This window comes from Mesorhizobium sp. B2-3-6, assembly GCF_006442305.1.
Lineage (GTDB): Bacteria > Pseudomonadota > Alphaproteobacteria > Rhizobiales > Rhizobiaceae > Mesorhizobium.
In genome coordinates this window covers 505,292-561,689 of sequence record NZ_VFVW01000001.1, presented here as the reverse complement: position 1 = coordinate 561,689, position 56,398 = coordinate 505,292, and the positions used below count along the sequence as shown (strand labels likewise).

Below are 56,398 nucleotides of genomic sequence, written 5' to 3'. Positions count from 1 at the left end.
TGTTGGCGAGCAGCTTGCGCACCGCGGCACGCGCCGCGTCGGGCCGCTGCAGGCGGATGTTCTTCTCGATCGCCTCATGCATCTTCTGTGCGTGCTGCAAATCGTCGAGTTCCCGCGTCGTATAGGTGAAGAGATGGTCGAAGGCGGATTCGATCAGCACCCCGAGCGGCACCAGCAGGTCGTTGCCAGACGCCCGCAGGATCGCGAGATGAAAGCGCGTGTCGGCGCGGGTGCGCTCCTGCAGGCTTGGTGCCTCGCCCATCTCGCGGCAGGCCTGGCTGATTTCGGCCATCTGCTCGTCGGTCCGCCGCATGGCGGCAAAGGCGGATGCCTCCGGCTCGATGATGTGGCGGAATTCCTGCACCGTCTTCAGAAATACCTCGCGGTCCGGCGAGGTCGCGTACCAGGCAAGCACGTCGCGGTCGAGCAGATTCCAACGTTCTTTCGGCTCGACCCAGCTGCCGATCTTCGGGCGCGAGGCGAGCAGGCTTTTGGCCATCAGCATCTTGATCGCCTCGCGTACCGCCGAGCGGCTGACGCTGAAGGTCTCCGACCATTTGGCTTCGTTGGGCAGGATGGTGCCGGGCGGATAGTCGCCGCGCACGATCCTGAGCCCGATTTCGCTGGCCAGCGAGGTGTGCACGCTGGAACCCGGAATGCGCGCCGCATCGGTGCGGCGAACGCCGGCCGGACGCTCGGCCGATGCCGCTTTTGCCGGCGATTTTTCCTTGTTCGGCTTCGCGTCCCGCATAGGCTCCAGAAAGTCCGGATTGAGCAAGCTGTCAAGCACGGCAAGCGGGTTCACCCGCAAAGCCGGCTTCTGTGCACAGCTCAACCCCCGGCGGGGCCTGTTTTCAAGAGATCCTCACGTATTTGCGCCAGCTGTGTTCCGGCCGAAAGCCCAACATGTCGCGCGCCTTGCGGTTGGACAGCAGCGTCTCGAATTCGCCGAGCTCACCCTTGACCGGCACACCGGGATAGAAGCGCTTCAGCAGTTCCGCGGTCGGCAGGTCCGACGACGTGTCGTCATTGGCAGCGTTGAACACCTGGTAGCCGAGCCCATCCTTCTCGATGGCGCGCAGCGTGATCTGGCCGAGGTCGCGCGCATCGACATAGCTCCAGGCGATGCGCTTGCGGAAACCGGGATCGGCGAACCATTTCGGAAACAGGGAATATTCGTGCGGTTCGATGACGTTGCCGATGCGCAATGCATAGATGTCGGTACCGTCGCGCTGCGCAAAGGCCCGTGCCGTCTTCTCGTTGACGACCTTGGAAAGGGCATAGCTGTCCATCGGATCGACGTCGTATTCTTCGTCGAGCGGGAAATATTTCGGCGCGCGCGGCTCGTTGGCGAAGACCAGCCCGTAGGTCGTCTCGCTGGAGGCGATGATCACCTTGCGGATGCCGAGCTTCACCGCCGCCTCGATGACATTGTAGGTACCGAGCGCGTTGATGCGGAACACTTCGTTGTCGGGCGTGATCATGATGCGGGGGATCGCGGCGAAATGCACCACGGCGTCGACGGGCTGGGGACGCAGCGACGGGTCGAATTCATGCAAGCCCGCATAGCTCGACAGCGCGTTGAACACCTGCCCGCTGTCGGTGATGTCGGTGATCAGCGTGCGCACCTTGGGATTGTCGAGCGGCTTGGTGTCGATGTTGAGCACCTGGCAGCCCTGCTCCACCAGATATTGTACGACGTGGCGCCCAGCCTTGCCGCTGCCGCCGGTAAACATGATCCGCTTCATTATTCTGGTCTCCACGAAAGCTCAGGATTATGTGTATTGTCAGACAATATTGCTTTCTGCAACCGCTTGCGGCTAAAACAGCGGCGACATTATCGATAATCGCAACACAGGACAGACAGAATGAACACGACCGCCCCGAGCGAGAAGATCGGCTTCATCGGCCTTGGCCTGATGGGTCATGGCATCGCCAAGAATATCGTCGATAAAGGCTATCACCTGACCTTTCTCGGCCGCAAGAATCGCAAGCCGGCGGAGGATATGGCTAATCGCGGCGCCCACGAAGCCGCGACCTCCCGCGACGTGGCGGCGGCATCGACGATCGTCTTCATCTGCGTCACCGGTTCGCGTGAGGTCGAAGCCATCATTCGAGGCCCCGGCGGTCTCAAGGAAGGATTGAGAAAAGGCTCGGTCGTCGTCGACTGCTCGACCTCCGACCCGGTCTCGACCGTTGCGCTGGCCGCCGAACTCAAGGCGCTCGGCGTCAACTATGTCGATGCACCGCTCAGCCGCACGCCGAAGGAGGCTTGGGAAGGCACGCTCGACGCCATGGTCGGCGCACCCGACGCCGTCTTTGCCAGGGTCAAACCGGTGATCGAAACCTGGGCCGGCCGTATCGTCCATATCGGCGACACCGGCGACGGCCACCGCATGAAATTGCTCAACAATTTCGTCTCGCTGGGCTATGCGGCGATCTATTCCGAGGCATTGGCCTTGGCCGAGAAGGTCGGCATCTCGCCGCAGCGCTTCGACAGCGTCATCCGCAACGGCCGCATGGATTGCGGCTTCTACCAGACCTTCATGCGGTGGACGTTGGAGGGCGACCGCGACGCCCACAAATTCACTATTGCCAACGCCTTCAAGGACTTGACCTACCTCGAATCGATGGCGGGTTCTGCCGGCATTGCCAACCCCCTCGGCAACGCCACCAAGAACGCTTTCGCCGGAGCACACGCCACCGGACCGGCCGAGCAGTACGTGCCGATGCTGGCCACCCATATCGGCAAGGTCAACGGTGTCGATCTGATGCCGATGAAAGATGGAAAGAAACAGACGATTTAAGGGTGAGAAGCGGTCCGCGCACCGGATGAAAAGCCAATAGCTTGGCTTTTCGAGCTTCGAACGCCGGGAGCCTGCGAAAGGCCGCAGAAGGCTACGCATTGTCCATAGAAAGGTGATCACCAAGCGCGAGCGTCGATCACCCTCGCCCTCTTCCGATCCCTTCATCGGTATCGGCGAGTAGCTTGTGCACGGCGTTGCGCGCCGCTGAGGGGCGCTGCAAACGAATATTCTTCTCGATCGCCTCGTGCAGCCTCTGGGCCCGCCGTTGGTCGCCGACCTGCTGAGTCGTGAAGACGAAGAGATGGTCGAGCGCCGACTCGATGAGCACGCCGAGCGGCACCAGCAGATCGTTGCCGGAGGCTCGCAGGATGGCAAGATGAAAGCGCGTGTCGGCCCGGATGCGCTCCTGAAGGCTTGCCGCCTCGCCCATCTCGCGGCAGGCCTGGCTGATCTCGGCCATCTGCTCGTTGCTGCGCCGCACCGCGGCAAAGGCGCTCGCTTCCGGCTCGATGATGTGGCGGAACTCCTGTACCGTCCGCAGGAACACCTCACGGTCCGGCGCGGTCGCGTACCAGGCGAGCACGTCGCGGTCGAGTAGGTTCCAGCGCTCCTTCGGTTCGACCCAACTGCCGATCTTGGGGCGCGAAGCGAGCAGGCTTTTGGCCATCAGCATCTTGATCGCCTCGCGCACCGCCGAGCGGCTGACGTTGAACGTTCGCGACCATTGGGCTTCGTTGGGCAGGATGGTGCCTGGCGGATAGTCGCCGCGCACGATCCTGAGCCCGATCTCGCTGGCCAGCGAGGCGTGCACGCTGGCACCGGGAAAGTGCGCCGCATCGGGCCGGCGCATGGCGGCCGGACGGCGGCCGGCCTGTGCCTTGGTCCGAATGGCTCGCTTGTTTGACTTTTCGTCCGGCATCCACGTTCCAATGCGTCGGCCGTACCTGTTCCGGTCAGGAACTGTCGGGTGCGCCGATGCCATTGCCGAAAATTCGAACCACGGGCGCGCCAAAGCCGGAGCCGCTGCCCCTGAAATGCGTGTCCCTGTTCGTCAGCAGAGGTGGCGGGGCGCCCGTTGACGGGCGCCCCGATCGAGACGCCTACTTCTGGATGCAGGTGTCGACCGTATCCTTGGTGCATTCGTCGAGGCCGGTGAACACCGGATCGTCGACCTTCTTGCCTTCGACCAGGTCGATCATCACGGACGGCGCCTTGTAGCCCATCTCGAACGGCCGCTGGCCGACCAGCGCGGTGACAAGGCCATCCCGCGCGATCGCCACCTCGTCGCCGATCGTGTCGGCGGCGCCGATGACGAAGTCGTTGCTGGCCAGCTTGTCCTTCAGCGGTCCAACCAGATCGCGATAGGGCTGCGGCGCGCCGAACAGCGGCCAGCCGCCCATGATGCCGAACGCATCGAGCTTGGGGTTGGCGGCAAGGATGTCGGTCATCGCCTGCACGCCCTTGGCGCCGTCGTCATTGGTGAACACCGGACAGCCCGCCACTTCCGTCCAGCCGCCTTCGCCGGCAAGGGCTGCAAGTCCTTCCTTGCCCGACAGCGCATCACGCATGCCTTGCGCGCGGCGAAGGATGTTGTCGGCCGCCGGGTTGCCCTCGATGGTGCAGATCGTGCCGCCCTTCGGCTTGGCCTTCTTTATGTATTCGCCGATCTTCTTGCCCATCAGATAGTTGTCGGTGCCGAGATAAGTCTTGCGAAGTGCTGCGTCTTCCTTGGCAAGATCGGCATCGACGGTCATGATCGGGATCGACGGGTTGGCGCTTTTGATCGTTTGCGCGATCAGCGGCGCGTTGGACGGCGAAATCGCCATCGCCACCGTGTCCGGCTTGCTCAGCATATCCTGCACGATCTGCGCCTCGCCGGCCTCGTCGGAAGTCGACGCCGGACCGGTGTAGAAGCACTCATATTCCGAGCTGGCGTTTTCCTTGTTCCATTTCTCGCAGCCCTGGTGGATCGCCTCGAAGAACGGATTGTCGAGACCTTTCACCACGATGACGAGCTGCTTCTTGGCCAAAGCCGGCCCGGCGCCCAACGCCATGGCGGCGACGGCGGCGAGCAAAACTGTTTTCCTCATGTCAGTCCTCCCTTGGAAACAGACGGACACGGCGTGCCCGCCACACAGATCGGCCGAATGCGAGATGACAGAAGCAAGCGCTCGTGCCGTCAGGCCAGGCCGATAAGTATTTTCAGATGCGACCAGCCCGGCAACGATGCCGGCACGGTCGATAATCCTCTACCGGTTGCGCCGCCAAACAACGTCGTCAAAGCCGGCATATCTTCCTCCGACGCTCAACTAATAACGGCTTGCCGCCAACGTCAATTGCTATTTGTCCTACAAAACGGATTTTTCCCGAAAGGCGGGATCTCATTCGTCCGACAATTGCCCAAATCTTATTCGTCAGACAATTGACGCCCATGCAGGCATTTGCGTAAATGACCGCGTCGCTGCTTCCGGGAGGAGCTGGGGTAGCGAACCGAAGCCGTCGCCCCTTCCGGGACAGACGGCCAGACATGGGAGGCAAAAGGCTGGTGGCGGTTCTCGAACTCACCAACATCTCGAAGCATTTCGGCGCCATCCAGGCGGTGAACGACGTGTCGCTGTCGATCGAGCCCGGCCAGGTCGTCGGCCTGATGGGTGACAACGGCGCCGGCAAGTCGACGCTGGTCAAGATGATCGCCGGCAATTTCCGCCCGAGCCACGGCACCATGCAGATGGACGGCAAGGATCTGATCCTGCACAAGCCGGTCGAGGCCCGCCAGCACGGCATCGAGATCGTCCACCAGGATCTGGCGCTGTGCAATAATTTGACGGCGGCGGCCAATGTCTATCTCGGCCGCGAACTGCGCCGCGGCGTCGGGCCCTTCCGTATCCTCGACTATGCCGCCATGTACAAGCGCGCTGGCCAGATATTCGCCGAGCTCAAATCCGAGACGCGCCCGCGCGACCTCGTCAAACAGATGTCCGGCGGTCAGCGCCAGGCGGTGGCGATCGCCCGCACCATGCTGTCGCAGGCCAAGATAGTGCTGATGGACGAGCCGACGGCGGCGATTTCGGTCCGTCAGGTCGCCGAAGTCCTCAACCTGATCCGCCATTTGCGCGACCAGGGCATCGCCGTGGTGCTGATCAGCCACCGCATGCCCGACGTTTTCGACGTCGCCGACCGCGTCATCGTCATGCGGCGCGGCAGGAAAGTCGCCGACAAGGCGATCGCCTCGAGTTCGCCCGAGGAAGTGACAGGGCTGATCACCGGCGCCATCGAGCAGGTGGTGTGAGAGCGGCAAAACCGGATTTCATTGCGCTGGCGCGTTTCGCTCCCGGCAGGAAAGGTCGATAATGGCAGTCACCCTTGATCAGACGATCGCGCAGAAACAGCACAGTTTTCTGTCGCGGCTGCTCTCCAGCCAGACGTTCTGGGTGGTGATCGCCGTCATCCTCGCCTGTATCTTCCTGTCCTTTGCCACGGATGCCTTCGCCACCCCGAAGAACCTCTTCAACATCACCCGCAACGTCACCTTCGTCGCCATTGTCGCGCTGGGCATGACCTTCGTCATCATCACCGGCGGCATCGACCTCTCGGTCGGTTCGGTGCTGTGCCTGTGCTCGATGGTGCTGGCCGTTACCATGCATGCCGGGTTTTCGATCGAAGTCGGCATCCTGGCTTCGATCGTCACCGCACTCGTCATCGGCGGCTTCAACGGCATTCTGATCGCCTATCTCGGCTTTCCGCCCTTCGTGGTGACGCTCGGCATGCTGTCGATCGCCCGCAGCCTCGCCATGGTGGCCTCCAACAACACCGTCGTCTTCCAGTTCGGGCCCGATCACGACAAGCTGCTGGCGCTGGGCGGCGGCGCCTGGCTGTTCGGGATCGCCAATCCGGTGCTCTACATGATCCTTTTGGCGCTGATCACCGGCTTCGTCCTGCGCTGGACCAAGTTCGGCCGGCACATCTTCGCCATTGGCGGCAACGAGCATGCGGCGACGCTGACCGGCGTTCCGGTGCGCCAGATCAAGGTCGCCGTCTACATGATCTCGGCGTTGTCGGCGGGAATAGCCGGCATCATCCAGACCGGCTGGCTGGGCGCCGTCACCACCAATCTCGGCAACGGCATGGAGCTGCAGGTCATCGCCGCCACCGTCATCGGCGGCGCCAATCTCGCCGGCGGCGTCGGCACCGCCTTTGGCGCCATCGTGGGTGCCGCCCTCATCGAGGTGATCCGCAACAGCCTCGGCCTGCTCGGTATTAACGCCTTCTGGCAGGGCACCTTCATCGGCGGCGCCATCCTGCTGGCGGTGCTGTTCGACCGCATCCGCAACTTCAGGCGAAGCGACTAAAAGCCTGTCTTCGCCGAAGCGGCGTTCATTTCGGTCCTATCGCTCAGTCTGAAAATCGGCTGAAGCGGCCTGCCGCGAATACCGGGCGTGCGGCTATGCCTTGACGGACACGGAAAACCGGCCGCACAATCCCCAAGCAGGCGAAGGGAGGCCAGTCGCCTGCGGGAGGATATACCCATGACGGAAGCGATCAGGCTCTACTGGGGCCAGTTCGGACATGTTTCTGTCCTGAATGTCGCGAGCGACTTCGTCACCCATGCCCATGTCGAGGCACATCTCATCATCTGGCTGGAAGGCACCGCCGGCGAGATGACCATCGGCCGTGAGACGGTCCTGCTTGGACCTGGCACGGCTGCCGGCATCAACTCGCTGCAGCCGCATAGCCATGTGCTGTCGCACGACGGCACCCCAGGCCTGTTCCTCGCCTTTTACATCGACCCGGACTGGGCACGGCGGCGCCGTGACCTGCCCTCGTCCGCGCCGCTTTTCGCGCAGGCGGCAATCACGCTCGAACCCTGGCTGCACCAGGCTGCTGCCGGCCTGCTCGATCATCTGACCGACAATGAGAGCATCGACGATGTCGCCAATTACGAGATCGAGCGCTTCATCGACTCGGTGCTCGATGCCGCCGACGCTTCAGCTCCGCAGGAGCCGCGTGGCCGCGTGAACACCATGCAGGATTTCCGCGTCCGCAAGGCGATCCAGCTGATGAAAGCCAATGTCTGCGAGCGTATCTCCTTCGATGACGTGGCGCGCAGCGTCGGCCTGTCGCGGCCGCATTTCTTCGCCCTGTTCAAGGAACAGACCAGTTTGACGCCCAACGTCTACTGGAACACGCTGCGCATGGAGGAAGCGGTGCGCCAGCTCCAGTGGTCGCATGAGCCGCTGATATCGGTCGCCTGCAATCTCGGCTTCACCACCCAGGGCAATTTCTCGCGTTTCTTCCGCGACCATGTCGGCGTGCCGCCGACGCTCTATCGCGAAGCGGCGCGAGCAGTGTCCTGACGGGCCGGAAAGCGGCTATTTTCAGACTGATTGATACGTGCCCAAGACGCATTGATAAGCACCGCGACCACGATCGGCCTACCGTCCCAAGCAGAACGTTTGCAGGGGAAAGAGCATATGGCTGATGTCACCATCTCCACCGTCATCGACGCGCCGGTCGAAAAGGTCTGGGCGCGCATCCGCGACTTCAACGGACTGCCGAATTGGCATCCGCGCATGGTCGAAAGCCATATCGAGGACGGCAAGGACGCCACCACGATCGGCTGCGTGCGCAACTTCCAGCTGGCCAGCGGCGCGCGGCTGCGCGAAAAGCTGCTCGATTTCTCCGATGAGAATTTCCTCGTCAGCTATTCGATCCTGGAAACGCCGCAGCCGCTCACCAACCACAGGGCTACGCTGCAATTGCGGCGCGTCACCGACGGCGACCGCACCTATGCCGAATGGACCGCCAGCTTCGACGCAGCACCCGAAGAAGCCGACAAGCTGGCCGAGGGCATGGGCGCCAATGTCTTCCAGGGCGGCTTCAACGCCCTGAAGAGCCATTTCGCCGGCCAGGGTTGAGGAGCGGGCCATGGCGCTGGCATTGCAGAGTTTTGTAACGGTGAAAGACGCCAGCGCGGCGCTGAAAGCCGCCGGCACGCGCTATCTCGGCGGTGGCACGCTCGTCTTGCGCGCCGCCAATGAGGGCGACGTTTCGGTCTCCGGCCTTGTCAGGTCGACCGACCCGGCCTTGTCGGTCATCACGGTCTCCGGCGGCACGATCCGCATCGGCGCTTCGGTGACCATGGCGGCGATCGCCCGCCATCCCGAGCTCGGCCAGCTTGCCAAGGCCGCGCGTGCCGTTGGCGGTCCGGCGATCCGCAACATGGCGACCGTCGGCGGCAATCTGTTTGCGCCAAGCCCCTATGGCGATTTCGCAGTCGCCCTGCTGGCGCTGGACGCCATGGTGAGCACCAATGACGGCGAAATGCCGATGGAAGCGTTTCTGGCCAAGCGGGGCGGGAGCCGCGCGATCGTCACCTCGGTCAGCTTCACGCGGCCGGCGCAGGGAAGCTTTCGATTCGTGAAGGTCTCGCGGGTAAAGCCCAAGGGCGTCTCGGTGCTCAGTATCGCCGCTATCCTGGAACAAGCCGGCGACGGCACGATATCCTCGGCGCGCATCGCGCTCGGTTGTATGGCCGACCGGCCGATGCGAGCCAAGACAGCCGAAAAAGCGCTGCTCGGCAGGACACTGGACGCGGACGGCATCGCTTCGGCACTGGCCGCCGCGGGCGACGGCACCGCACCAATCACCGACCCGATCGCCAGCGCCTGGTATCGCGCGCAAGTGCTGCCGGTTCATCTCGGTCGGCTGCTGCTCAGCTAGTCACATTCGGTGCGCGCGCTTGCCCTGCGGGGCAGGCGCGCAAGGAGGAAGAATGGCAAAGGTTCCCGTCCAGTTCACGCTCAACGGTTCTGAGAAGGCCGAATTCGTCGAAAGCGGCACCACGCTGCTCAACGCCTTGCGCGACAAGATCGGCGACACTTCGCCGAAGGGCGGCTGCCATCAAGGCACCTGTGGCGCCTGCTCGGTGATCGTCGACGGTGAGCTCCGGCTGTCCTGTCTGACGCTCGCCGAAACCTGCAACGGCGCTGCCATCACCACCACATCGGGTCTTGCCGAAGGCGGCGTCCTGCATCCGCTGCAGCGCGCCTTTCTCGACGCCTTCGCCACCCAATGCGGCTTCTGCACGCCGGGCATGCTCATGGCGGCCAAGGTGTTGCTCGACCACACGCCCGATCCCAGCCGCGACGATGTCGTCGAAGCGCTGTCGGGCAACATATGCCGCTGTACAGGCTACGAGCCTATCATCCAGGCGGTGCTCACCGCCGCTCGCGCCAACTCGCAGAACGCGGCCTGAGGGAAGCAAGATGGAACTGCGCAAAAGCTATTTTTCGGACGTCCGCAAGGATGACCTCAACGAGATCGGCCAGCCGAGGCCCCGCTCGGATTCGCCCGGCCATGTCACCGGCAAAACCGCCTATTTCGCCGACCGCAACTTTCCCGGCATGCTGCATCTGAAGATGGTGCGCAGCCCGCACCATCATGCCCGCATCCGATCGATCGATACGTCCGAAGCGGAAAAACATCCGGGCGTGGTGAAAATTCTCACCGCCAGGGACGTCCCGCACAATGTCTACACCATCCTGATCCTGATCCAGATCGGGCCGGAGGACGAGGCGGTTCTGGCCGACGGCAAGGTGCGCTGGAAGGGCGAGGCCGTGGTGGCGGTGCTGGCCGAGACGGAGCGCGCCGCCCAGGAAGCCGCGGCCAAGGTCAAGGTCGACTACGAGGTGCTGCCGGCCGTCTTCGACATGGAGGAAGCGCTGAAGCCCGGCGCGCCCCTCGTCAACGAGTATCACGGCCAGAACTACTATCTCTATGACAGCGGCGAGTGCCGCAAGGTGCGCTTCGGCGATGTCGAGGCGGGGTTTGCCGAGGCCGACTACGTCCTCGAACAAAGCTACCAGTCCTCGCCGATAGAGCATGCGCCGACCGAGACCACCGGCTGTATCGTGGCACCGGAGGGCAATGACCGCTTCACCTGCTATACCAACACGCAGGCGATGTTCTTCACCCTCGACAACACGTCGATCATTTTGCAGATGCCGGGCAGCAAGCTGCATTTCGTCGGCGGCACGGTCGGCGGCGGCTTTGGCGGCAAGGTCGATGTCATCGTCGAACCGATCGCGATCCTCGGCGCCAAGCTAACAGGGCGACCGGTCTGTTTTACCTACAGCCGCGAGGAGGAGATGCAGATCTCGTCACCTCGCGCGGCCGAAAAGGTCGTCATCAAGGACGGCGTGATGAAGGACGGCCGCATCGTCGCGCGCAAAGTCACCGGCTACACCGACGCCGGCGCCTACTCCCGCCATTCGCCCTATGGCGCCCAGAAGGGCGCGGGGCACTATCCCGGCCCCTACACCATCCCCAATGTCTGGATCGACACGTACTGCGTCTACACCAACCGCACCCCCTCCTCCGCCATGCGCGGCTTCGGCGTCACCATCGGTGACTTCGCGCTGGAGGTGCAGATGGACAAGCTGGCGCGGCTGATCGGCATGGATCCGCTCGAATTCCGCTTCATCAACGCCTATCGCGACGGCGATATGAAGGCGCATCGCCAGCCGACCGAAGGGGCGGCCCTCATAGAGTGCATGCAGGAGGCCTCGCGCGCGGCCAACTGGCCCGTGGCTGAGAAATACATGGCAATGTCCTCCTACGTGAAGGGAGCTTGAGATGGCGATCAGGCGTGGACGCGGCGTCGCCGCGATTAACTATCCCACGGGCATGAACCTTGGCGGCGATCCCACCCAGGCGCTGGTGCATTCGACCCCAACCGGCAATTTCATGGTGACCCTATCATCGGTCGATCTCGGCCAGGGCATGAAGCAGATCATGGCGCAGATCTGCGCCGAGACAATCGGCGTGCCGACCGACCGCGTCGTCGTCGACACCGCCGATACCGACACCGGCCCGCACTGCATGGGCACTTTCGCCTCGCGCGGCACGCACCGCGCCGGCAACGCCGTCATCCAGGCGGCGAGGGAAGCCCGCCAGGTGATGCTGGAAGTGGCGGCGGAGGAATTGGAGGTGAACGCCTCCGACCTCGAGACCGACGGCCAGGGCAACATCCTGGTGAAAGGGGCGCCGCAGAAATCGATCTCGATCTTCGACGTCGCGCTTTCGGCGCATTTCAAGCGCGGCCGCTCGATCTCGGGACGCGGCATGTTTCTCATCCCGCGCTCCTATCCGGAGAAGGAGACCGGCGCGATGAAGCCGTCGACCTGCTACGCGCATGCCTGCACCGTGGCGGAGGTCGAGGTCGACGACGAGACCGGCGAGGTGACGGTGCTGGCGGTGAAGAACGTCTTCGAGATCGGCCGTGCGCTGAACCCCAAGATGGTCGAGCAGCAGCTGGTCGGCGGCTCCTGGATGGGCATCAGCCACGCGCTCTACGAAACGACCGAGCCCTATTATCCCAGCCGTGACCACGGCGGCACCGACTTCAATCAGTATCTGATGCCAGGTCCCGGCGATCTGGCCGAAACCGAGGTCATCGTGCTGGAGCGGCCCTCGGCAGATGGTCCTTACGGCGCCAAGGGGCCCGGCGAAATGTGCGCCAATCCACAGATTCCGGCGGTCGCCAATGCCGTTTTCGACGCTGTCGGCGTGCGCATCGACACGCTACCGATCACGCCGGAACGCATTTTGCGTGCGCTCAAGGCGCAAGCGACGACCTGAGGACCGACATGCCCGAGGTAAACGCCGAAACGGTCGCGACTTCGCCAGAAGCGGTCGCCGAGCGCCTCGCTGCCTCGCATTATCTGGCTGATGAAAGCCTGGCGACGGCTATCTTCCTGGCGATCCGGCTGGGCAAGCCGCTGCTGCTCGAAGGCGCTCCGGGCGTCGGCAAGACGGAAGCGGCCAAGGCAATCGCCGGGCTGCTCGGCCGCGATCTGGTGCGGTTGCAATGCTATGAAGGCATAGACGCCGCGCATGCGCTCTATGAGTGGAACTACCAGCGCCAGCTGCTCGCCATCCGCCATGCCGGCGAGCAAGAAGTCGATATCTACGACGACCGCTTTCTGATCGCCCGCCCGCTGCTGCAGGTCCTGAAGGCGCCGGAGCAGCGCATCCTGCTGGTCGACGAGATCGACCGTTCCGACCACGAATTCGAGGCGCTGCTGTTGGAGTTTCTTTCCGACTTCCAGATCAGCATTCCCGAGCGCGGCACCATCCGCGCCACCGCACAGCCGATCGTCATCCTGACCTCCAACCGCACCCGCGAACTCGCCGAAGCGCTCCGGCGGCGTTGCGTCTATCACTGGATTGGCTATCCCGATGCCGAGCGTGAGGCGGCCATCATCATGCTGCGCGCCGGCGATGTCGCAGAGGCAACGGCACGCGCCGTGGCCACAGCCGTGCAGACCATCCGCGCGCGTCCACTCGCCAAACCGCCCGGCATCGCCGAGGCGGTCGAATGGGCCAATGCCGCGACCATTCTCGAAAAAGGCGGCAGTCCATGGCCGGAAGCCTTCCGCCGCGCCATCGGCGTGCTGATCAAGGACGAGGAGGATCTGTCCTACATCGCGCCCGAGCTCGGCCGGATCGTCGACGAGGTGCTGGCGTGAGCCGCGACGTCATTCAGCAACGCGGGCGGGACAGCGCCCCCCTCTGTCCTGCCGGACATCTCCCCCGCGCCGCAACGCCCTTGCTCAGCTTCGCTCGCCTGCTGCGCCGCTACGGCTTCGCTATTGCCCCGGAACAAGTCTCCCGTTTCATGCAGGCCGTGACCCTGCTGGGGCCGCGCTCGATGGCGGACATCCGTGAGGCGGCCCTGGCCACACTAGCGCCGCCGCCTGACCGCCGCGACGAATTCGAAGCGCATTTCCAGAGCCATTTCTATGGCAACGCGTCAGCTGTGATCGAAGGCGATGCAGACGAGGAAACGCGCATCAAGGATGATGGCGGTGCCGACGACGAACGGATCGAGGCCGAGCAGAAACAGGAAGGCGGCGAGTTGTCTTCCGCCCTGGAGCAGTTGAGCTCGCGCGACTTCCAGCGCGACGACGACAGTCTGACCGCGTTTCGCCGAAAGCTGTCATCGGCCCTGCCCGCCCGACGTTCCTTCCGCACCGTGCGTACCCATTCGCGCGGCAAGCTCGACCTGCGCCGCTCGCTCAGGGAAATCGTCGGCGCAGATGGCGATGTCCCCTCGCCGCTGCTGCGCCGCCGCCAGACCGTGCCGCGCAAACTGCTGCTCTTGATCGATGTCTCCGGCTCGATGAAGCTGCACACCGCCGACTATCTCAAGCTGGCGCATGCCGCCGTGCAGGGCGCGGACCGCGCAGAGATCTTTACCTTCGGCACGCGGCTCACCCGCATCACCTCGGCATTGCGCATCCGCGACCGCGATCAGGCGCTGGCGCGCGCGGCGGCCCAGGTCGACGATTGGGATGGCGGCACCCGCATGGGACCGACCCTGCTGGCATTCCTCTCGGTGCCGCGCTTTTCGTCGTTCACGCGCGGCGCCGCGGTCGTCATTCTCTCCGACGCGCTGGAGCGCGGCGACCATGCCGAACTGGAGATTGCCATGCGCAGGCTTAGCGCCCGCGCCTTCCGGCTGTCGCTGGCGACCCCGCTGGCCGGCGATCCGCGCTTCCAGCCGGCGACAGCGGCGCTGCGCGCCATCCTGCCCGACCTCGACGATCTGGTCGACGGCTCGTCGCTGGCCGGCCTCACCGATTTCATCCTGTCGCTCGCACGCCCCGCCCCGGCGGCCGCGACCATCTGGAAAAGGGTATCGTGATGCAGAAAGCCATCGACGCGCATTTCCACATCTGGCGCCAGAAGGACCAACCATGGCTGGTCGGCCCGATGGTGCCGCGCATCTTCGGCCCTTACGAACCGATCCGCCGCGACTATCCGATCGATGAATTTTTGGCCGACCAAAAAGGTTCGGGCGTCGAAAAAGCCGTTTATGTCCAGACCAACTGGGCCAAGGAGGATTTCGAGAAGGAGGTCGCCTTCCTGCAGAAGACCGCTGACGAGACCGGCTGGCCGCACGCCATCGTCGGCTATGCCGACATGACGGTGGACGATGTCAGGCCGCAGATCGACCGGTTGATGAAATACAGGCTGCTGCGCGGCGTGCGCATGCAACTGCACTGGCACGAGACCCCGGCCTTCCGCTTCGCCGCCTCGGCCGACCAGGTGATCGACCCCAAGGTCCGCGCCAACGTCGCGCGGCTGAAGGATTACGGCCTGTCCTTCGACCTGCAGCTCTTCCCCGCCCAGATGAAGGACGGGCTGACGCTGGTCGGCGAAAACCCGGAGACGAATTTCATCCTGACCCACGCCGGCATGCTGACCGGCATGGAACCGGAAACCACCGAAGCCTGGAAGGCCGGCCTGCGCGCACTGTCGGCGGCGCCCAATCTCTACGCCAAGCTGTCTGGCCTCGGCACCTTCGTTCACCGCAACGACCCGGCGCTGATCGCCTACATCATCGACAATGCGATCGATATTCTTGGCAGCGACCATCTGATGTTCGGCTCGAACTTCCCGATCGAGAAGCTCTGGACTGGCCACGCCGAACTGATCAAGGCGCACCGCGATGCGGTGGAGAAGCATGGCACGGCGGAAGCCGACATTTTCTGGAACGCGGCGGAGAAGGTTTACAGGCCGGTGTAGCGCGTCTTTCCTCACTTCACCTCGAACTGTGGATCGACCGGGATCTGCATTGCCGTCACCAGATGGTTGGTCTGTCCCGCCAACCCGATGATCGACACCAGTTCGCCATGCTGTGCGTCTGTCATGCCCTTGGCGCGCGCCGCCGCGGTGTGCGAATGGACGCAATAGGAGCAGCCATTGGCGGTCGACACCGCGATGTAGATCATCTCCTTGGTCAACGGATCGATGGCACTGTCTGCAACCATCACCGCCTTGAGCTGTTCCCAGATACGCTTCAGCGCCACAGGATCATTGGCCAGCCCGCGCCAGAAATTATTGACGAAATCGGATTTGCGCGTCGCGCGGATGTCGTCGAACACCGCCTTTAAGGCCGGGATTTTCTCCACCTCGGCATCGCTCAGGAGTCTGGTGGTGGCCATGGTGTTTCCTTTCGTTTTTCAATGCCGGACGTTTGAATCGGACGCTGAACAGCCGCCGCCAATCCATTCACTTCATTCGCCTATTCGCCTTTTGCGACGCAAACGGCACCGCGAGGGTATGTCGAGATTCAAGTCAAGCTGGCGTTTGCAGGCCGGCCTCACCTGAATACCGACACACTCTCTAATGCACCGCCGCATACATAATCTTCTCCTCCGTCGCCTCGGCCGGCGAAAACTCCTCGACGATACGGCCCTGGCGGCAGACCAGGATCCGGTCGGACAGGTTCATGATCTCCGGCAGGTAGGACGAGATGACGACGACGGCCAGACCCTCGTCGGCCAGCCGGTTGATGATCTGGTGGATCTCGGCGATGGCGCCGACATCGACGCCGCGCGTCGGCTCGTCGAAGATGACCACGCGCGGCTTCTGCACCAGCCCCTTGCCGATCACCACCTTCTGCTGGTTGCCGCCGGAAAGCTCGACCACGCGCGCATTGTCGTTGATCGCCCTGATGTTCAGCGTCTTGGTCCATTCGGCGGAGAGCGCGCGCATCTCCTGCTGATTGATCACCCAGCCTTTTTCGCGGCCGGCCGCCAGCAGCCCGCCGAACAGGTTCTCGGCAATGCCCATCGTCTCGAAAATGCCTTCGCTCTTGCGATCCTCCGTGACGTAGACGATGCCGTCGGCCACCGCTTCGCTCGGCACGAGATAGCGCACCGGCCTGTCGTCCAGCTCGATCGCCCCGCCGCGCAGGAAATCGCGTTTGTAGATGCCGGACACGATTTTGAACGTCTCGGTACGGCCGGAGCCGATCAGCCCGAAGACGCCGGTGATCTGGCCTTCGAAGATCGAGAACGAATTGTTGCGCACGACATTGCTCATTGAGATGTCCTGCACCGACAGAACTTTCTTGCCCGCCTTGCGCAGCCTGGCCTCGTCTCGCTGGCGATAGATCTGCCCGGACAGCATGCGCCCGACCATGGCGGCAACGATCCGGTCGCGATCGAAGGCCGACGTGTCGTCGGTGATGACCAACTCGCCGTCGCGCAGGATGGTGATGCGGTCGGCAATCAGCAGCGCCTCTTCCAGCGCATGGCTGATGAAGACGATGGAGACGCCGCGCGCCTTGAGCCGCCGGATCAGCGCGAAGAAGTGCCGCTTTTCCTCCGGCGTCAACGTCGCGGTCGGCTCGTCGAAGATGATGATCTCGGCATTGTGGTGCACGGCGCGCGCGATCTCGACCATCTGGCGCTTGGCCGCGCCAAGCGTCGCCACCATGGCGTTCGGGTCGACCGGAAAATTCAGCGACTGCAGGAACTGCTGCGCGGAAATGTAGGTGCCGCGCAGCCGGTTGAGGAATTTCTCGGTGCCGAGATAAAGATTCTGCGCCACCGTCATCGACGGCACCAGGCTGGTCTCCTGGAACACCATTGCGATGCCCGCCTCGAGCGCCGCATGCGGCGAGGCGTAAGCGATCTCGCGTCCCTTGTGGAACATCTTGCCCGAACTGGCGTCGACCACTCCGGCGATGATCTTGGTCAGCGTCGACTTGCCGGCGCCGTTTTCGCCGAGCAGCGCGTGGATCTCGCCCTTGCGCAATTCGAAGCTGACATTCTTGACCGCGGGCACGCCGCGATAATTTTTGGTGACATTCTCCAAGCGCACGATTGGTTCCATCAAAACCCCCCGGCATCGACAGCCAACACGCAGTCGCCGCCCTTCGAGGCGACGAACAGTTCGCCATCTTTTTCAACCACGCTGCAAATGCCGTGACGTATGCCGTTGGCGCGGCTGTGCAGGCTGAACCGAGGCTGCATGTTCTGGTCGAGCCTGACCACCAGACCGTAGGAGCGGCTCGGCGACCAGGGCTTGTGGATGCCCATCGTGCGGATGCCGCCGCATTGCAGCGGTTCGAGGAAGCTGCGGCTTGAGGCCAGAGCCGGTGCGATCCAATAGGCCGGCGGCACCTGCTCGATCATGTCCTGACGGTAATGCGTCTCCTGCAGCACGAATTCGATCAGCCGGTTGCGCGGCGCAAACAGGGTCAGCCAGGCGCCGCCATCGGCTGCCGGCGACAGCCGCGCGGGATAGCCGGGCAGATGGGTCAACACCGTCGAGCGGCTGCCGCTTGCCGCCTCGAAGCGGATGAGCTGATGGCGCCAGCTCTCGCTCACCAGCACATCCCTGCCGATGGGATGGAGCCCATAGGGAAAGGCGATGGCGCCGGCCACCTTGCGGAAGGTCCCGCCTGCCGCATCCTGCTTCCAAAGCGATCCGGACGCGCCTTTCTTCATCAGGTCGGCCGCCCATTGTGATGGTGCGAATTCGGCCGAGCCATTGGCCAGCCACAGCGCACCATCATCGGCATAGGCGAGCGCGGTCATGCAGCTGACACCAGCCGGTAGCGAAACATCCCTACCGCCGACCAGGAGCTTGCCGCTTTCCAATCCGACCGTCAGCTCACCCGATGGCGAGAACGCCAGCGCGGTAACGGTGGACGCAAAGGTCTCGACCAACTTGGGCGCGGTACCGGCGGCAATCGAATAGACGGCGTTGCCGCTGGAAGCGAGCAGCTTGTCGCCAGAGATCAGCAGATTGTCCGGCTCGGTCAGTTCGGCAAAAGCCGGCGCATCGTCAAGCTGCGTGTTGGGTCGGAAAGCGCCATCCAGCGGCGGGATCGTCACCGCCTTGCCGCGAAATAAATCCAGGATGGGATCGAGGATCATCGCTTTGCTCCCCAATAGGAAGCCGGGCTGGTCCAATTCGGGTCGGCGCTAGCAATCTTGTAGCGGCCGATGCGGTTGTTGAGGATGCCGCCGACGAAGAGATATCCCTTGTGCTCGCGCATCGAGGTGACCATCGGATGCGCGCCGCCCGAGAGGTCGCCCATCGCTTCGACGATGTCGCCCTCCTCCGTGAATTTCACCACGCCCCCGGTGTTGATGTTGGGGAACAGCCATTCGTCCTGCGGCAGCCGGCGTGTCATGCGCTTGCGCATGTCGGGATGGCGCAGCGACAGGTCGAAGCTCGGGGTGCGCATGCCGAGCCACGCCATCCAGTAATTGCCGTCGGAAGCGCGGTTGATGTTGTCGGGGTAGCCCGGCATGTCCCGGATGACGCATTCGGCGGTGCCGGCCGTCGGCCCTTCCAGCCAGTAGCGATGCACACGGCAGGCCCAGCTCTCGGCGAAGAACAGCGACTTGCCATCTTGCGCCATGCACACGCCGTTGGTGTAGCGGTAGCCGTCGAGCAGCGTCCTGGTCGATCCGTCCTTCGGATCATAGACCAGCAGGCGGCCGGTGGCGCGGTTCTCGATCGAATCCAGCGCCCAGTCATGCGCGTCGTAGCGCTTGGTCGAGTCGGTGAAATAGATGCGGCCGTCCGGTGCTATGTCGCAGTCGTTGGGATCGCGCAGCCGTGCGTCGTCGACGACCGATGTCCAGGAGCGCGACGTTTCGGCCGACAGGCGTTTGACCTCACGATCGGGCGAGACGGAATAGAGCCCCATGGCGCCGACACAACTGATCAGATTGCCTGATTTGTCGAAGGCAAGGCCGAGCGGAAAGCCGCCGATATGAGCGAACACTTCCGACTTCACATAGTCCGGCGCGAAGAAGCGGACGATCTCGCCATGGCGCGTGCCGCAATAGAGGTGGTCGTCACGGTCGAGAATGACATCTTCCGGTCCTTCCAGTTCGCCGAGCCCGATATGGTCGGCGCCCGACAGCCGATTGTCGAGTTCGTAGGATGTGCCGGAGCCGGGCGCCGCCGACTGCGTCTCGCCCATCCTGAGATAGACCGGCGCGACATAGACCTCGTTCAGCACCTTGTGGCGGTTCTTCAGCCAGCGGATGTCGATCGTCACCGCCACTGCCAGCATGATGCCCAGCACCATCTGGTTGGTGCCGGTGCCGTAGCCCAGCCTGATCAGGCCGTTGGTCATGGTCAAAACGATGATGGCGCCCATCAGCCCCTTGATCACCGAGCCGCGCCCGCCTCCGAGGCTGACACCGCCGACCACCGCCGCGGTCAGCGCCATGATCTCGAGGTTGAGGCCGGTGCCCGGCCCTGCTCCGCTCAGCCGGCAAGCTATGAGGAAGCCGCCGATCGAGGCGCAGAAGCCTGAGAAGACATAAGTCATGAACACGGTGCGGCGCACACGGATGCCGGCATTGTGGGCAGAGCGCCGGGAGCCGCCAACCGCCAGCACATGCCAGCCGGGCCGCGAGCGCGTCAGCGCGATATGAGTGACGATGGCGAGGATAATGGCCAACCACACCGAGACCGACAGGCCCCAGAAGGTGCCGTCGCCGATGAAGTCGAGCACATCGGAGGTGGCTTGGGACAGCTGCACATCGGCGGCATAGGTGGTGACCAGGATGTCGAACAGCGCCCGCCCGAAAATGAAGGTCACCAGCGTGGTGAGGAAGGCGCGCAGCCTGAGGTATCCGACGAGATAGCCGTTGACGGCGCCGAAGACGAGGCCGGCGGCAAGCGAAGCGGCCAGCGCCAGCCAGATCGACTGTTCGAGGATGAAGAAGACATAGACGGCCGAAAAGCAGGACAGCGCAAAGATCGAGCCGACCGACAGGTCGATGCCGCCGCCAAGCATCACCACCGTCATGCCGGTGACGACCATCGAGAATTCACCGAGCTGGCGGGTCGATTCCTGCAGCGAGGTCAGTTTGAAGAAGCCCGGAATGATCGAACCGAACACGCCGAGTGTTGCCACCAGTGCCAGGAAGGGAATGGCATTGTCGGTCCAGCGCTTGGTCAGTATCTCGCCGACCAGATGGTCGGGCACGAGATTGTAGCGCCAGGCCTGGAGGCGTTCGCGAAAGGACATCAGGTCACTGCTATTGCGAGAGAAGAGAAAAAGGTGGCCGGGTAATCGCTCCGGAGCAATTCTCAACTTCGCCGCTGCCCCTCATCCGCCTGCCGGCACCTTCTCCCCGTGAAGAACGGGGAGAAGGGATAGGCTCCAGCGTCGACACCCCCCTCTCCCCGTTTTCACGAAGAGAGGGTAAGGTGAGGGGCAGCGCCGAGGTTGGAGATTGTCCACGTACAACCCGGCCGCCATGTTGATATCAGGCGTAAACTCGCGACCTACTTCGCCGCAGCTTCCGCTTGCAGCGCCTTCAGGTCCCAGCAGCTGTCGGGCTTGAGGTCGGCCTTGGTCGTCGCCTTCTCCAGCGTGTAGATGTAGGTGTGCGACGTGCCGGCCGGCTGGCCGCTCTGCAGCAGGAACTTTATGATGGCGTTCATGTCCCCCGACTGCCGGGCAAGGTCGGTCATGACAACCGCGCCATAAGTGCCGTCCTGCAGCTTGTCGCAGTCGGCCGCCTTTTCGCCGCCTCCGGTGGTGACCAGGAAAACCTTGCCCTCGAGCTTGGCATCACGGATCGCGGCCGACGCGCCAGTAGCATCACCATCCCAGAAGTCGATGATCGAGCAGATGTCGGGGTTCTGCTGCAGCATCGTCGTCGTGACATTGCGCGAGGTGGTCGCATCCCAGTTGGAGTCGGGCTTGGCCACGACCTGAAACTCGGGATGCTTTTCCAGTACCTTCATGATGCCGGCGTACTGATAAAGGCTGGAGGAGTTCGCTTGATCGCCCTGCACAAGGCCGATCTTTTTGGACGAGTTCTCGCCGCAGCCCTTGATCGCGGCTTCCGCCTCGAGTTGGCCGAGCCGGTCCCAATCGCTGCCGACAAAGGCATCGGCCGGGAAATTGGCGGGATTGTCGACCAGGATCACGTAGGTGCCGGCTGCCTGCGCCTTCTTCATCAGCTTGGAGTAGGAATTGAGGTCGGGCGCGTGGATGATCAGCACGTCAGGCCTGGTGTCGGAGGAGATGGCATCGGTGATCGCCTGCGCGCCGGCATCGACGACCCAGTTCGGATCGCGCGTCTCGAACGTGCCGCCCCAGGCCTCGACTTCGGTCTTCAGATAGTGCGCCCAGCCCTGCGCCAGGTCGAAGCCCATCGCCAGCGGCACCAGCATGACGCGTTTGCTCTTGAGTGCCTGCGCATAGGCAGCGGGGCCCGGATCGTCGGCAGCGAAGCTCGGCGCCACGAACGCGGTGACCGCAAGCGCCGCCGCGGCGGCCATCAATGTTTTGATCAGTTTCATGTCACATCCTCTGGTTGGTCGTTGTTATTTACGGCCGGCCCCAACCGTCCGCTTTGGTTTAGTCTTCCTGTTTGAGCATGATCTTTTCCGAAAAGTTCCCACTTTTCGGGATCATGCTCTAGATGTCGCCCTGCTGCGCCGTCTGTTCGTCACGCGGATTGATGATGCCGTCGACGATGATGGCACCGAGCAGGATCGCCGCCTTGATCAGGTTTTGGTAGAGCAGCGGAATGTCGATGATGGTCATCGCATTGAGCAGGATGCCGATCAGCGCCGCTCCGACCAGCACGTTTCGCACCCCGCCTCGTCCGCCCGAAAGCCCGATGCCCCCGATCACCGCCACCAGCACGATGTCGTAGAGCAGCGTCGAGTTGACGACGCGGGTGTTGATCGAATGCAGGCTGGCCGCTGTCAGCAGGCCGGCGATCAGCGCCACGAAGGCGGAAAGCACATAGCGCAGCACCAGCATCGGCCGCACTGGAATACCGATGTTGCGCGCGGCGACCGGATTATCGCCGGCGAAATAGATGTAGCGGCCCCATTTGGTGTAGCGCAGGAACAGGAAGAACAGGAAAGCCAGTGCAGCGAAGACGAACACCTCGATGGGAATGTCGAGGAAGCGCAGGCCGCCAAGCAGTTCCACCCAATGGCCCTGCGGCACCGGAACCGCATCCTGCGTGATCAGTTGCGAGCGCACATAGCCGAAGACGAAGGAGCCGGTGGCAAGCGTCACGAAGATCGCCGGCACGTCGGCGTAAGCGACGAGAAAGCCGTTGAGCAGGCCGATGGCGAGCACGCCGGCCAGCACATAGGCGAAGGCGAGCCCGTCAGGCGTTCCTGAATTCATCAATTGCAGATACCAGGCGACCGACATCGCCATGATCGCCACCGCCGAGAGGTCGATGCCACGGCCAATGATGACGACCGCCATGCCCAATGCCAATATGCCCAGTACCGAGACCGAACGAACGATGGCAACGAGATTGTTCGGAGCGATGAAGCCCGGCAGGCCTATGGCCGCGGCAATGAACAGCATCACCGCTATGGCAAAGACAATACCTTCCTGGTTCAGGCTCTTGAAACTCGGCCGACCGATCGCGTTCATTGTCTGTCTTCACCCCGGCGGCAGCGCTGCCGCCCCTGGGAAGAAAGCTAATCGGCTCAACGTCGGTTCGTCAAATGAATCCGCGTTCAAAACACGGACTGCCGACGAGACTCGCGATGTGGACGCATTGATTGCTGATGCTGGCGCAATGCCCGGAAACTTCAGCACTTTTGGCAATTGTTTGCGCCATCCCTGCGTCTTGCGCAAGCACGACACCAAGGCGCAAGGCGAAGATGGAATTTAACCCTGCGGTGGATGGGAAAATTCGATTTCAGTTCCCGGCCATGTGGCCGGAAACCTCGGCGCCGGCGGTCCTCGGCAACACCAGGAAACGGAACGACGCCACCAGCCCGATAACGCCGATCACCAGAAAGGTGACTCGAAAATCGACGAGGTCCAGCGCCGGCTGGGCCCTGGTGATCTGCGACAGGTTGAGGATCGCCGCAGCTATCGCCACACCGAACAGCATTGCCACCTGCTGCAGCATCGAGGACAGCGTCGCCGCCGAGCTGCGCTGCGCCGCGGCGACATCGGCGAAGGCCAGCGTGTTCAGCGCCGTGAACTGCATGGAACGCGACAGGCCGGCGATCAGCATCAGCCCCACCACGAGCGCCTGCGGCGTCTGCGGCGAGATCGCCGCGCAGGCCATGATCGATGCGGACGCAATGACGCCGTTGACGACCATCACCGAACGAAAGCCGAAGTGGCGCAGCATCGGCGTCGTCACCGTCTTCATCCCGAGATTGCCGAGGAAATAGGCCAGGATCATCATGCCGGCATCGACCGGACTCATGCCAAAGCCGACCTGGAACAAAAGCGGCAGCAGGAACGGCGTGGCGTTGATCGCGACGCGGAATATGGTGCCGGCCGCAAGCGTCGAGATGGCGAAGGTCAGCACCTTGAACGAGGACAGGTCGAGCAGCGGATGGGGCGCGCGCCGGAGATGCCGCACCGCCAACCAGCCGATGACGATCCCTGCCGCGACCAGCAGCACCGTCGGCAGCACGCCGTCGTCGGGATGCGCGATACGCTCGAGGCCGCAGAGAAGGCAAGCAAGTCCCGCCGATGTCAGGAAGAAACCCGGCCAGTCGAGTGGCTTGGGATCGGCTTCACGGTCACCGGGGATGAAGCGGGCGACCAGCGCCAGCCCGATCAGCCCAAGCGGGATGTTGATGAAGAAATTCCAGTGCCAGGAGAGATAGGTGGTGATGAAACCGCCAAGCACCGGACCAACGACAGGCGCGAACAGCGCCGGCCAGGTGATGAGCGCGGTTGCGTTGAGCAGTTCCGATTTTGACGCGTTGCGCAGCACCAGGATGCGGCCGACCGGCGTCATCAATGCGCTGCCCAGCCCTTGCGCGGCGCGCGCCGCGACGAACTCGGTGAGATTCTCGGAGAAGCCGCAGGCGAGCGAAGCCAGCGTGAACAGTGCGATCGCCATCAGGAAGATGTTGCGCGCGCCGAACCGGTCGGCGAGCCAGCCCGACAGCGGCACGAACACCGCCATGGTCAGCATATAGATGGTGATGCCGATGCTCATCGCCACCGCCGGCACGCCGAAGGAGGCGCCCATCTGCGGCAGCGACGTCGAGATGATCGTCGAATCCAAGAGCTGCATGAAGAAGGCAATGGCGACGATCAGCGCCACACGCCGCGAACTGCTGGCTGGGTCGGCTAAAACTTCAGTCTCGGGGATGGCAGTCATGACGGACCGCTTTGAACAGCATTTGGCCGGCGACGTCCAGGCAAGGGCCAACAAACTTTCGTGTCGCGGCGCGGCCTGTTATGGATGAACGGGGCGGCCGAGGAACGCGCACGCATGAAGACCGGCCTGGTGGCACAAGGCAACGGCCAGACGGTGATCGAGCCGCGCGTTCATCTAGAGCCTGATCCCTCTTTCCACGGCCATTTCAATGTCTTGCGCGGCTACGTGGCGCCGCTCGATGCGGCGGGCGTGAAGATCGTTGGCGACTATGTCGATAACTACCTGCACGGCCTGCCCTCCGAATTCGGCATCCTCAATCTGTTCGATCCGCGCACCGGCGCGCCGCGCGCCATCCTAGACGCCACCGTTATCACCGACATGCGCACCGGCGCCGTCACCGCGATCGGCGCCAGGCATCTGGCGCGCAGGAATTCGAAGGTGCTTGCCCATATCGGCGCGCGCGGCACGGCCTACTGGAACGTGCGGCTGCTCGACCACCTCTTCGACTTCGACGAGATCCGTGTCCATTCGCGCCGGCCGGAAAGCCGCGACGGCTTTGCCGCCAGGCTCTCCACCGATCTCGGCAAGCCGGTCAAGGCGGTGGCCGATTGGCAAAGTTGCGTCGAGGGCGCCGACATCGTCGTCGAGGCCTCGCGGCTGCCGGAACCGCAGCCGCTGCTGAAGACCGAGTGGATCAAGCGTGGCGCGCTGGTCCTGCCCTACGGCACGATGAGCGCGGTCGAAATACCTGTCGCCGGTCGGCGGCGCATCGGCCGGCTTCGTGCCGCTGCAGAAGGCGGTAACATCGATCCTGGCCGCCATCCGCCACAAGGCCAATCCGGTGATGCTCGATTTCCTGCCCGTCTCCTAGGACCTCGAGGACCATGCCACGCAAACGCCTCTGGCCGTTTCGAAATGCGCCGCCATGATCGCACTGTGGCGCCGGTTGATCGCCTTCGAACTGATGGCGGCCGCCCAGGCCGTCGACCTGCGCGACGGGCAGACGCTGGCGCCGCGCATAGCCGCTATCCATACGGCGATACGCGCGCTGGTGCCGGCGCTGAAGGAGGATCGGCCGCTCGGCATCGAAGCCGAAGCGCTGCATACAGCGCTTGCCAGCGACAGATGGCAGCCGACCTTAGCCCCGACCGACCTTGTCCAGGAACAGGCGTAGCTCGGCCGGGTCCATGTGCACCACATGCCTGTCCTCGGGATAGACGCCGCTGTTGACGTCGGCGACATATTCGGAGAATGCAGCCACCCGCTCCGCCTGCAACCGATCATATTCAGCGGCGAAGTTGCGATAGACCTTGGAGTGTCGTGGCATGTGGCCCCGATTCTGCCCGAGGATATCTTCGGCGAACAGATATTGCGCGTCGCAACCGGTGCCCGCGCCCATCGACAGCATGATCAGCGAGGTACGCTCGGAGATCGCCTTGGCGACCTCGACCGGCACCACTTCGATTTCGGCGCCGATGGCGCCGGCGGCCTCGAGCTGTTTCACCGCTTCGAACACCTGCATGGCGGCGCCGGCGGTCTTGCCTACCGCCTTGAAGCCGCCGGTCCACGTCGCGCGGGATGGAATGAGGCCGACATGGCCGATGACGGGGATGGCATCGTCCGCCATGCGCTTGATGGTGGCGTAGCCCGCGCTGCAATAGACCGCGTCGGCGCCGGCCTTGTAGAGCCGGAAAGCCCAACGCAGGAAATCATCCGATGTGCCGATTTCGTAGAAATTGTCTCCCGGCATGGTGAACAGGCTCGGTGCCGCATCGCGGTATTGCGGGTTGAGCACGAGTTCCGGCGGCACGGAGACGATATCGACCCCTGCCCGCTCGGCAGCTTCCGCTTCGTCCAGGGTCAGCACGCGCAGCATGGTCAGCTGACGCTTGCCTTTCATGGCGCGCAGGTCGGCGACGGTCGGTCTCTTTCGGCTCATTAAACGTTCCTCTTTTGCTTGCCGCGGTGCCGGATCGGTGTGCCGCGCTTCAGATCTCGATCATCACCTTGCCAGCTTCGATCTTCACCGGATAGGTCGCAAGATTGACGCAGACCGGCGCGCCCTTGGCCTGGCCGGTCTTATAGTTGAAGCGGCCATTGTGCTTGGGACATTCGATGATGTCGTCCATCACCAGCCCGTCGGCGAGATGTGCCTTCTCATGCGTGCAGAAACCGTCGGTGGCGAAGAATTCATTGTCCGGGGAGCGATAGATCGCGAAGGTTCGGCCACCGTGGTCGAAGCGGATGACATCCTCTTCCTCGACATCGTCCACCGCACACGCTTCAATCCAATCGACCATCTCTGTCTCCCGCAAGCATTCGCGATCCTTATTCAGCCGCCGCCGACATGTCGAACTCATGGAATTCGCCGCGATAGGGCCTGGCCGTCGGCGGCAGCTCGCGCTTGAGGTAGTAGTCCTCGTATTTCAGCTGCCTGAGCAGGACCGGCCAGACCTCGCGATAGGCATGCCACATCGACGGGTTCGGCACGGGCAGGTCGTGCTTGATCAGCTCATGCAGCCTGGGCAGCGCATGATAGGGCACCATCGGGAACATGTGGTGCTCCACATGATAGTTCATGTTCCAGTAGATGAACCGGCTGATCGGGTTCATGTAGACGGTGCGCGTGTTGAGCCGGTGGTCGACGACATTGTCGGCCAGCCCGATATGCTGCAGCAGGCCGGTGGTCACCATGTGCCAGGTGCCGTAGAGGCGCGGCAACCCAATCAGCACCACCGGTATCCATGACCTGAGGACGACCGCGACAGCGATCGTCGCAATGTACACGGCAACATGCCACCGCGCGGCCGTCACGGCCTTTGCCCATTCCATTTCCGGAACATAGCTCTTTTCCTCGTCGGACAGCTTGCCGAACGCCTGGCGCACGAGCGTCGGCAGCGAGTAGCGGAAATCGAGGATGCCGGTGAAGGCCAGCGCCGCCTTCAACAGGTCCGGCGGCCGCATGACGGCGATCTCGGCATCGCGGCCGACGATGATGGTGTCGGTGTGGTGGCGGGCATGGCTCCAGCGCCACTGCACTGGATTGCGCATCAGCATGAAGGAGGCGATGTGGTACACGACATCGTTCATCCAGCGCGTGCGGAAGGCCGTGCCATGGCCGCATTCGTGCCAGCGCGAGTCGCTAGACGAGCCGTAGAGCACGCCGTAGATGAATAGGAACGGCACCACCCACCATGAGCCCCAGAACCATATGATGCCGGCGGCCGAGGCCAGGATCGCAACAATCCAGATGATGGTGTCGCGGATCGCCGGCCCGTCGGAACGCTGCATCAGCTCCTTCATCACCTTGCGGGGGACATCGGTGTGGTACCATTCGGCGGAGGCCAGGCCGGTCTCGATCGCGGCTCTGGTGCTTTCACCGACCAGGCTGTAATCCCGCTTTTTTGCCATCGTCTTCACACGGGCCTCCAAACTTCTCGCACCGCTCGCAATCCGGTCCGCCGGCCGGAGGGCTTGCTTTGAATACATGTCGCGCTCATGCCGGGCCCGCCAGTCTCCGGAAATTGCCGGAAGGCCGAGGATAATCCTGTTCGGGCTGGCGGGCGATCGCCGCAATCCTGGCTTCGGCGCCGGCGATCGCTTCCCTGCCGTCCAGGACCCGGAACACGGCATCGTAGGCGCGGCCTTCGTCATGCTCCAGCCAGATCATCTCGCCGCGTTCGCGCGCGGCGAGATCGCCGAGCACATGATGCGTCGATGGCTCGATGCCCAGCGCATAGTGTCCGGCCTGGAAATTCTGCCATTGATAGGCGCAAGGCAGCTGGTCTTTCCGCGTCACCATTTCGAAGCCGAGGCCGAGCCGGTCGTTGACCACCGCCACTGGTACCTCGCCCTTTCCATCGGCGTCCATTTCATGCTGCCAGACCTGTTCGCTGAACCCCATTCGCGGTTCCGGCACGGTGCGGTAGCCGACCTTCTGCGCCTCATAGCGCTCGCCGGCATGGCCGGCCCACACCACGTCGCGGATTGGCGCGAGGTAGCGTGAGCCCTCGTCAAGCAGGGGATGACTGACATTCACATGGTAGAAATACATATGCGGCGTGCGATTGAAGCCATGGTTCACGACGCGGTCGGACAGCCGGATCTCGTTGCCGCCGACATCCGCCTCGATCCGCCGGATCAGATGCAGATCCTCGCCGAATACCGCCGATTGCTGGACGATGCCTTCGGCCCACAGCACGCAGCGGTCGCCGTCCCACGCCTCACCGTAGCCGGTCAGCCGCGCCGGGATGGTGCCGACACGGCCATGCAGCGAATGGATCACGGTCTTCTTGCCGGGATAGTTGTAGTTCTCGGCCGGCACCTCTTCCCGACCCAGTATATGGTCGAGGCCGCAGGTGACCAGCAAACCGGAAAAGGAGCGCGCCCAGGCCAGCCCCCCTTCCCCCTCATAGTCGTGAAGACCGGGGTTGCGAAAACCGCCCGGCGAGTGCCAGCCGATCGCCTGGCCCTTGAAGTCGCAATCGGCGATGTCGAGCGCGCGGTCGACGAGTGCGGTGAAGCGCAGGCCGGAGCCGGTGCGGAACTCCAGCATGCGGACACCGCGCTCCACCCCGTCGCCGAGCGTCATCAGCCGCACGCCGGCGAACTGCGACAGCATGCCGGAGCGTTCCGAGACCTGCCGGCGCGAGAGCGTCTTGCCGTAAAGCTCTACCATGCCGTCACTGCGCCCTCTTCATCAGAGCCGACAGGTCGGCGCCGGTGATGATGCTTTCCACGGTCAGCAGATCGGTATCGGCGACCGTCTGCTCGGCAACGATCTCGCCGCGGCGCATGACGATGATGCGGTCGGCAACCTCGAACACGTGATGGATGTTGTGGGTGATGAGCAGCACCGAATGGCCGGCCTGACGCATCTCCTTGACGAAGCGCAGCACGCCATGGGTTTCCTCGACGCCGAGATTGTTGGTCGGCTCGTCGAGGATGATCACCTTGGCGGCGAACTGCATGGCCCGCGAAATGGCGATCGACTGGCGCTCGCCGCCCGACAGCGTTGAGACCAGCGCGTCGGCGTCGAGTTTCTTCGAGATGCCGACGCGCTTCAGCAGGGAGGAGGCAGCATCGCGCAGCTTGGCGAGATCGAGCGGCGCAAACACGCCCAACCATTTGAAATTGACCGGTTCGCGGCCGAGGAAGAGGTTGCGCGCGATACTGAGATCCGGCGCCAGCGACGTATCCTGGTGGATGGTCTCGATGCCGAGATCCATCGCGTCGCGCGTCGAGCGGATCGAAACCTTCTGCCCGCGCACATAGATGTCACCGCGATCGACCGGGAAGACGCCGGAGATCGCCTTGATCAGCGTCGATTTGCCGGCGCCATTGTCGCCGAGCAGGGCCACTATCTCGCCTTCTCTCAGCGTCAGCGAGGCATTCTTCAGCGCGCGCACGCTGCCGAAGGATTTTTGCAGGTTCTGCAGCCGAAGCACTTCTTGCATCATAGTCAGCTCCTTGCCGCGTTTTTCTGCAGCAAAGCATGCAGGATGAGCATGGCGAGGATGATCACGCCGACGAAGATGTTGTAGGCGAGGCCGGGCACGCCGACGAGCACGATGCCGTTACGGATGGCGCGCAGCATCAGCGCGCCGACGATGGTGCCCAGGATGGTGCCGCGTCCGCCGGTCAGCGCCGTGCCGCCAACCACCACCATGGCGATCACTTCGAGCTCATAGCCTGTGCCGGCCACCGGCGAAGCGGCCGAAATACGAAAGGCGCTGATCATGCCGGCAAGCCCGGCCAGCACCGAGGTGGCGATGAACAGCCATATCTTGGCGGCGTCCGCCGGCACGCCGCGGGCCACTGCCGCGTTGCGGTTGGAACCGATGGCGCTGATCCAGTTGCCGAGCTTGGCATAGCGCAGGACGTAGATTGCCAGCAACGACAGGCCGACGAACCACCACAGCGAGGTGTAGAAGCGGAACGAGCCGATATTGAAGCTGCCGGCAAGCAGCGTCACGAAGAAGCCAGGCTGGTCCCACGACTTCAGCGGGAAACCCTGCGTGATGTAGAGGGCCGCGCCGCGCACGATCAGCAGCATGGACAGGGTCACCAGGAATGACGAGATGCCGATCTTGGTGACGATCACCCCATTGATCGCCCCAATCGCGATGCACAGTAAAAGTCCAGCCAGAAGGGCGACGCCGATATCCACCCCGCCGTTCTGCACCAGAAGCATCACGACCACTGGCGCCAGGCCGAATACGGCACCGACCGACAGGTCGAACTCGCCGGCCGTCAGAAGCAGCGTCATGCCGAGCGCGATGATGCCGAGCTCGGGCAGGAACGCCATCATGTTGGAGATGTTGAGCGGCGACAGGAAATTGCCGTCCGCGATCGCGAATACCACGAGAAGGACGACGAGGATGATGAACGAGGAAAATTGCGGCGAGCGCATCAGCCTCGACCTGCTCCTGGCGCTTGCTGCGCCCTCTTCCGCGGTGACTGCCATGACGTTCTGAACCATGCTGTTTGCAGGCGCCCGCCGCCGGCGCGGCGGGCGTCCATTTTCACTTCTTGTCGTAGAGTTTGAGGATCGGCTCGACGCTCGACGCGTCGTAGAGACCGAAAGTGTGGATGTCGTAGCCGATTGGCTCGCCCGAGGCGGCAAGCCCGAGCAGTGCTACCGGCATGAAGCCCTGCGCCGATGGGTACTGCCAGGCCGCAGCGTTGACGAAACCGTCCTGGACGGCTTGCGCCGTCTCCTTCGAATTGCCCCAGCCGACGACCGGGATTTTGCCTGCCGGCACGCCGGCGCCGTCGAAGACCCGCTTGACGCTGGCCGCCACGGAATCGCCGAGCGCGATGATCGCCGGCGGATTGTTGGCAACCATATAGTCGGTCATCTTGGCGATGATGCCGGCCGGATCGGTGCCGCAATCGACCACGTCATATTTGATGCCGAGCGGATCGAAGACGCTGGCGATGCCTTCGGTCTCGAGCTGCTGGTAGCTTGCGCCGGGGACTTCGACCGGCAGAAAGACCTTGTCACCCTGCTTCACCATCTTGTGGTCGACAAGATACTTTGCCCAGATCGTGCCGGCCTCCTTCAGGTCGGCGCCGACATAGGCCTGCCGCCCCGTCGCCGGATCGTCGGTGTTGAAGAACACGATCGGGATGCCGGCGGCCTTCGCCGCCTTGACCTCCTCGGTCCACAGGCCAGGCTGCGCCGAGGTGGTGGCAATGCCGTCGGGCTTGGCGGCAAGCGCGGAATTGAAGGCTTCCTTCTGCGCCGCCATGTCGCCGCCGCTGAAGGAGATCTTGCAGGTCACCTTGAGCTGGTCGCAGGCCTTGGTAGCGCCGGCGTTCCAGTCGATCCAGAAAGCGTCCGACGGACCGCCATGCGACAGCAGATAAAAGGTCTTCTGGCCGTCCTGTGCCTGCGCGACCGACCCGAACGCGATGCCGGCAAGCACAGTCGCGGCAGCCGCCAATTTCAATGCAAATTTCAACATTGCTTTCCTCCTTGTTTGGAGCCGTGCCGCCATGCACAGGCGGCGCGGCCGGCCATCACAGGCCGTTGGCGCGGAACTTCTCGTCGAGGAATGTCTTGGCGCGCGGCACGTCGTCTTCCGACAGGTGCTCGATGATGACCGGAATGTTCGGGTGCTTCTCGGCAAGCCGCTGAAGATAAAGGTCGTAGTTGAGCGAGCCGAGGCCGGGCGCCGGCAGTTCGATCTCGCCGACGCCGCGGAAGGTGTGGCTTTCCATGGCATCCTCATCGCCGATGTCGGCGTGCTTTTCCGACTTGTCGCTGCCCGAGCGCTTGACGTCCTTGGCATGCGCTATCTTGATTTTGTCCGTCAACGTGTCGAACACCTGGTTCAGGATCTGGTCCATCCTGTCGATGTTGTGCGTCTCGAAGTAGTTGGTCGGGTCCATCAAGAGGCCCAGGCCGGGATGGTCGACCTGCGCGAACATCTTGACCGTTTCCTCGACCGAGCCGACGACGTTGTTGACATAGGTTTCGAGCAGGAAGACCGCGCCATGGTCATAGGCGGTTTGCGCAAGATCAGCGATCACCTTGCGGCATTCCTCGAACCCCTCCTCGGTCTTGTTCTTGGGGTGGTGCACCCAGTCGGATTCGGTGTTGTAGGTGCCGGTTTCCGAGATCACGTAGGGCGAGCCGAAATGGCGGGCGTTGCGGATGATTTCCTTGAGGTAGCCGACGCGCTTGTCGCGCTCTGCCTTGTCGGGATGGATGATGTTGGTGTAGCCCGACACGCAGCAGACCGGCAGGTTGTGGGCGCGGAAGACATCGCGCACGGTCTTGGCCTTGTCCTTGGTGATCTGCCCGGCCGACAGGTCGATATCCCTGAAATGCAGATCGAGCTGCACCGTGTTGAAACCGAGCCCGCGGATCTTCTTCGCCGTCTCTTCGAGGCCGTACGGGAAATAGCCCGTGAAAATACCTGCCTGCATCATGGTGTGAATTCCTCCCTGTAAGCGATTCAGTTGCCAGTGATTTCAATTGATCGGGTTTGTCGAGATTTCGGAAAGCTTGACCGTGCGGCCCGAAGCGATCGAGCGGTAACCCGCCTCTACCAGCGCCATGGTCTTGACGTTGTCGGCGACGGAAAGCGCCGGTGGCGTGCCTGTCTTCACGGCGTGCTGGAGTTGTTCCATCACGCCGATGAAAGCATGCGGGAACCACATCGTGTCCCAGCTTGGGCTGACCCACTCGCCATCCGTTGTCTCGGCCGAGGCATAGGTGAGCGTCGAGGCCGCACCGGTCGGCCAGCCGATCGTGCCCTTGGCGACGCCCTTGGTGCCGTCGACGCGCCAGTTGATGTGCTGGTCGTCCTTGTAGCCTTCTTGCCGCGGACCGGACCAGACATCCTCCAGCGACACGGCGAGCACGCCGGACGGGAAGCGCAGCGTCGAGACGGTGATGCCGTCGGTGTGTTCGAAAGTCGTGCGCGGATCCTTGCGCGTCAGCGTGGTGATCTCATCGGGATCGCCGAACAGGAAACGCAGCACGTCGAGATGATGCACGCTCATGTTGGCAAGCGTCAGCCGGTCGTACTCCTCGAGGAAGCCTTGCCAGTGCGGGATCGCATGCATGTCGATCTGCGCGAAGACGACGTCGCCGAGCGCGCCGCTGTCGATGATCTGCTTCAGCACGCGCATCGACTGGTCGTAGCGCATGTTCTGGTTGACCGAGAGGATCTTGCCCGCCTTCGCCGCCTCGTCGCGCAGCTTCACCGCTTCCTCGACCGACAGCGCCAGCGGCTTCTGCGCCAGGATCGCCTTGATGTGCTTCTGCTTCAGCGCGTGGCGGATCAGCGCCGGCTGCTGGTCCGGTGGGAAAGCCAGGTCGATGATCTCGACTTGCGGATCCTCGATCAGTCGTTCCGGCGTGTCGTGGACGGTCGGAATGCCCCAGCGCGTGGCGACCTTCTGCGCATTCGCCCTTGTACGCGAAGCGATCGCCACGACAGGAAAGCCTGCTTCCTTATAGGCCGCGAGATGGCATTCAGCCATGATCATGCCGGCGCCGACGCAGCCGATCTTGAATTCGCTGGTGCGAACCTTCACGTCCGGCTCGAAGCCTTTGCCTGCCATGTCTTCCTCCCAGAATTCTGTCTTCGCGGCCGTCGTCATCTCGCCAACGCGCCTCCAGATGCTGGCAACCGGAGCCGCGGCATGCGGATCGGATCAGGCATTGGAATTCCCTCCCTCGGGGCCAATGTTTCCTCCACGAGCCCATGAGGGATATTGACGGCAGTCACGGAAGGCTGTCAACATCATGAATAATCAAAACACCTCACAATCTAGCAGAAAGGCGAAGGAATGCGTCATACCGGAATCCATACACCGCTCCTGATGCCTCGATTTGATGGGAAATCTATCTTCCCACGGCGATGCGATCCTGCCGGGCGATCTGATTTAGCCCGGCGGCTTGCGCATCGGCCAAGGCCGGATACATCATTTCCCATCAGAATCGCGGATGGCGAAGAGCAGTCGCCACCCGGCCGGCGGTCGGCATTGCGTGATCCTGATGCATTGAGGAGATGAAAGACGGTGCGTTCCACCCTGACTGACATAGCCCGGGAAGCCGGCGTTTCCGCCGCCACCGTCGACCGTGTTCTCAACAACCGTCCGGGGGTGCGGGCGCGCACGCGCGAAATCGTGCTCGAAATGGCGCAGCGTCTTGGCTACATCGCCGAAGGCGCGAACGGGGCACCTCTCAAGCCCTTGTCCGGCGATGTCATCCGGCTCGACTTCGCGCTGCCGGCCGGCACCAATTCCTTCATCAAGATGCTGCATCGCCACATCGAAGCCCAAGCCTTGGCGCGGCCGGATCTCGATGTCCATATCACCACCATTGAGGGTTTCAATCCCGACCGGCTCGCACGCCTTTTGCAGGATCTGCGCGGCCAGACGCAGGGCGTTGGGGTCATCGCGCTCGACCATCCAACGGTGCGCGAGGCCATCCGCTCGCTGTCGGCCAACGACGTCAAGGTGGTGACAATCGCCTCCGACATCCTGCATGTGCCAAGGGTCGCGTATATCGGCATCGACAACCGCGCCGCCGGGCGGCTGGCCGGCTACCTGCTCAACCGTTTCATGGGCTCGGAACGTCCTGGCAAGGTGGCGCTGTTCGCCGGCTCGCTCTCCTATCGCGGCCATGAGGAACGCGAGATGGGATTCCGGCACATATTGGCCGAGGAATCGCCCAATCTGGAGATCGTCGAAATGCGCGAGATGCTTGACGACCGCGAAAAGGCCTATTCGGAGGCATCAGCCCTTCTGGAGCGGCACCCCGACCTGGCCGCGATCTACAATGTCGGCGCGGGCAACACCGGCATTGCCCGCGCGCTCAAGGAGCGCGGCCGTGCGATCTCGATGGTTTTCCTCGGCCATGAGGTAACCGAAGGCACCAAGGAGCTTCTGCTCGACGGCACGCTCGACGCGGTCATCGACCAGAACCCGCGCGTCGAAGCGCGCGAAGCGCTCAACACCTTGACCCATGCGGTCCGGAGACTGCCTTACGAATTGCACCAGCCGAGGCTCCAGGTGATCTTCAAGGAGAACATCCCAGAGATCTGACACTCTCTGAAATGGAGCGGCGCCGGAACCCCTGCCCGTTCAGCACGCCCGCTACTGGACGGCCGCGACTTCCGCGCCGGCCGCGTCGACAAAGCTCTTGTCGATCCATTTGCCGTAGTCGATCGAGCCCTTCAAAAGCCCGGCACCGGCCATGAATTTCTCTTCGCCCTTGAGCGCCTCGATCGCATCGTCGGGCAGCCTCGGATCCTGGTGAAAGACGCCGTCGGCATAGGTCTTGCGCACCGATTTCTCCGACGACTTGGTCGCCTCGACGAATGTCTTGATCGTCTCGTCGGGATGGGCATCGGCCCAGCGCGAAATCTCGATGTCGACCTTCAGCAGCCGCTTGACCAGGTCGGGATATTTCGCCGCGAAGGCACCGTTGACCGAAATAACGTTCGGCACGTTCCATTCCGGATGGGTGCTGGTGTCGAAGAGCACCCGTGCCTCGCCGGTGTCGACCAGCTTGGCCGCGGTCGAATCCGTTTCGACGAGGGCGTCGATGTCGCCGCGCAGCAGTGCCGGGCCGGATGCCTCGAAAGGCAGGTTCAATCCCTCGACATCACCGGTCGTCAGGCCGACGCTGTTCAGCGCCTTGCTGAAATTCGAGTGCCGCACCGTACCGGTGAGATAGGCGACCTTCTTGCCTTTGAGGTCCTGCAGCGTCTTCAGTGGAGAGTCGGATTTGACCACGATATACGAGCCGCCCGACCGCACATAGCTCGACAGGCCAATCAGCTTGACATCGGCGCCGGAGGCGGCGACGCGCAACGCGGGATTGTTGCCGGTATAGGTGAATTCGATGGCGCCTGTCGCAAGCGCCGTCGTCGCCTCGGAGCCGCCATTGAAGGTGACAAGTTCGACCTTGATGCCGTCCTTGGCGAACTCCTTTTCCCACCAGCCGTCCTTCTGTGCGAGGACGAATTTGAGGTGCCCCGGCGCGGTGCTGCCGATGCGGATGAATTCGGGCTTGTCCTGCGCGAAGGCGGGCATGCCGCCAAGGCCGATGACGACGGCAATGGCGCCCTTCAGGAACAGCCGGCGAAATCCGTCGAATGCAATGTTGGACATGAGGAAAATCCTTGCTGATTGGAATGAGTGAACGGCTCAGATGAGCGAGGACTCGGACTGGCCTTTCCAGGCGGTCGCCCAGCGCTCGAACCAGACGAGCAAATAGTTGACGGTGAGCCCGATGACGGTCAGCGTCAGGATGCCGGCATACATGTCCGCCGTTTCCATCATCAACTGCGAGTTCTGAATAAGGAAACCGAGGCCGGATTTGGCCGCCAGCATCTCGGCGCCGATCACCGCGAACAGCGACGACTTCACCGCCAGCCTTGCGCCGGCGACAACAGAGGGGATGCTGGCCGGCAGGATAACCTTCCGGAACAGGTCGAAGTCGGACGTACCCATCGAGCGCGCCGCCTTGATCAGCAGCGGATCGACCGACTTGACGCCGCTGATCGTGTTGACCAGCAGAAAGAAGACCGAGGAGTAGAAGGTGATCGCCACCTTCGATTCCTCGCCGATGCCGAGCAAAAGGATGAACACCGGAAGCAGCGCGAATTGCGAGGTGTTGCGCAGCGTCTGCACAAGCAGGTCAGAGACCTTCTCGAACAGCGAGTAGCGCCCCATCAGCAGGCCGAGCGGAATGGCCACCACCACGCCGAGAGCGAAGCCGATCGCAGCGCGCTGCAGGCTGATGCCGATATGTTCGACCAGAACGCCCAAGGCGAGCAGGTTCCACCAAGCGACCAGCACCTCGCTCAGCGGCGGAAAGAAGATGCGGTTCAGCCAGCCGAGCCGTGGCGCGATTTCCCACACGAGAAAGAACAGGCCGAGCAGCGGCAAGCCGTAAAGGAAAGTCCCGTGGCTCGTCCCTTTGCGCCGGACCTTGGCACTGTGGGCGGTGATGGCCGGGACTCTTGCGGCGGCCGCCGTCTCGCCGGCGCCGGCAAACAGATGAAGAGCGCCGTCAGGCCCGAACTTTTCGGTAAGATAAGCCATGGCTCTACCTCCTCAATGACTGAAGGCTGGCGACAGCGTCCAGTCCTTTTGCGCCTTGTTGACCTCATCGCGCAGCGCGTCCCAGACGCGGCCGCGATATCCGTTGAATCCGGCGCTGGCGCGGATGTCCCCGTCGCGCGGCCGTGGCAGGTCGATGTCTATGATCTCCTTCACCGCGCCCGGCCGCGCCGTCATCACCACCACGCGGTCAGCGAGGAAGATTGCCTCGTCGATCGAATGGGTAACGAAGATCACTGTTGTCTTGATCTTGCCCCAGATCCGCAGCAACTCGCCCTGCAGGAGCTCGCGCGTCTGCTGGTCGAGTGCGGCGAAGGGTTCATCCATCAAAAGCACTTCCGGGTTGCTCGCCAAGGCGCGGGCGATCGCCACGCGCTGCTGCATGCCCCCGGAGAGCTGGTTGGGGAAACGGTCCTCGAAACCGGCAAGACCGAACAACGACAACAAATGGCGCGCCGTCACCGTGCGCTCGGCCTTGGCGACGCCACGCACCTCCAGCGCGTATTCGATGTTGGCCAGCGCCGTGCGCCAGGGAAACAGCGCATATTGTTGAAAGACATAGCCGGTCTTGGGATCCGGCCTGGTGATGCGCCGGCCGTCGAGCTGGACATCGCCGCCGCTCGCCTGCGTCAGCCCGCCGATGATGTCGAGCAGCACAGATTTGCCCGAGCCGCTCGGGCCGACCAAAGTGATGAACTCGCCTTTGCGGATCGAAAGATCGACGCCGTCGAGCACGGTGACGCGGTCGGTCTCCTCGCCGTCGACGGTGACGAACTGCCCCGGCTTGAGCAGAAAGGTCTTCTTGATATCGCTGACGACGATGCGGTCCATGTCCTGTCGCTTCCTATTGCGCCACGCGGATGCGGTGCGTCGGGTCGAATTCAGAGCCGCCGGCCTTGCCGCGCTTCCAGCCGAGCGCGCGGGCGTAGCCGCCGAACAGTTGACGTGCCTCGACCTGCGCTTCCGTGATGCCGGTCGGCCCCTCGGCGAACTCGGCCACGTAAAGCGCGTCGGTCGGGCAGTAGATTTCACAGAGAAAGCAGGTCTGGCAGTCGTCCTGACGGGCGATCACAGGCGCGCCGTCCTTGGTAGCGTCGAACACATTGGTCGGGCACACCTTGACGCAGATGTCGCATTCGACGCAGCGCGCGGCCGAGACGATCTCGATCATGACGCCAGCTCCGCCAGGCGCTCCGGCGCCCCGGCAATGCGGAAGTCGTCGACGCCGGTGATGACCAGCCGATGCGCGAGGGCCGGGTTCTTGCCCTGCAGATCGGTGCGCCGATGCATGCCGCGGCTTTCTGTCCGATGCAGCGCGGCCGCCACCGACCAGCGCCCCGCGGCGGCGATCGACGCCGCCTCGCGCGCGCGGACCCGGTCCACCCCTTCGCCCCGCAGATGGTCGCGCACGTCGCGCCAGACACTCTCCAGCCGCCCCCGGCTTTTCTCCAAGCTCTCGCCGTTGCGGAAGAAATTTTTGTCGAGCGGCGTCACCTCGTTGCGCACCGCCTCGATGACCTCGCCTGCAGCGATGTCGGCACGCGGCGAGGCCGCCGGGCGCAGGCCGGCCTGACCGAGTGGTTCGACGGTGTCGCGGAACGCCCTGCCGCCGCGACGCTTCGAATGGGTCGAGGCGCCCTTGCCCGCCCACCAGCCGCTGGCCAGCGCCCAGGAGGAATTGACGGCGCCGCCGCCCGATACCGCTCCGGTCATGATCTCGCGGCTGGCGGCGTCGCCTGCGACATAGAGGCCGGGCACGCCGGTGGCGCAGTCGTCGGAGACGATGTCGATGCCGCCGGTACCGCGTACCGTGCCTTCGGCGCGCAGGGTGATGCGGAACAGCTCGGTGAATGGATCGACACCGGCGCGGTCATAAGGCACGAAGCAGTTCGGCTGCCCTTGGCGCAACCAGCCTTGCAGCGCCGGCTCCGCCTGATCGAGCCGCGCATAGACCGGTCCCCCGATCAATGCGCGCGCCACCTCGTCCTCGCGGTCGCCGATGCCGTTGCGCAGCGGCTCACCGGCACGGCCCAGGATCGGCGATCCATCCTCGCGATGGAATGAGGCCCAGCGGAACGGCAGCCCCTTGTTCAGCGAAGACCCAAAGGGCGCCAACGTGTATTTGCCGGTAAACTCCATGCCCGACAGGCTGGCACCGGCCTCCGCCGCCATCAGATAGCCGTCGCCGGTCAGTCCAGTCCCGCCGAGGATGCGCTCACGGAAAGCGCAGCCGCCGGTCGCCAGCACCACTGCGTTGGCGTCGACGCGCCAGTCCTGGCCGGCCTGCCGGCCGATACCGGCCGCGCCTACGACGGCATCGCCATCCGACAGGAGTTCCAGCGCCGGATGATGGTCGAGCACGGTAACGCCAGCCAGAAGCACACGGCGGCGCATGAAGCGCATGTAGTCGGGCCCGCGCAGATTGGCGATGTAGAGCCGGCCGTCATCCTCGCTCGGGAACGGATAGCCCCACTCGGAAAGCCTGAGCAGGTTGCGATAGGCCGTGTCGACGCAGCGCAGCATCCAGCGCTGGTCCGCAAGCTCGCCGGTGCGCTGCCAGCGTCGCTCGACCACCGCATGCCTGTTGTCGCCCGGCGGTACGCACCAGGTACCCGTATTGGACGGCGCGGTGGCGCCGCTGGTGCCGAGATAGCCCTTGTCGGCCAGCACCACCTGCGCGCCGCTTTCGGCAGCGGCGACCGCCGCCCAGGCTGCGGACGGGCCTCCGCCCAGCACGAGCACGTCGGTCTGGAGTTGCAGCCTGTCGGACGCGGATCTTTGAGGCATGGACATGGATGCTCTGCGAAGGAGTGCGAGGCGCTAAGCAGCGCGCGCAGCGCCCGAGAACCACGCCGGCTCATTGCCGGCGCTCCATTTGATGTTGCAGCAGATCGACGGCACTTGGCCGGCGGCGGGCCTGCCGCCCTCCAGCACCGCGTCGACCGCCGCGCGCAGGTCGTTACCCGTCACCGCCTTGCCATTGCCCGGCCGCGCATCGTCGAACTGGCCATGATAGGCAAGCCGCCGGTCGGCGCCGAACAGGAAGAAGTCGGGTGTACAGGCCGCGCCATAGGCTTTCGCCGTCTGCTGCGAGGCATCCTTGAGATAGGGGAAGGAATAGCCGAATTTCTCCACTTCCTCGCCGATGCGGGCCAGCGTCTCTTCGGGATGCGCCTCATGGTCGTTGGCATTGATGGCCACCACTTGCAGCCCCTTGCCCGCATATTCCCTGGCGAAAGCGGCAAGCTGCTCGCGGATCAGCACGACGAAAGGGCAGCGGTTGGAGATGAAGGCGACGAGCAAGGCAGGCTTTGCATCGAAATCGCCGAGCCGGTGCAGCACGCCTTGTGCGTCGGGCAGCAGGAAATCGGCCGCTTTGGTGCCAAGCTCGATCGAGTTGGATTCTGTCTTCGGCATCGATGCGCTCCCTTCTTGCTGCCGCTCAGACGGACCATGCCGTGCAGCGCCGGACGAAGTTAGTCTATGAATTTAGTAGAATTATAGGCTAGACAACCCGCCTCCGGTCAACCGCGCCGCTTGGAATATCGTGCCAATGTTTCGGGCCGGGCGAAAAGTTTGTTCGAACGGAAGGCCGTTTTGAAAGAAATGAGATTTGGCGGGGAGCGAAGCGCCAACTGCCTTCGTCGTCCGCGTCGAGCTTGGTCAGGAAACGGTTTCCTTGCGGACAATTGCCCTGTCATCCCCGCCGACGCGTATCGCGATCCGCTCGCCGGAAACAATGCCGTCAATCTCGCAGACCACCAGCGGCATGCTGATCCCGTAGAGAAATTCCGCGACGATGGCGCCCACTGCCAGGATCGGGTCAGGCCGTTCCAGGAGGATGCCGGCCGGCGCCGTGCCCCTGCGGATTGCCTCGGCCAGCACCGAGGATGAGGACGAGGAGCCGCGCCCGCTCGGCATGATCAGGATTTTCCCGGCGACGTTCTGGCCGAGGCCAGGATGCGAGTGATCCATTATGTCGCCTGTCGTGGCATCAACGCCGCCCCAGAAGCTCAGCGGTTTCGAGAATACCAACGCCCGGCCCTCGGCACTCCCGGCCAGTTGGAAGGTGCCGGATCGCTGGACGACGCCCGGTTCCACCGGCGCGGTCATGACGCGCCCCGCACGACATGCCCCACCGCGGCGGAGCGGATGCAATCCGCCATATCCGCAAACGCAACCGTCACGCCGATATTGCCCGGAGCGTAATGCGCCCATTTGCCGGAATTGGTCATCACCACGCCGTCGAGCCGTTCCAGAATCGCAGTGACATAGGTGCAGGTGTCGGCGACGGGGATCAGGCCGAACGCCTGTGTGCCATCAAGCGCGCCCTCCTCCTGCAATCGCGTCAGCGTCGCGCGACCGGTGTTGACATAGATCGGGATGCCCCTGCCCGGCGCGATGGCACGCAGCAAGGGCAGCAGGCGCATCCATTCCGCATGCGAGAAATGCGGAGTGCCCAGCGACACGGCCGCCAGCGGCGCCCCGTCGGGTACGCGCGACAGCCTGGCCAGTGCATGATCGATATCGGCGCGCGTGATGCGGATCGTCTCTTCCGGCGCTTGACCATGGAACGCCTCGTCGAGCGTTCCCGCTTCCGGCGTGATGCCGACCGCATGGAACAGCGCCACGGCGCCGGTAGTCGCTGCTGCCGCGCCCAGCGCCTTCAGCTGGTCCTCGTCGCGCGGCCGTGGCAGACCTGTGACAACCGGAACGCGATCGCCGCTGGCTTGCCCGATGATCAGTCCGACGCCGACGAACAGGGCGTCGCTGGGCTCTGGCTCAGCAAAGTTCAGCTCGAACAGGATGCGGCCGCGCCGGTTCTCGCTCAGATGCAGGCCCCAGGCCGGCGCGCGGCCCGTCATGGCGCAGCACAGGTCGATGAAATCGCCATAGCGGTTGGTGCGCGCGCCGATCACCGAATTTGCAAACACGATGGCATTGGATTCGCCCCAGGCGATCTGCTGCCCGAAACCTGGCCGGAACCGCGTCTGGTAGGGCGCGCAGGTGAAGGTCGCCTGGCAGCCGAGCTCGATATGCGCCTTCATCAGCCGCCGCGCCGGCGCTCCCTCCGCCGCCGGCATCTTCACCATGCCGGGATGGATGAGATCGAATGAGCCGACATTGAGCGTCGTCGGCACCTGCACGCGGCCGCCGCCCTCGACCAGCCGTTCGACGAAATCGAGCCCTGCCGTGCCATGGTAGAGGCAGCCATCGATATGGGCGCCGGCAATGTCGAGGAGGCTGTCCGCTCCGACGGCTTTGGAGAAGGCGACGAGGATCTTCATGGCCGCGGCCGCCGACGGCCCTTGCTCGCCGTCGAGCATGGATTGGTCCTCGGCAGTCAATTCCAACGTCATTGCCGCTCTGGCCCCTACTCGATCTTATGGCGCGAAGGAACGCCAGCAGTTCAGTGAATTACCCCGCAGGGATCAACACCGTGCTCTGCGGCGACCAGCGTAGTACGACATGCTGACCTTCCGCCAGCCTGTCAGCGCCGGTGTTCTGGACGATGACCTTCAGCGTCTGGCCGGCACGCTCGACAAAGTAGGTGCTGTTGTTGCCGGCGAAGATGCGTTTGGAAACCTGGCCCTTCAGTATGTTGGCATCGCCCTCCGAAGTTCCGGCATCAAGGGCAATCCGAATACGCTCCGGACGCACGGCGCAGCTTGCCTTTGCGCCGGCGGCAAGCCTGGCGCCGGCCCCGGCGGCGATCGTCGTGCCGTCCGCTAAGCGGATGCCGTTGCCGGTGGTATCGCCGCGAAAGATGTTGGCATCCCCGAGGAAGATGGCGGCGAATTCGCTTTTCGGCCTGTCGTAGATCTCCTCCGGCGGCCCTTCCTGCACCAGCCGGCCATCGCGCAAGATACCGATGCGGTCGCTCATCGTCAGCGCCTCTTCCTGGTCGTGGGTGACGAAAATGGTTGTGATGCCGATCTCGCGCTGGATGCGCTTGAGCTCGATTTGCATGTCGACGCGCAGCGCCTTGTCGAGCGCGCCGAGCGGCTCGTCGAGCAAAAGCACGCGTGGCTTGGTGACGATGGCGCGCGCCAGCGCGACCCGCTGGCGCTGGCCGCCGGAGAGCTGATGCGGCTTGCGACCGCCGAGCGAGCCGAGCTGAACGAGGTCGAGCGCGCGTTGCACCTCGGTGGCAATCGCCGCCTTGGCCTCGCCGCGCACCGACAGGCCGAAGGCGACATTGTCGGCGACGCTCATATTGGGGAACAGCGCGTAGTTCTGGAACACCATGCCGATGCGCCGCTTCTCGACCGGTACCCGCTCGACGCTCTCGCCGCCGATGGCGATGCGGCCGCTGTCGGGAAAATCGAAGCCGGCGATTTGCCTGAGCAGCGTGGTCTTGCCGCTGCCTGATGGCCCAAGCAGCGCGTAGAAGCCGCCATCGACGAAATCGATCGAGACGTCGTCCAACGCCTTGTGCGCGCCGAAGCTGCGCGAGACGTTTGATACCTGGACGCCCGCCATTATTTCTCTCCGCCGAATTTGAAGAAGCGCGCTGTGAGCAGCATCAGCGCCATCGACACCACGATGATGATGGTGGAGACCGCGTTGATCTCGGGCGTGAAACCCTTGCGGATCGCGGCGTAGATCTCGACCGGCAGCGTCGTCTGCCCCGGCGTCGCCAGGAAGTAGGACACCACGAACTGGTCGAACGACACGGCGAACGCAAACAAGCCGCCCGCGATCACACCCGGCATGATCCACGGCAGCGTAACCCGGTTCGTCACCTGCCACTGATTCGCCCCGAGCGAGCGTGCCGCCTCTTCCAGCTCCGGCGCGAAGGTTTGCAGCCGGGCCGAGACGACGACGATGACATAGGGCAGCGCCAGCGCGACATGGCCGAGCAGGATGGCGAACAGGCCGCGTCCAATGCCGATGCCGAAGAAGAAGATCAGCATCGCCGTGCCGGTGATCAGCCAGGGAATGGCGATCGGTGGGAACAACAGCGCCTGCAGGAATTTCTTGCCGCGGAATTCATTGCGGTAGAGCGCCAGGGACGCCGCCGAGCCGAGCACGGTCGAGATGACCGTGGTGATGACGGCGATCTCGATGCTGTTCCAGGTGGCGGCGATGAGCTGGTCGTTCTGCCACAGCGAGGCGTACCATTCCGTCGTCCACTCGAATGGCAGCTGGTAGAATGGCGAGACGTTGAACGACATCAGCGCCATGATAATGATGGGCAAATACAGGAAGGCGAGCAGCACCGCGATATAGAGGCGGCCGAGCCACTCCAGGATACGCGTCGTCGCCATCACGCCACCCTCCGCAGCACCGGTGCGGCCAGCGCCAGAATGATCAGCACGACGGCCAGCAGAATGAAGGAGAGTGCGGCCCCCAGCGGCCAGTTGAACACGGCGACGAACTGGTCCTCGATCACCGTGCCGTAAAAGGTGCCGCTGCGGCCGCCGAGGATCCGCGGCTCCATGAAGGAGCCGACGACGGGCACGAATATGAGGGCCGCGCCCGCCACCAGGCCCGGCATCGATAGCGGGACAATGACCCGCTTCAGCACCTGCAGCCGCGAGGCGCCGAGCGAGCGTCCGGCCTCGAGCAATGAATCGTCGATCGCCTGCAAAGTGAGATAGCAGGTCAGCACCATGTAGGGCACATAGGAGTGCACCAGTCCGATGATGATCGCCGGATAGGAATACATGAGGTCGATGTTGATCTTGAACGGCAGCACAGCGTTGAGCGCGGTGTCGAGAATGCCGCCTTCGCGCAAAACCATCGCCCAGGAGAAGATGCGCACCAGCCCGTTCGACCAGAACGGCAGGATGACGAGCAGGAAGATCGCCTCGCGGCTGCGCCCCTTCAGCACCTTGGCCAGTACATAAGCCGCGGGATAGCCGATGACGATGCACCACAAGGTCACCTCGAGGCCGAGGCGCAGCGAGGCAAGCAGCAGTGTCAGGTACAGGCTTTGCGAGAAGAAGGCGGCGTAGTTGCCAAGCGTGAACGCCCACGGCTTTCCCGTCAGCGGCAGGTCGGTCATGAACGAGAAGAACACCATGGCCGACAACGGCAGGAAGATCGCCACCGTCAGCCAGAGATAGGCGGGCGCCAGCAGCGGCAGTGCCGACCTCAGCCCGCCGCGCACTGCGACCGCACCCTCTGCTGCCATGCTATCCTCCTCCCCGGATTGGAAGGACCAACCGGCGCGAACGCCGGCTGGCCCTGGCGCGGGTTTTACTTCACGTCGACCTTGAGCTGCTGCCAGAGCGCCAGATAGGCCTTGCGCTGCGCATCGGTGATCGGAGCCTGGAACTGGATGCGCTTGGCGACTGTGGGATCACCCATCACCTTGCGGTTGAACGAATCCTCGGGCAACGCTTCCACCGCCTTGGTGTTGGCCGACACCGGTGCACCGACCTTGGTGACCCATTCGACATAGAATTTCGGATCGATCATGTAATTGATGAAGGCTTCGGCGCCCGCGACATTCTTGGAGCCAACCGGGATGGAGAAGGCGTCCAGCCAGGCGACGGCGCCTTCCTGCGGGATCACGAGCGAGACCGGCAGCTTGAAATGCGTCTTGGCGCGGTCGGCCGAACCGCTCCAATAGGTGCCGATGTCGATCTGGTTGGAAGCCACCATCTGGTTCCAGTCGTTCTCCGAGCTCCAGAAGGTCTTGATCTGCGGCATCAGCGAGGTGAGCTTCGTCTTGACCGCGTCCATATCCTTGATGTCGTTGATGTTCTGGCCCGTCGCGATGGCGCCGAACTGCACCGCCTCGACGGCGTCGTCGCGGATGACGACGCGGCCCTTGTGGGCGGGGTTCCACATTTCGGCGATCGACGTCGGCGGCTTGTCGAAGGACTTTTCGTTGATGGCAAGGGCGGTCAGGCCCCACACCCACGGCACGCCATAGACCTTGCCGTCATGGTCGAGCATCGGCGAGCTCGCCTTGTCCTTGCTGATGTCGGCATAGTTGGGCAGCTTGGAGGTGTCGATCGGCTGGATCAGCTTTTCAGCCATTGCCTGGTCGTTGAAGGCGGCGTTGATCATGACGACGTCATAGAGACCAGGATTGGTGCGGATCTTGGTCAGCATTTCCTGTTCGGAATTGAAGAAGTCGTTGACCACCTTATGGCCGGTCGCCTTCTCGAAGGCGGCGATCGCCCATGGCTCGTCGGCGCCGTAGCCCTTCCAGTTGAGCACATGCACTTCATCGGCCTTGGCGGCAAAGGTAAGTGCGGAGGTGAAGACGGCCGTCGCCGTCAAAAGAGCAGTCAGGTCAGGCATGCGCATGTTCGTTCCTCTCTTTTGTTTGCCCGCTTCCCGGGCTTTGTCAGGCTGTCTGATGGGCCTTCCGGTCCTGGCCTCGCGCGCCGGTCGAGGGACCGTCGGCACGACTCAGGAAAGTCTGGATTTCCGCGTCGGCGGGCGCGGATGAACCGCCATGGCGGGTGACCGAAATGGCCGCCGCCGCATTGGCGTAGCGCGCCGCCTCGAAAGGCGGCATGCCACGCGCGAGCGCACTTACGAAGGCGCCAATATGAGTGTCGCCGGCGCCGTTGGTGTCGACCGCCACCACCTTGAAACCGGGAATGGTTCGGGCGGAGCCGCCCGCCAGTCGGATATGGCAGCCCTTGGCGCCACAGCGGATGACGACGCCGTCGGCCTTGGGACAATGATCGGCAAGCAATCGCGCCGCAAGGGCGTCGGCATCGCCCGGGCCGGCAATGTCGGTGGCTTCCGTCGCGTTGCAGCTCAGCCATGTCGTGCGGGCGAGCACCCGCGACAGGGTGGCGCGCGAAATGTCCGAAACGACCGGCGTCGGGTCGAGGACAAGTGGAATGTCCGCCGGCAGCGTCTCGATCCAGTCGGTGAGCGCCTCGCGGCTGCCGGGATAGCTCAGCGTGTAGCCTGACGTGAACACCCAATCCTCGGGTGCCACCAGAACCGGCGCCATCAGATCGAGGCTGAGCACGCTCTCCGCCCCCGGCCACGACACGAAAGTGCGTTCGGCATCGCTGGAGATCATGGCGACGCAATTGCCGCTGTCCATCAGTGGCGATGGCTGGATCAGCGTCTCGATGCCTTCGGCACTGAAGGCGGCGCGCAGGAAGTCGCCATTGGGTCCGCTGCCGAGCTGGCCTGCGAATACCACCTTCATGCCGGTGCGGATTGCCGCGACCATCATGTTGAAACCGCCGCCGGCGACCTGGGCGTAGCTCGAAGCCGTCTTCTCCGTGCCCGGCGCCGGCAAGGCATCGATACGGTAGACATAGTCGACCACCGCGCTGCCGATATGGACGAGACGCGCGCTCATGCCGCCGCGTCCTTGCCGGGGCCGGCCTGCTCCAGGCGACTGTTCGAAGTCCGCGCCGCGACGAGATCGGCGGCGAGCGCACGAACGCCCGCCATGTCAAAGCCTTTGAGGCGGGCGATGCGGTCCTGCGGCAATCGTGAAAGGCCGGTGCAGGCGCCGGCCATGCCTGCGGCGATGGCGCCGATCGTGTCGGTGTCGCCGCCGAGATTGGCGCTGATGACCGCCGCTTGCCAAGCATCGCCGCCGGCGACCTCCAGCACAGCAAAAGCGGCCGGAACGGACTCCTGGCTGGCAACGCCGGTGCCGACCAGATCGGTGATCAGCCGGACCGCGTCTCGTGGCGCCTTGCCGCGGATCAGATCCTGCGCCCAGGCGACGCGCGCGGCGATATCGCCGCCGGTCACCCAGTGGCCGTGTGTCGCCCCCCGCCTCGCCGCCGCGACGGCGCTGTCGGACGCGGCGCGCCAGTCGCCGCCGGCGATGCCGCGGCTGACGGCGGCCGCGACCGCCGCGGCGGAGGCAATGGCGATCGAGGTGTTGTGTGTCGCCCGGCAGGTTTCGGCCACCTTGTCGACGAGCGCATCCAGCGGCTCCGGCTGCATCATGATGCCGAGCGGCGCGATGCGCATGGCCGCGCCATTGGTGTCGCCGCCGCGCCCAGCCTCCTCGGCTGGCACGCCCTTGTTGATGGCGTCGATGGCGCGCTTGGTCGACGGTCCCAAAAGGTCGTAGCTGCCGCGCGCCTTGACCTCGCGCTCCCAGTCGAGCAGCGCGTTGACCCAGCGCGCATGGTCGAAGCGGTCGCCTGAGGCAACCAGGATGCGGCCGAGCAGCAGCGCCTGCTCGGTATCGTCGGTGATAGTCCCGGCCGGCAGCCCTTTCGACACCGGATGATCGGCAAAGGGCGAGACGAAATCCTCGACATGGCCGTAGAGCTCGGCGATGCGCTGAGGCGACAGAAGCTGCGTCGGCATGCCGAGCGCGTCGCCCAGCGCCCCGCCGACGAGCGCACCCATGGCGCGGTCCATCTCAAGCTCGTTCTCCGGCATCGCTCAGAACCTCATATGCAGCGCGAAATGGGCGGGATTGAGCAGGCTGGTGACATATTCGACCGGCCGCTCATCGGCCGCACGCGTCAGGCGACGGCCGCGCAGGAAGGGTGTGCCTTGCGGGCACCCGAGGATAGCGGCGTCATGGGCGTTCAACATCTCGATGTCGACCCACTCCTCGCCATGGTCGGGTACAAGCCCCGCTTCGCGTAGCGTCTGGTGCAGCGAGCCTTCGCGCAAGCCCCGCAGAGGCACGTCCTCCAGCTCTGGCGACAGCGGCAGGCGGCTGCGTTCGATGGAGATGGCATGGCCGTCGCTGGCATTGGTGCGGACCCGGTCGACGGCGATGAAGAGCGGACTTTCGACGTCTAACAGCACGGCAAGGTCGTGGTCTTCGATCACCTCCAGCCGCAGCGTCCGCGTTTCGGCGTTGGCGCCGGCATTGGCCAGCGCGCGCGACCAGCCGATCGCATCATCGACCGGCTTGCCGTCAAAGGTGACGAAGGAGCCGATACCGACCTTTGTGGTGATCAATCCGCGGCTGGAAAGTTCCTCCAAGCCTTTGCGCACCGTGTTGCGGCTGACGGAGAAACGCTGCACGAGTTCGTTTTCGCTTTGCAGACGGTCGCCGAAACCCAGCACGCCGGAGCGGATCTCGTATTCCAGAACGGTGGCGATCTGCTCGGGCTTGCCCGTGCCGGGAGACAGTTTGATCGCGCTCCGCTTCATATTCGTACCTGTATAGTGAACCTGTCTAGTCCTGTTTAATCTCTCCTCGTATAGCGGACTTGTCAATGGGACGGGTCATGTGCCCCGATGCACTGCTTTCGACGATCCGCCGGCCGCAGGCGGCAACGAAGAAGGAATTTCCCCAGTGCTGGACGCGTCGCACCGTGTCGCGATCCTGCTGCGGTGACCCTACCGGCAGAAGAACGAAAGCCCGCTCCGGGAACCGGGGCGGGCCTTGGAGGAGGACAAGGGGTGGGACCTCTCCTCTTGCTTTCCACGGGGGGTGTGGACCGAAATCACCTTACGGGAGTTTCGCCAGAGGCCCGATCACAAGCCTGTTTGCCCGCATCACGATCCGGTGCGCACCGGCATCGACATTGGTCACGGGATCGCGATCAGCGACCAATGCATGTCGCCCAAACAATGCATGTCGCCCAAAAGCGGCTCTCGCCTTGTGAGAACGACGTGCACGACGCGCTTTAGATGCGTCCGAGCACGACCAGAATAATGACGATCAGCAACACAAGCCCCAGCCCGCCGCCACCATAATAACCGGTTCCGTAGAACGGACCGCCGCCGAGGCCACTGAAGCCGCCGAGCAGGGCGAGGATAAGGATGATGATAAGGATGGTTCCAAGACTCATGGCTTCCACTCCCGCAGGCACTTGCGCGCCGGTTCGGCACTTCTGGGTTGAGAATGTTGCTCACAGACAACGCTTTGAACGCGTTCGCGTTCCACCTAATGCATGACGTCGAGAAGGCGACGGCGCAATTCGTGCAGCAGTCCTGCCGCAATGGCGGGGCTTTCCGACCGGCCGACGCGCAGGATACGATAAAGCTGAAGGAACGTGACTACGGCGTAAACGGCGAGATTGTAGAAGGATAAAGCCGACAGCAAAAACAGGCGGTTGAGCGTCAAGATCGGATCCACTTCGACTTATCTCGATCTTGCATCGTCAGATCTGTGAGAGCGGATTTGCAATTCATGCTTGCATTTCTGGAACAAATAAGGAACAGTAGGGAACCTAGCTGCCAAGGCGGATTAAAGTTTTGGGGGGACCAGCGATATGATGAGGTGGAAGGATGCGGGGCTCCTCGCCGCCGCGATCGCGCTGACAAGCCTTGCGCCCGACCGGTGGCCCTCAGCCGGGCTTGGCGCCGCTCTCGCCCGGAACACGCCTGCGCTCGCAGCCGAGAAGGACTATGCAACCTGCTTCGGCGAGGACATCGAGTCGGACAAGCGCATTGTTGCCTGCTCCGCGATTGCGGAGGACGCCGCAGAGCCAGCGCGCAGCCGCGCCACAGCCTATTTCCAAAGGGGCGTCGCTCTCGGCGACCAGAAGCAATACGACCGATCGATCGCCGACTACAGCGAGGCGATCGCGCTCGATCCGAACGACGCTTCCGCGTATCTCAACCGCGGCGCCGACTGGTTCAGCAATGGAGACGACGACCGTGCGATCGCGGACTTCAACATCGCCATCAGCCTGGAGCCGTCCTCCAGCGATGCCTACAGCAACCGTGGCCTCGCCTTCCTGCACAAGGGCAAGACCGACGCGGCCATCATCGATTTCCAACAGGCAATCGAGGCGGACCCTCAGAATGGCAAGGCGCATGCGGGCCTGGGCATCGCCTGGGACAGGATGGGCGACCCGAAACAGGCCCTGGCCGAGTATGACGAGGCGGTCCGTATCGATCCCAACAACATATTGGCCAATGTCAAACGCGGTATCGCCCGCGCCGCCGAGAGTGAGTTCGATCCCACTGTCACCGATGACGATGCTGAACAGGCGCCCGGCGAGAACTTATCCGCCGCCAAGGATACGACCAGCAATCGCGCAGCCGCAAAGACCTTGATCGAGCGTGCGGGGATGCGGCTGTCGAAGTATGGCCTCGAGGGCGCGCTTCTCGATTTCGACAAGGCGATCAGCCTCGATCCCGACAATGCGGACGCCTATCTCGGGCGCAGCCGCGCAAGGACACTCAAGGGAGACAGCGCCGGAGCGGCGGCGGATTGCCTGCGCGCCATCGAGCTTGATCCGACGCGGGCAGGAAGCTGCGGCGCTCAGCTTGCCGCCGACCAAAGCAAGCCGGCACCGTTGCCGGACACCCAACAGCAAAAGCAGCGAGCCGTCGTTCCGGATATCACTGCCACCCAAGACACGCTGGCCGCAAGGGTTCTGGAGGCGACCAATCCGCGCGCCCTCGAAGCGATCCTTGGCGGCGATGCCTTCCTGGACATGGGCAAGTACGATCAGGCGATCGGCGCCTACAACAAAGCGATTGCGCTCGATCCGAACAACCGGTTCGCCTATTACGGCCGCGGCAAGGCCCAGGCCGCCAAACGCGTTTACGAGCAAGCGATCGCCGATTACGACACGGTCATCCAGCTCGCCCCCAATTTTGCTGCGGCTCATTCTCGCCGGGGCCTCGCCAAGATCACGTCAGGCGATGCCGAAAGCGCTCTTGCCGATTGCAGCCGGGCTTCAACACTCGATCCAAAGGCGCGCGACGCCTACTTCTGCATCGGCATGGCCTGGCACGCCAAGGGCGACGCGGGGCGCGCGATTGCCGCCTATTCGATAGCCATCGAGATCGATCCGAAAGACGACGCCAGCTATTATGGGCGCGGCATGGCGCGTGCTGACATGAAGGACTATGACGAGGCAATCGCCGACTTCGGCCAGGCGATCAAGCTCGATCCCGACAATCGCGATTACGCGGTCGCCCGCAAGGCGGCTGTGGCTGCGAAGGGACAGGGCGATATGGCGGCCGCCACGCTCGGCGCCGTCAGCTCGGCGGCGGCCACCGCCAGTTCAGCCGCCGGTTCGGCCGCACCGAGCGATACTGATTCGGCCGCCAAGGCGCTTTTCGCCAAGGGTCGGAGGCTGTATGAGAAAAATGACTATGACGGCGCCATAGCCCTGTATGGCAAGGCGATCGCACTGGTCCCGGCATTTCATGACGCCTATCTGGCCCGGGCCATGGCTTGGGAGGCGAAGAACGATTATGCTCATGCTGTTGCCGATTACACGCAGGCGATCGCGATCAATCCGAAGATAGCCGAGACCTACTACAGTCGCGGCCAGAACCTCAGTTTCCAGGAAAACTACGACGGGGCGTTTGCCGACTTCGAAAAGGCCATCAATCTCAACCCCGCGGACGCAAGGGTCTATGCCGATCGAGGCCTCCTATGGATGGGAGGGCACGAGGACGTCGCCGCGCTGCACGATTTCGAAAAGGCCATCAGCCTCGATCACAAGAACCCCTTTGGCTATTTCGGTCGAGGCGTGATCCGAACCAGCAGAGCGGACTATGAAGGGGCCATCGCGGATTTCAGCCAGGCGATAAGGCTTAAGCCGGATTTCGCAACCGCCTACGAGGCGCGGAGCCGGGCGTGGGAAGCCAAGGGCAACCGCAAGCGTGCTCAGGCCGATCGCAAGAAGGCACTGAGCCTTGGGGTAGATTAGACGGGCTTTTCGGGAGGGCGCGGATTTTGCGTTGGAGTGGTTTGGGCGTAATGGCAGTCGCCGCTCTGTGCTTTATTGCGGTAAAGGTTTTGCCTTGGGCGCAGCTCTGACGAGGCTGACGAAAGGCAATCAGCTTGAGCAGCGCTGGCGCCCGATGCGGTTTGATCCCTACCCCAAATAGAAGTTACTGAAATAGTTGCCAAAATCCGGTTGCCGGGCAACGGGCTCGCCGTCCCCGTTCCGGAGGATGCCGGCGGCGAAGAGATAGGAACCGATCGCTTCCATCTTGGCCGGGTCCATGCTGCCTATGGCGCCGTTTCGTCGGCGCAGATAGTGCCCGTCGATCAGCGTCTTCAGCGAGGCGTGGATCAATGCCGGATTGGTCAGGGCGTCCTTGTTGGCGGCGATCAGCAGTGTGGCCGCTTCTTCGGGATGATCGACGGTGAACTGGTAGCCGCGCCGCGTTGCCCGTATGAAGCCCGACGCCAATTCCGGATTTGCACGCAGATACGCATCGCTAGAGGAGATCAGCGTGGTGTGCTCGTCGGGCACGCCGTAGTCGGCATAGACGAAGCTTCGCTGTTTGACGCCTTTCAGTTCTGCCTCGACGCCTTCCCAGGTCGAGACCTCCAACGTGAAGTCGACCGAACCGTTGGCCAGCGCCTCATAGGCGGACGTGCCGAGCGTCACCGTTTCGAAAGCCCCCTTGCCGCCGTCGTGACGGATGATGGTCGAGATCAGCGCGTTTTCCCAGGCACTGCCGAAACCGCCATAGGTCAGGCCGTCAAGATCCCTGGGGGTTTTGATCTCGTCACGCGCTGCATTGAACACCAGCCGTCCGGTTTCGGACTGCACCACGGCATAGACCGCCTTGAGATCGGCGCCGGCGGTTTTCTGGGTGAAGAGGCCGATGGAGCCGTTGATGCCGAAATCGGCAACGCGGTTGGCAACCAGCGTGCCTGCACCGGTATCGCTGTAGGGCAGGATGTCGACCTCGAGGCCGGCCTCGCTGTAAAACCCTTTGTCGCGAGCGACGAACAGGCCGATATGGTTGGTGTTGACCGTCCAGTCCAGCGCCACCGTTACTTTCCGGGCGGCCGCCTGGGCAAGAGATCGGCCTGGCCGGGCTATAAGGGGAAGGCCGGCAGCGGCAGTGAGCAGCAAGGCTTGCCGGCGCGTCAGGTCAGTCATGGTCCGTGTCCTTCTGGTGGCTCGGGTTGAGGAGGATGTCGAGGATCTCGGCTTCGAGGGTGCCGGCCTGCCGTGCAGCGCCGCCGGCCAGTTCGCGTGGACGCGGCAGCGGCACGGTGATCTCAGCGACGACGCGCGCCGGCCGCGCCGAAAGCACATAGATGCGGTCGGACAGGAACACAGCTTCGCGCACGTCGTGGGTGATCAGCAGCGCCGTCCAGCAGTGGCGCCGCCACATCTGTTCCAACCAGCGTTGCATGGCGGCGCGGGTCAGCGCATCGAGTGCGCCGAACGGCTCGTCGAGCAGCAGCATATCGCGTTCCTGCACCACGGTGCGCAGCAAGGCCGCGCGCTGGCGCATACCGCCGGAAAGCTGCGCCGGAAAATGCCGTTCGAAACCGGCAAGCCCGAATTCCTCGAACAGCGGAGCAACGCGAGCGCGGGCAGCCTTGCGCCTGACACCTTGCACCTCAAGCCCGAGCGTGGCGTTGTCAAGAATGCGCCGCCAAGGCATCAACGCGTCGCGCTGCGGCATGAAAGCGAAATGCCGGCCGTGGTCATCGAGCGGCTTGCCGTCGAAGAATATCTCGCCCTCGCCGTGAAGCGCGCCGGTCAGAAGCTGGAACAGCGTCGACTTGCCGGCGCCGGAGGGGCCCAGAATGGAGACGAATTCGCCGGCGCCGACGCTGAGCGAAATGTCGGCAAGCACGTCGAGTCCTTCGAAGGCCTTGCGCACATGTCGCAGTTCGAGCCGGTTCATCGCCACGGCCCCTTTCCTGCGGCCCGCCCGCCGGCGGTCCGTTCCCATGGCATGGCAAGGCGCTGGACCAGCATCGTCAGCCCGAACAGGACGAGCGTCAGCACGGCGCTGACGGCGACGGCGGCCAGCACCAGGTCCGGGCGGAAGTTGTTCTTGGCGTTGAGCATGTAGATGCCGAGGCCCTTCGCCGCGCCCGCATATTCGGCGAAGATGGCGCCCACGACAGCATAGGTGATCGAGATCCTGACACCGGCGAAGAAGTAGGGCAGCGCCGAGGGCAGCCGCGCCAGGACGAAGACACGCCAGCGCCCTGCCCCCATGGCGCGCAGCATTTGGCCGATCTCAGCCTCCGTCGCCTCATATCCTTCGGCCAAAGCCACCAACATCGGAAAGAAGGTGACCAGCGCCACCAGCATGATCTTGGGCATCAGCCCAAAGCCGAACCACAGCACCACCAGCGGTGCAATCGCCACCAGCGGCAAGGTCTGGCTGACCACGAAGACCGGAAAAAGGGCGCGCCGCAATGGCTGGGAGAAGTCGATCAATATCGACAGCGCAAAGGCACCGCCGAGCGAACAGGCAAAGCCTGCGAGCGTGGCACGGAGGGTTGGCACGGCGTTATCGGCCAGCGCGTGCCGGTTGAGCATTGCCTGAGCGAAGACGCGCGATGGCGCCGGGAGGATTGTCGGCTTGATGCCACCAAAGCGCGCATAGAGTTCCCACGCGGCTAGCAGCAGCCCCACCGAAAGCATCGCCGGAGCGGTTCTGGCGATGAGGTCCACGATCGGACGCGAAGGGGCGGACGGGGAGGACACGCAGGTACCCGGAGCGGATGGCGCGCGGCGCGCCGTCAGACGGCGGTGGGGCTGTTGGCCGAGACGGTGACGTCGAGCGTTACGTGGCCGGCACCCGGCCCGAAGCGGCAAAAGGCCTCGTTGAGTGCGGTAAAAATGGCGCCTGCGTCGCCGCGCAACTTTGTGCAGAAATGCTTGGAGCGCTCATATACGCCCGACTGCTTCAGGAAGTCGATGCAGCCATAGATCTCGTCCATGTGGT

At 63.6% G+C, this 56,398-nt stretch carries 55 protein-coding genes and 2 pseudogenes (2 of these 57 cut by a window edge); 16 read left to right on the top strand and 41 right to left on the bottom strand.

What is annotated here, in order from left to right:
- Window positions 1–751 carry the 5' portion of a FadR/GntR family transcriptional regulator gene (locus tag FJ953_RS02780; RefSeq protein ID WP_140623485.1) on the bottom strand. Its footprint begins 26 nt before the window's first position, so only the first 751 of its 777 coding nucleotides appear in the window; its start codon is at window positions 749–751; the stop codon falls past the left edge of the window.
- A gap of 103 nt (window positions 752–854) precedes the next feature.
- Window positions 855–1,751, bottom strand: coding sequence for an NAD(P)-dependent oxidoreductase (locus tag FJ953_RS02775; RefSeq protein WP_140521597.1), 897 nt, complete (start codon window positions 1,749–1,751; stop codon window positions 855–857).
- 117 nt (window positions 1,752–1,868) lie between these two features.
- Here FJ953_RS02775 and FJ953_RS02770 point away from each other — a divergent pair, with 117 nt between their 5' ends.
- Complete coding sequence (locus FJ953_RS02770; RefSeq protein ID WP_140521563.1) at window positions 1,869–2,807, top strand: NAD(P)-dependent oxidoreductase; 939 nt, start codon at window positions 1,869–1,871, stop codon at window positions 2,805–2,807.
- Between the two features lie 136 nt (window positions 2,808–2,943).
- On the opposite strand, the gene FJ953_RS02765 is transcribed toward FJ953_RS02770, so the two are convergent.
- Together FJ953_RS02765 and FJ953_RS02760 are read right to left on the bottom strand one after the other, a co-directional pair.
- On the bottom strand, window positions 2,944–3,726 hold the full coding sequence (locus FJ953_RS02765) for a FadR/GntR family transcriptional regulator (protein ID WP_140623069.1): 783 nt from the start codon (window positions 3,724–3,726) through the stop codon (window positions 2,944–2,946).
- A 181-nt stretch (window positions 3,727–3,907) separates the two neighbouring features.
- Window positions 3,908–4,897, bottom strand: coding sequence for a sugar-binding protein (locus FJ953_RS02760; protein ID WP_140499854.1), 990 nt, complete (start codon window positions 4,895–4,897; stop codon window positions 3,908–3,910).
- A gap of 455 nt (window positions 4,898–5,352) precedes the next feature.
- On the opposite strand from FJ953_RS02760, the gene FJ953_RS02755 reads away from it, so the two are divergent.
- The 11 genes from FJ953_RS02755 (at window position 5,353) to FJ953_RS02705 (ending at window position 15,398) form a co-directional block, all read left to right on the top strand.
- Complete coding sequence (locus FJ953_RS02755; RefSeq protein WP_140500157.1) at window positions 5,353–6,096, top strand: ATP-binding cassette domain-containing protein; 744 nt, start codon at window positions 5,353–5,355, stop codon at window positions 6,094–6,096.
- A gap of 61 nt (window positions 6,097–6,157) precedes the next feature.
- Window positions 6,158–7,156 carry an ABC transporter permease gene (locus FJ953_RS02750; protein ID WP_140580042.1) on the top strand — a complete coding sequence of 333 codons (999 nt, stop codon included), beginning with the start codon at window positions 6,158–6,160 and terminating at the stop codon, window positions 7,154–7,156.
- A gap of 177 nt (window positions 7,157–7,333) precedes the next feature.
- Window positions 7,334–8,161, top strand: coding sequence for an AraC family transcriptional regulator (locus FJ953_RS02745; RefSeq protein WP_140567546.1), 828 nt, complete (start codon window positions 7,334–7,336; stop codon window positions 8,159–8,161).
- A 117-nt stretch (window positions 8,162–8,278) separates the two neighbouring features.
- Window positions 8,279–8,722: an SRPBCC family protein gene (locus FJ953_RS02740; protein ID WP_140515847.1), complete on the top strand. Its 444-nt coding sequence runs from the start codon at window positions 8,279–8,281 to the stop codon at window positions 8,720–8,722.
- Between the two features lie 10 nt (window positions 8,723–8,732).
- Window positions 8,733–9,527: an FAD binding domain-containing protein gene (locus tag FJ953_RS02735; RefSeq protein ID WP_140515849.1), complete on the top strand. Its 795-nt coding sequence runs from the start codon at window positions 8,733–8,735 to the stop codon at window positions 9,525–9,527.
- A 52-nt stretch (window positions 9,528–9,579) separates the two neighbouring features.
- Window positions 9,580–10,062, top strand: a complete 483-nt coding sequence (locus FJ953_RS02730) for a (2Fe-2S)-binding protein (RefSeq protein WP_140499861.1) — start codon at window positions 9,580–9,582, stop codon at window positions 10,060–10,062.
- 10 nt (window positions 10,063–10,072) lie between these two features.
- Window positions 10,073–11,440 (top strand): xanthine dehydrogenase family protein molybdopterin-binding subunit, encoded by a 1,368-nt coding sequence (locus FJ953_RS31085; RefSeq protein WP_140557949.1) that lies wholly within the window; start codon window positions 10,073–10,075, stop codon window positions 11,438–11,440.
- 1 nt (window position 11,441) lies between these two features.
- Entirely contained in the window at window positions 11,442–12,446 is a 1,005-nt protein-coding gene (locus FJ953_RS31080) for a molybdopterin cofactor-binding domain-containing protein (RefSeq protein ID WP_140499865.1), read from the top strand.
- A gap of 8 nt (window positions 12,447–12,454) precedes the next feature.
- Complete coding sequence (locus FJ953_RS02715) at window positions 12,455–13,336, top strand: MoxR family ATPase (protein ID WP_140515853.1); 882 nt, start codon at window positions 12,455–12,457, stop codon at window positions 13,334–13,336.
- A gap of 101 nt (window positions 13,337–13,437) precedes the next feature.
- Window positions 13,438–14,514: a VWA domain-containing protein gene (locus tag FJ953_RS02710; protein WP_181165282.1), complete on the top strand. Its 1,077-nt coding sequence runs from the start codon at window positions 13,438–13,440 to the stop codon at window positions 14,512–14,514.
- Window positions 14,514–15,398 carry an amidohydrolase gene (locus tag FJ953_RS02705; RefSeq protein ID WP_181174462.1) on the top strand — a complete coding sequence of 295 codons (885 nt, stop codon included), beginning with the start codon at window positions 14,514–14,516 and terminating at the stop codon, window positions 15,396–15,398. Before FJ953_RS02710 ends, FJ953_RS02705 begins: the two co-directional genes overlap by 1 nt.
- Window positions 15,399–15,409: 11 nt before the next feature.
- Here the strand turns inward: FJ953_RS02705 and FJ953_RS02700 are convergent, their stop codons facing one another.
- The 7 genes from FJ953_RS02700 to FJ953_RS02670 form a co-directional block, all read right to left on the bottom strand.
- Window positions 15,410–15,817, bottom strand: coding sequence for a carboxymuconolactone decarboxylase family protein (locus FJ953_RS02700; protein WP_140557944.1), 408 nt, complete (start codon window positions 15,815–15,817; stop codon window positions 15,410–15,412).
- 181 nt (window positions 15,818–15,998) lie between these two features.
- Window positions 15,999–17,495: a sugar ABC transporter ATP-binding protein gene (locus FJ953_RS02695; protein ID WP_140515857.1), complete on the bottom strand. Its 1,497-nt coding sequence runs from the start codon at window positions 17,493–17,495 to the stop codon at window positions 15,999–16,001.
- On the bottom strand, window positions 17,495–18,544 hold the full coding sequence (locus tag FJ953_RS02690; RefSeq protein WP_140557942.1) for a hypothetical protein: 1,050 nt from the start codon (window positions 18,542–18,544) through the stop codon (window positions 17,495–17,497). The genes FJ953_RS02695 and FJ953_RS02690 overlap by 1 nt, the downstream gene beginning before the upstream one ends.
- Window positions 18,541–20,664 (bottom strand): SMP-30/gluconolactonase/LRE family protein, encoded by a 2,124-nt coding sequence (locus tag FJ953_RS02685; RefSeq protein WP_140623065.1) that lies wholly within the window; start codon window positions 20,662–20,664, stop codon window positions 18,541–18,543. Before FJ953_RS02685 ends, FJ953_RS02690 begins: the two co-directional genes overlap by 4 nt.
- A 260-nt stretch (window positions 20,665–20,924) precedes the next feature.
- Window positions 20,925–21,950, bottom strand: coding sequence for a sugar ABC transporter substrate-binding protein (locus tag FJ953_RS02680; protein ID WP_140567564.1), 1,026 nt, complete (start codon window positions 21,948–21,950; stop codon window positions 20,925–20,927).
- A gap of 118 nt (window positions 21,951–22,068) precedes the next feature.
- Window positions 22,069–23,055 (bottom strand): ABC transporter permease, encoded by a 987-nt coding sequence (locus tag FJ953_RS02675; protein ID WP_140499878.1) that lies wholly within the window; start codon window positions 23,053–23,055, stop codon window positions 22,069–22,071.
- Window positions 23,056–23,326: 271 nt separating this feature from the next.
- Entirely contained in the window at window positions 23,327–24,760 is a 1,434-nt protein-coding gene (locus FJ953_RS02670) for a DHA2 family efflux MFS transporter permease subunit (protein WP_140499879.1), read from the bottom strand.
- Between the two features lie 84 nt (window positions 24,761–24,844).
- On the opposite strand from FJ953_RS02670, the pseudogene FJ953_RS02665 reads away from it, so the two are divergent.
- A pseudogene (locus tag FJ953_RS02665) lies at window positions 24,845–25,504 on the top strand (ornithine cyclodeaminase family protein); the annotation flags it as partial.
- Window positions 25,503–25,934, top strand: a pseudogene (locus FJ953_RS02660) (aromatic amino acid lyase); the annotation flags it as partial. The pseudogenes FJ953_RS02665 and FJ953_RS02660, both read left to right, overlap by 2 nt.
- Here FJ953_RS02660 and FJ953_RS02655 read toward each other — a convergent pair.
- The 9 genes from FJ953_RS02655 to FJ953_RS02615 form a co-directional block, all read right to left on the bottom strand.
- The gene (locus FJ953_RS02655) at window positions 25,899–26,699 is read right to left on the bottom strand and encodes a 3-methyl-2-oxobutanoate hydroxymethyltransferase (RefSeq protein WP_140557936.1); all 801 of its coding nucleotides are present in this window, start codon (window positions 26,697–26,699) and stop codon (window positions 25,899–25,901) included. The pseudogene FJ953_RS02660 and the gene FJ953_RS02655 overlap by 36 nt on opposite strands.
- A 49-nt stretch (window positions 26,700–26,748) precedes the next feature.
- Entirely contained in the window at window positions 26,749–27,060 is a 312-nt protein-coding gene (locus FJ953_RS02650; RefSeq protein ID WP_140515869.1) for a MocE family 2Fe-2S type ferredoxin, read from the bottom strand.
- Between the two features lie 28 nt (window positions 27,061–27,088).
- Window positions 27,089–28,171, bottom strand: coding sequence for a fatty acid desaturase family protein (locus FJ953_RS02645; protein WP_140500160.1), 1,083 nt, complete (start codon window positions 28,169–28,171; stop codon window positions 27,089–27,091).
- A gap of 85 nt (window positions 28,172–28,256) precedes the next feature.
- Complete coding sequence (locus FJ953_RS02640) at window positions 28,257–29,438, bottom strand: aldose 1-epimerase family protein (protein ID WP_140499885.1); 1,182 nt, start codon at window positions 29,436–29,438, stop codon at window positions 28,257–28,259.
- Window positions 29,439–29,442: 4 nt separating this feature from the next.
- Window positions 29,443–30,219, bottom strand: a complete 777-nt coding sequence (locus FJ953_RS02635) for an ATP-binding cassette domain-containing protein (protein ID WP_140499887.1) — start codon at window positions 30,217–30,219, stop codon at window positions 29,443–29,445.
- Between the two features lie 2 nt (window positions 30,220–30,221).
- The gene (locus tag FJ953_RS02630; protein WP_181174998.1) at window positions 30,222–31,241 is read right to left on the bottom strand and encodes an ABC transporter permease; all 1,020 of its coding nucleotides are present in this window, start codon (window positions 31,239–31,241) and stop codon (window positions 30,222–30,224) included.
- Between the two features lie 43 nt (window positions 31,242–31,284).
- Window positions 31,285–32,229: a substrate-binding domain-containing protein gene (locus FJ953_RS02625; RefSeq protein WP_140623061.1), complete on the bottom strand. Its 945-nt coding sequence runs from the start codon at window positions 32,227–32,229 to the stop codon at window positions 31,285–31,287.
- Between the two features lie 55 nt (window positions 32,230–32,284).
- Window positions 32,285–33,199, bottom strand: a complete 915-nt coding sequence (locus FJ953_RS02620) for a sugar phosphate isomerase/epimerase (protein ID WP_140623059.1) — start codon at window positions 33,197–33,199, stop codon at window positions 32,285–32,287.
- A gap of 42 nt (window positions 33,200–33,241) precedes the next feature.
- The gene (locus FJ953_RS02615; protein WP_140582286.1) at window positions 33,242–34,339 is read right to left on the bottom strand and encodes a Gfo/Idh/MocA family oxidoreductase; all 1,098 of its coding nucleotides are present in this window, start codon (window positions 34,337–34,339) and stop codon (window positions 33,242–33,244) included.
- 459 nt (window positions 34,340–34,798) lie between these two features.
- Between FJ953_RS02615 and FJ953_RS02610 the strand changes: the two genes are divergently transcribed.
- Window positions 34,799–35,827, top strand: coding sequence for a LacI family DNA-binding transcriptional regulator (locus FJ953_RS02610; RefSeq protein WP_140521553.1), 1,029 nt, complete (start codon window positions 34,799–34,801; stop codon window positions 35,825–35,827).
- A 51-nt stretch (window positions 35,828–35,878) separates the two neighbouring features.
- Here FJ953_RS02610 and FJ953_RS02605 read toward each other — a convergent pair whose 3' ends face one another.
- The 17 genes from FJ953_RS02605 to FJ953_RS30745 form a co-directional block, all read right to left on the bottom strand.
- A complete protein-coding gene (locus FJ953_RS02605) occupies window positions 35,879–36,898 on the bottom strand; it encodes an aliphatic sulfonate ABC transporter substrate-binding protein (protein ID WP_140521552.1) in 1,020 nt (339 codons plus the stop codon).
- Window positions 36,899–36,934: 36 nt separating this feature from the next.
- Window positions 36,935–37,834, bottom strand: a complete 900-nt coding sequence (locus FJ953_RS02600) for an ABC transporter permease (protein ID WP_140623057.1) — start codon at window positions 37,832–37,834, stop codon at window positions 36,935–36,937.
- A gap of 12 nt (window positions 37,835–37,846) precedes the next feature.
- Window positions 37,847–38,683, bottom strand: a complete 837-nt coding sequence (locus tag FJ953_RS02595; RefSeq protein WP_140499899.1) for an ABC transporter ATP-binding protein — start codon at window positions 38,681–38,683, stop codon at window positions 37,847–37,849.
- A gap of 13 nt (window positions 38,684–38,696) precedes the next feature.
- On the bottom strand, window positions 38,697–39,023 hold the full coding sequence (locus FJ953_RS02590; protein ID WP_140499901.1) for a ferredoxin family protein: 327 nt from the start codon (window positions 39,021–39,023) through the stop codon (window positions 38,697–38,699).
- The gene (locus FJ953_RS02585) at window positions 39,020–40,645 is read right to left on the bottom strand and encodes an FAD-binding protein (protein ID WP_140623055.1); all 1,626 of its coding nucleotides are present in this window, start codon (window positions 40,643–40,645) and stop codon (window positions 39,020–39,022) included. Before FJ953_RS02585 ends, FJ953_RS02590 begins: the two co-directional genes overlap by 4 nt.
- Window positions 40,646–40,672: 27 nt before the next feature.
- The gene (locus tag FJ953_RS02580) at window positions 40,673–41,269 is read right to left on the bottom strand and encodes a thioredoxin family protein (protein WP_140623053.1); all 597 of its coding nucleotides are present in this window, start codon (window positions 41,267–41,269) and stop codon (window positions 40,673–40,675) included.
- 246 nt (window positions 41,270–41,515) lie between these two features.
- Complete coding sequence (locus FJ953_RS02575) at window positions 41,516–41,965, bottom strand: DUF126 domain-containing protein (RefSeq protein ID WP_140557923.1); 450 nt, start codon at window positions 41,963–41,965, stop codon at window positions 41,516–41,518.
- Window positions 41,962–43,212, bottom strand: coding sequence for an aconitase X (locus FJ953_RS02570; protein WP_140623051.1), 1,251 nt, complete (start codon window positions 43,210–43,212; stop codon window positions 41,962–41,964). Before FJ953_RS02570 ends, FJ953_RS02575 begins: the two co-directional genes overlap by 4 nt.
- Window positions 43,213–43,270: 58 nt before the next feature.
- Window positions 43,271–44,335 (bottom strand): ABC transporter ATP-binding protein, encoded by a 1,065-nt coding sequence (locus FJ953_RS02565; protein ID WP_140515891.1) that lies wholly within the window; start codon window positions 44,333–44,335, stop codon window positions 43,271–43,273.
- Window positions 44,335–45,123, bottom strand: a complete 789-nt coding sequence (locus FJ953_RS02560) for an ABC transporter permease (protein WP_140499911.1) — start codon at window positions 45,121–45,123, stop codon at window positions 44,335–44,337. Before FJ953_RS02560 ends, FJ953_RS02565 begins: the two co-directional genes overlap by 1 nt.
- The gene (locus FJ953_RS02555) at window positions 45,123–45,992 is read right to left on the bottom strand and encodes an ABC transporter permease (RefSeq protein ID WP_140515893.1); all 870 of its coding nucleotides are present in this window, start codon (window positions 45,990–45,992) and stop codon (window positions 45,123–45,125) included. The genes FJ953_RS02560 and FJ953_RS02555 overlap by 1 nt, the downstream gene beginning before the upstream one ends.
- 65 nt (window positions 45,993–46,057) lie before the next feature.
- Window positions 46,058–47,119: an ABC transporter substrate-binding protein gene (locus FJ953_RS02550; RefSeq protein WP_140623050.1), complete on the bottom strand. Its 1,062-nt coding sequence runs from the start codon at window positions 47,117–47,119 to the stop codon at window positions 46,058–46,060.
- 40 nt (window positions 47,120–47,159) lie between these two features.
- Entirely contained in the window at window positions 47,160–48,143 is a 984-nt protein-coding gene (locus FJ953_RS02545; protein WP_140623048.1) for a PfkB family carbohydrate kinase, read from the bottom strand.
- Complete coding sequence (locus FJ953_RS02540; RefSeq protein ID WP_140515899.1) at window positions 48,140–49,192, bottom strand: ADP-ribosylglycohydrolase family protein; 1,053 nt, start codon at window positions 49,190–49,192, stop codon at window positions 48,140–48,142. Before FJ953_RS02540 ends, FJ953_RS02545 begins: the two co-directional genes overlap by 4 nt.
- A 3-nt stretch (window positions 49,193–49,195) precedes the next feature.
- A complete protein-coding gene (locus tag FJ953_RS02535) occupies window positions 49,196–49,921 on the bottom strand; it encodes a GntR family transcriptional regulator (protein WP_140623046.1) in 726 nt (241 codons plus the stop codon).
- Window positions 49,922–50,400: 479 nt separating this feature from the next.
- The gene (locus FJ953_RS02530) at window positions 50,401–50,565 is read right to left on the bottom strand and encodes a DUF3309 family protein (RefSeq protein WP_023757858.1); all 165 of its coding nucleotides are present in this window, start codon (window positions 50,563–50,565) and stop codon (window positions 50,401–50,403) included.
- 95 nt (window positions 50,566–50,660) lie between these two features.
- The gene (locus FJ953_RS30745; protein WP_224619446.1) at window positions 50,661–50,840 is read right to left on the bottom strand and encodes a hypothetical protein; all 180 of its coding nucleotides are present in this window, start codon (window positions 50,838–50,840) and stop codon (window positions 50,661–50,663) included.
- A 148-nt stretch (window positions 50,841–50,988) separates the two neighbouring features.
- Between FJ953_RS30745 and FJ953_RS02520 the strand changes: the two genes are divergently transcribed.
- A complete protein-coding gene (locus FJ953_RS02520) occupies window positions 50,989–53,391 on the top strand; it encodes a tetratricopeptide repeat protein (RefSeq protein ID WP_140623044.1) in 2,403 nt (800 codons plus the stop codon).
- A 168-nt stretch (window positions 53,392–53,559) separates the two neighbouring features.
- Here FJ953_RS02520 and FJ953_RS02515 read toward each other — a convergent pair whose 3' ends face one another.
- The 4 genes from FJ953_RS02515 to FJ953_RS02500 form a co-directional block, all read right to left on the bottom strand.
- Window positions 53,560–54,582, bottom strand: a complete 1,023-nt coding sequence (locus tag FJ953_RS02515; protein WP_140623042.1) for an ABC transporter substrate-binding protein — start codon at window positions 54,580–54,582, stop codon at window positions 53,560–53,562.
- A complete protein-coding gene (locus tag FJ953_RS02510; protein ID WP_140500163.1) occupies window positions 54,575–55,342 on the bottom strand; it encodes an ABC transporter ATP-binding protein in 768 nt (255 codons plus the stop codon). The genes FJ953_RS02515 and FJ953_RS02510 overlap by 8 nt, the downstream gene beginning before the upstream one ends.
- On the bottom strand, window positions 55,339–56,094 hold the full coding sequence (locus tag FJ953_RS02505; RefSeq protein WP_140500165.1) for an ABC transporter permease: 756 nt from the start codon (window positions 56,092–56,094) through the stop codon (window positions 55,339–55,341). The genes FJ953_RS02510 and FJ953_RS02505 overlap by 4 nt, the downstream gene beginning before the upstream one ends.
- 98 nt (window positions 56,095–56,192) lie before the next feature.
- Window positions 56,193–56,398: the 3' portion of a YkoF family thiamine/hydroxymethylpyrimidine-binding protein gene (locus FJ953_RS02500; RefSeq protein WP_140515909.1), read on the bottom strand. Its footprint extends 403 nt past the window's final position; 206 of the gene's 609 nt are visible here — the last part of the coding sequence; its start codon lies beyond the right edge, outside the window; its stop codon occupies window positions 56,193–56,195.

Coding starts and splice junctions, on each gene's coding strand:
- FJ953_RS02640 (WP_140499885.1), bottom strand. CDS start 29,438: ATGGTAGAGCTTTACGGCAAGACGCTCTCGCGCCGGCAGGTCTCGGAA.
- FJ953_RS31085 (WP_140557949.1), top strand. CDS start 10,073: ATGGAACTGCGCAAAAGCTATTTTTCGGACGTCCGCAAGGATGACCTC.
- FJ953_RS02545 (WP_140623048.1), bottom strand. CDS start 48,143: ATGAGCGCGCGTCTCGTCCATATCGGCAGCGCGGTGGTCGACTATGTC.
- FJ953_RS02730 (WP_140499861.1), top strand. CDS start 9,580: ATGGCAAAGGTTCCCGTCCAGTTCACGCTCAACGGTTCTGAGAAGGCC.
- FJ953_RS02560 (WP_140499911.1), bottom strand. CDS start 45,123: ATGGCGACGACGCGTATCCTGGAGTGGCTCGGCCGCCTCTATATCGCG.
- FJ953_RS02735 (WP_140515849.1), top strand. CDS start 8,733: ATGGCGCTGGCATTGCAGAGTTTTGTAACGGTGAAAGACGCCAGCGCG.
- FJ953_RS02515 (WP_140623042.1), bottom strand. CDS start 54,582: ATGACTGACCTGACGCGCCGGCAAGCCTTGCTGCTCACTGCCGCTGCC.
- FJ953_RS02615 (WP_140582286.1), bottom strand. CDS start 34,339: ATGGCAGGCAAAGGCTTCGAGCCGGACGTGAAGGTTCGCACCAGCGAA.
- FJ953_RS02770 (WP_140521563.1), top strand. CDS start 1,869: ATGAACACGACCGCCCCGAGCGAGAAGATCGGCTTCATCGGCCTTGGC.
- FJ953_RS02600 (WP_140623057.1), bottom strand. CDS start 37,834: ATGGCTTATCTTACCGAAAAGTTCGGGCCTGACGGCGCTCTTCATCTG.
- FJ953_RS02575 (WP_140557923.1), bottom strand. CDS start 41,965: ATGACCGCGCCGGTGGAACCGGGCGTCGTCCAGCGATCCGGCACCTTC.
- FJ953_RS02635 (WP_140499887.1), bottom strand. CDS start 30,219: ATGATGCAAGAAGTGCTTCGGCTGCAGAACCTGCAAAAATCCTTCGGC.
- FJ953_RS02750 (WP_140580042.1), top strand. CDS start 6,158: ATGGCAGTCACCCTTGATCAGACGATCGCGCAGAAACAGCACAGTTTT.
- FJ953_RS02540 (WP_140515899.1), bottom strand. CDS start 49,192: ATGCCGGAGAACGAGCTTGAGATGGACCGCGCCATGGGTGCGCTCGTC.
- FJ953_RS02680 (WP_140567564.1), bottom strand. CDS start 21,950: ATGAAACTGATCAAAACATTGATGGCCGCCGCGGCGGCGCTTGCGGTC.
- FJ953_RS02690 (WP_140557942.1), bottom strand. CDS start 18,544: ATGATCCTCGATCCCATCCTGGATTTATTTCGCGGCAAGGCGGTGACG.
- FJ953_RS02510 (WP_140500163.1), bottom strand. CDS start 55,342: ATGAACCGGCTCGAACTGCGACATGTGCGCAAGGCCTTCGAAGGACTC.
- FJ953_RS02630 (WP_181174998.1), bottom strand. CDS start 31,241: ATGGTTCAGAACGTCATGGCAGTCACCGCGGAAGAGGGCGCAGCAAGC.
- FJ953_RS02605 (WP_140521552.1), bottom strand. CDS start 36,898: ATGTCCAACATTGCATTCGACGGATTTCGCCGGCTGTTCCTGAAGGGC.
- FJ953_RS02685 (WP_140623065.1), bottom strand. CDS start 20,664: ATGTCCTTTCGCGAACGCCTCCAGGCCTGGCGCTACAATCTCGTGCCC.
- FJ953_RS02565 (WP_140515891.1), bottom strand. CDS start 44,335: ATGGCGGGCGTCCAGGTATCAAACGTCTCGCGCAGCTTCGGCGCGCAC.
- FJ953_RS02715 (WP_140515853.1), top strand. CDS start 12,455: ATGCCCGAGGTAAACGCCGAAACGGTCGCGACTTCGCCAGAAGCGGTC.
- FJ953_RS02555 (WP_140515893.1), bottom strand. CDS start 45,992: ATGGCAGCAGAGGGTGCGGTCGCAGTGCGCGGCGGGCTGAGGTCGGCA.
- FJ953_RS02675 (WP_140499878.1), bottom strand. CDS start 23,055: ATGAACGCGATCGGTCGGCCGAGTTTCAAGAGCCTGAACCAGGAAGGT.
- FJ953_RS02505 (WP_140500165.1), bottom strand. CDS start 56,094: ATGCTTTCGGTGGGGCTGCTGCTAGCCGCGTGGGAACTCTATGCGCGC.
- FJ953_RS02765 (WP_140623069.1), bottom strand. CDS start 3,726: ATGCCGGACGAAAAGTCAAACAAGCGAGCCATTCGGACCAAGGCACAG.
- FJ953_RS02530 (WP_023757858.1), bottom strand. CDS start 50,565: ATGAGTCTTGGAACCATCCTTATCATCATCCTTATCCTCGCCCTGCTC.
- FJ953_RS02535 (WP_140623046.1), bottom strand. CDS start 49,921: ATGAAGCGGAGCGCGATCAAACTGTCTCCCGGCACGGGCAAGCCCGAG.
- FJ953_RS02520 (WP_140623044.1), top strand. CDS start 50,989: ATGATGAGGTGGAAGGATGCGGGGCTCCTCGCCGCCGCGATCGCGCTG.
- FJ953_RS02760 (WP_140499854.1), bottom strand. CDS start 4,897: ATGAGGAAAACAGTTTTGCTCGCCGCCGTCGCCGCCATGGCGTTGGGC.
- FJ953_RS02670 (WP_140499879.1), bottom strand. CDS start 24,760: ATGACTGCCATCCCCGAGACTGAAGTTTTAGCCGACCCAGCCAGCAGT.
- FJ953_RS02620 (WP_140623059.1), bottom strand. CDS start 33,199: ATGATGCAGGCAGGTATTTTCACGGGCTATTTCCCGTACGGCCTCGAA.
- FJ953_RS02570 (WP_140623051.1), bottom strand. CDS start 43,212: ATGACGTTGGAATTGACTGCCGAGGACCAATCCATGCTCGACGGCGAG.
- FJ953_RS02595 (WP_140499899.1), bottom strand. CDS start 38,683: ATGGACCGCATCGTCGTCAGCGATATCAAGAAGACCTTTCTGCTCAAG.
- FJ953_RS02580 (WP_140623053.1), bottom strand. CDS start 41,269: ATGCCGAAGACAGAATCCAACTCGATCGAGCTTGGCACCAAAGCGGCC.
- FJ953_RS02745 (WP_140567546.1), top strand. CDS start 7,334: ATGACGGAAGCGATCAGGCTCTACTGGGGCCAGTTCGGACATGTTTCT.
- FJ953_RS02740 (WP_140515847.1), top strand. CDS start 8,279: ATGGCTGATGTCACCATCTCCACCGTCATCGACGCGCCGGTCGAAAAG.
- FJ953_RS02695 (WP_140515857.1), bottom strand. CDS start 17,495: ATGGAACCAATCGTGCGCTTGGAGAATGTCACCAAAAATTATCGCGGC.
- FJ953_RS02700 (WP_140557944.1), bottom strand. CDS start 15,817: ATGGCCACCACCAGACTCCTGAGCGATGCCGAGGTGGAGAAAATCCCG.
- FJ953_RS02590 (WP_140499901.1), bottom strand. CDS start 39,023: ATGATCGAGATCGTCTCGGCCGCGCGCTGCGTCGAATGCGACATCTGC.
- FJ953_RS02550 (WP_140623050.1), bottom strand. CDS start 47,119: ATGCGCATGCCTGACCTGACTGCTCTTTTGACGGCGACGGCCGTCTTC.
- FJ953_RS31080 (WP_140499865.1), top strand. CDS start 11,442: ATGGCGATCAGGCGTGGACGCGGCGTCGCCGCGATTAACTATCCCACG.
- FJ953_RS02625 (WP_140623061.1), bottom strand. CDS start 32,229: ATGTTGAAATTTGCATTGAAATTGGCGGCTGCCGCGACTGTGCTTGCC.
- FJ953_RS02655 (WP_140557936.1), bottom strand. CDS start 26,699: ATGAGCCGAAAGAGACCGACCGTCGCCGACCTGCGCGCCATGAAAGGC.
- FJ953_RS02585 (WP_140623055.1), bottom strand. CDS start 40,645: ATGTCCATGCCTCAAAGATCCGCGTCCGACAGGCTGCAACTCCAGACC.
- FJ953_RS02705 (WP_181174462.1), top strand. CDS start 14,514: ATGCAGAAAGCCATCGACGCGCATTTCCACATCTGGCGCCAGAAGGAC.
- FJ953_RS02645 (WP_140500160.1), bottom strand. CDS start 28,171: ATGGCAAAAAAGCGGGATTACAGCCTGGTCGGTGAAAGCACCAGAGCC.
- FJ953_RS02650 (WP_140515869.1), bottom strand. CDS start 27,060: ATGGTCGATTGGATTGAAGCGTGTGCGGTGGACGATGTCGAGGAAGAG.